This is a genomic window from Chitinophaga eiseniae, assembly GCF_900167135.1.
GTDB classification, from domain to species: Bacteria; Bacteroidota; Bacteroidia; order Chitinophagales; family Chitinophagaceae; genus Chitinophaga; species Chitinophaga eiseniae.
Window position 1 is genome coordinate 1,094,565 of sequence record NZ_FUWZ01000001.1, and the last position, 57,671, is coordinate 1,152,235.

At 52.3% G+C, this 57,671-nt stretch carries 41 protein-coding genes (2 of these 41 cut by a window edge); 22 read left to right on the forward strand and 19 right to left on the reverse strand.

Annotated elements, in window-relative coordinates; all coding sequences use genetic code 11:
• The 4 genes from B5D63_RS04640 to B5D63_RS04655 form a co-directional block, all read right to left on the reverse strand.
• A protein-coding gene (locus B5D63_RS04640; RefSeq protein ID WP_078667574.1) for a RagB/SusD family nutrient uptake outer membrane protein crosses the window boundary here: on the reverse strand, positions 1-1,050 show its 5' portion. It extends 876 nt beyond the left edge of the window; only the first 1,050 of its 1,926 coding nucleotides appear in the window; the start codon lies at positions 1,048-1,050; its stop codon lies off the left edge, out of view.
• 17 nt (positions 1,051-1,067) lie between these two features.
• Positions 1,068-4,475 carry a SusC/RagA family TonB-linked outer membrane protein gene (locus tag B5D63_RS04645; RefSeq protein ID WP_235021461.1) on the reverse strand — a complete coding sequence of 1,136 codons (3,408 nt, stop codon included), beginning with the start codon at positions 4,473-4,475 and terminating at the stop codon, positions 1,068-1,070.
• Between the two features lie 243 nt (positions 4,476-4,718).
• Complete coding sequence (locus B5D63_RS04650) at positions 4,719-5,870, reverse strand: FecR family protein (RefSeq protein ID WP_078667575.1); 1,152 nt, start codon at positions 5,868-5,870, stop codon at positions 4,719-4,721.
• A 148-nt stretch (positions 5,871-6,018) separates the two neighbouring features.
• The gene (locus B5D63_RS04655) at positions 6,019-6,618 is read right to left on the reverse strand and encodes an RNA polymerase sigma factor (protein WP_078667576.1); all 600 of its coding nucleotides are present in this window, start codon (positions 6,616-6,618) and stop codon (positions 6,019-6,021) included.
• A gap of 297 nt (positions 6,619-6,915) precedes the next feature.
• Between B5D63_RS04655 and B5D63_RS04660 the strand changes: the two genes are divergently transcribed.
• The gene (locus B5D63_RS04660) at positions 6,916-8,076 is read left to right on the forward strand and encodes an SGNH/GDSL hydrolase family protein (protein ID WP_078667577.1); all 1,161 of its coding nucleotides are present in this window, start codon (positions 6,916-6,918) and stop codon (positions 8,074-8,076) included.
• Between the two features lie 34 nt (positions 8,077-8,110).
• Positions 8,111-8,665 carry a sugar O-acetyltransferase gene (locus B5D63_RS04665; RefSeq protein ID WP_078667578.1) on the forward strand — a complete coding sequence of 185 codons (555 nt, stop codon included), beginning with the start codon at positions 8,111-8,113 and terminating at the stop codon, positions 8,663-8,665.
• Positions 8,666-8,757: 92 nt separating this feature from the next.
• Here the strand turns inward: B5D63_RS04665 and B5D63_RS04670 are convergent, their stop codons facing one another.
• From B5D63_RS04670 to B5D63_RS04685, 4 genes are all read right to left on the reverse strand, one after another.
• On the reverse strand, positions 8,758-11,010 hold the full coding sequence (locus B5D63_RS04670) for a CocE/NonD family hydrolase (RefSeq protein ID WP_200816915.1): 2,253 nt from the start codon (positions 11,008-11,010) through the stop codon (positions 8,758-8,760).
• 36 nt (positions 11,011-11,046) lie between these two features.
• Positions 11,047-11,766, reverse strand: a complete 720-nt coding sequence (locus B5D63_RS04675; RefSeq protein WP_078667579.1) for a LytR/AlgR family response regulator transcription factor — start codon at positions 11,764-11,766, stop codon at positions 11,047-11,049.
• Between the two features lie 9 nt (positions 11,767-11,775).
• Positions 11,776-12,825 (reverse strand): sensor histidine kinase, encoded by a 1,050-nt coding sequence (locus B5D63_RS04680; protein ID WP_078667580.1) that lies wholly within the window; start codon positions 12,823-12,825, stop codon positions 11,776-11,778.
• Positions 12,826-12,899: 74 nt separating this feature from the next.
• Positions 12,900-14,099 carry a glycosyltransferase family 87 protein gene (locus B5D63_RS04685; RefSeq protein ID WP_078667581.1) on the reverse strand — a complete coding sequence of 400 codons (1,200 nt, stop codon included), beginning with the start codon at positions 14,097-14,099 and terminating at the stop codon, positions 12,900-12,902.
• A gap of 212 nt (positions 14,100-14,311) precedes the next feature.
• Here B5D63_RS04685 and B5D63_RS04690 point away from each other — a divergent pair, with 212 nt between their 5' ends.
• The 12 genes from B5D63_RS04690 to eco all read left to right on the forward strand — a co-directional run bounded on the left by B5D63_RS04690 (position 14,312) and on the right by eco (position 32,618).
• On the forward strand, positions 14,312-14,881 hold the full coding sequence (locus B5D63_RS04690) for an RNA polymerase sigma factor (RefSeq protein WP_078667582.1): 570 nt from the start codon (positions 14,312-14,314) through the stop codon (positions 14,879-14,881).
• 110 nt (positions 14,882-14,991) lie between these two features.
• Positions 14,992-15,957 carry a FecR family protein gene (locus tag B5D63_RS04695; protein ID WP_078667583.1) on the forward strand — a complete coding sequence of 322 codons (966 nt, stop codon included), beginning with the start codon at positions 14,992-14,994 and terminating at the stop codon, positions 15,955-15,957.
• Between the two features lie 87 nt (positions 15,958-16,044).
• Complete coding sequence (locus B5D63_RS04700) at positions 16,045-19,524, forward strand: TonB-dependent receptor domain-containing protein (RefSeq protein ID WP_078667584.1); 3,480 nt, start codon at positions 16,045-16,047, stop codon at positions 19,522-19,524.
• A 31-nt stretch (positions 19,525-19,555) separates the two neighbouring features.
• Positions 19,556-21,259, forward strand: a complete 1,704-nt coding sequence (locus B5D63_RS04705) for a DUF4397 domain-containing protein (protein WP_143312761.1) — start codon at positions 19,556-19,558, stop codon at positions 21,257-21,259.
• A 1-nt stretch (position 21,260) separates the two neighbouring features.
• Positions 21,261-22,433: a hypothetical protein gene (locus B5D63_RS04710; RefSeq protein WP_078667586.1), complete on the forward strand. Its 1,173-nt coding sequence runs from the start codon at positions 21,261-21,263 to the stop codon at positions 22,431-22,433.
• 24 nt (positions 22,434-22,457) lie between these two features.
• Positions 22,458-23,540: a fasciclin domain-containing protein gene (locus tag B5D63_RS04715; protein WP_159455886.1), complete on the forward strand. Its 1,083-nt coding sequence runs from the start codon at positions 22,458-22,460 to the stop codon at positions 23,538-23,540.
• 26 nt (positions 23,541-23,566) lie between these two features.
• A complete protein-coding gene (locus B5D63_RS04720; RefSeq protein ID WP_078667588.1) occupies positions 23,567-24,793 on the forward strand; it encodes a fasciclin domain-containing protein in 1,227 nt (408 codons plus the stop codon).
• Positions 24,794-24,821: 28 nt separating this feature from the next.
• The gene (locus B5D63_RS04725; RefSeq protein WP_078667589.1) at positions 24,822-25,799 is read left to right on the forward strand and encodes a fasciclin domain-containing protein; all 978 of its coding nucleotides are present in this window, start codon (positions 24,822-24,824) and stop codon (positions 25,797-25,799) included.
• A gap of 15 nt (positions 25,800-25,814) precedes the next feature.
• Complete coding sequence (locus B5D63_RS04730) at positions 25,815-29,087, forward strand: TonB-dependent receptor (protein WP_078667590.1); 3,273 nt, start codon at positions 25,815-25,817, stop codon at positions 29,085-29,087.
• Between the two features lie 11 nt (positions 29,088-29,098).
• On the forward strand, positions 29,099-31,279 hold the full coding sequence (locus B5D63_RS04735; protein WP_159455887.1) for an IPT/TIG domain-containing protein: 2,181 nt from the start codon (positions 29,099-29,101) through the stop codon (positions 31,277-31,279).
• A 521-nt stretch (positions 31,280-31,800) separates the two neighbouring features.
• On the forward strand, positions 31,801-32,103 hold the full coding sequence (locus B5D63_RS04745) for a helix-turn-helix domain-containing protein (protein ID WP_078667593.1): 303 nt from the start codon (positions 31,801-31,803) through the stop codon (positions 32,101-32,103).
• Between the two features lie 53 nt (positions 32,104-32,156).
• Positions 32,157-32,618, forward strand: a complete 462-nt coding sequence (gene eco / locus B5D63_RS04750) for a serine protease inhibitor ecotin (RefSeq protein WP_143312762.1) — start codon at positions 32,157-32,159, stop codon at positions 32,616-32,618.
• Positions 32,619-32,694: 76 nt separating this feature from the next.
• On the opposite strand, the gene B5D63_RS04755 is transcribed toward eco, so the two are convergent.
• From B5D63_RS04755 to B5D63_RS04785, 7 genes are all read right to left on the reverse strand, one after another.
• A complete protein-coding gene (locus tag B5D63_RS04755) occupies positions 32,695-34,455 on the reverse strand; it encodes a family 43 glycosylhydrolase (RefSeq protein WP_078667595.1) in 1,761 nt (586 codons plus the stop codon).
• Positions 34,456-34,461: 6 nt separating this feature from the next.
• Entirely contained in the window at positions 34,462-35,802 is a 1,341-nt protein-coding gene (locus tag B5D63_RS04760) for a glucoamylase family protein (RefSeq protein ID WP_078667596.1), read from the reverse strand.
• 17 nt (positions 35,803-35,819) lie between these two features.
• Positions 35,820-37,304: a RagB/SusD family nutrient uptake outer membrane protein gene (locus tag B5D63_RS04765; RefSeq protein WP_200816916.1), complete on the reverse strand. Its 1,485-nt coding sequence runs from the start codon at positions 37,302-37,304 to the stop codon at positions 35,820-35,822.
• Positions 37,305-37,322: 18 nt separating this feature from the next.
• A complete protein-coding gene (locus tag B5D63_RS04770) occupies positions 37,323-40,553 on the reverse strand; it encodes a TonB-dependent receptor (RefSeq protein ID WP_078667597.1) in 3,231 nt (1,076 codons plus the stop codon).
• 232 nt (positions 40,554-40,785) lie between these two features.
• Positions 40,786-41,874, reverse strand: a complete 1,089-nt coding sequence (locus B5D63_RS04775) for a FecR family protein (protein WP_159455888.1) — start codon at positions 41,872-41,874, stop codon at positions 40,786-40,788.
• Positions 41,875-41,947: 73 nt separating this feature from the next.
• On the reverse strand, positions 41,948-42,526 hold the full coding sequence (locus tag B5D63_RS04780) for an RNA polymerase sigma-70 factor (protein ID WP_078667599.1): 579 nt from the start codon (positions 42,524-42,526) through the stop codon (positions 41,948-41,950).
• A gap of 67 nt (positions 42,527-42,593) precedes the next feature.
• A complete protein-coding gene (locus B5D63_RS04785) occupies positions 42,594-43,226 on the reverse strand; it encodes a helix-turn-helix transcriptional regulator (RefSeq protein ID WP_078667600.1) in 633 nt (210 codons plus the stop codon).
• 221 nt (positions 43,227-43,447) lie between these two features.
• Here B5D63_RS04785 and B5D63_RS04790 point away from each other — a divergent pair, with 221 nt between their 5' ends.
• The 3 genes from B5D63_RS04790 (at position 43,448) to B5D63_RS04800 (ending at position 49,307) form a co-directional block, all read left to right on the forward strand.
• The gene (locus tag B5D63_RS04790) at positions 43,448-44,653 is read left to right on the forward strand and encodes an efflux RND transporter periplasmic adaptor subunit (protein WP_078667601.1); all 1,206 of its coding nucleotides are present in this window, start codon (positions 43,448-43,450) and stop codon (positions 44,651-44,653) included.
• Positions 44,654-44,738: 85 nt separating this feature from the next.
• The gene (locus B5D63_RS04795; protein ID WP_078667602.1) at positions 44,739-47,903 is read left to right on the forward strand and encodes an efflux RND transporter permease subunit; all 3,165 of its coding nucleotides are present in this window, start codon (positions 44,739-44,741) and stop codon (positions 47,901-47,903) included.
• Positions 47,904-47,927: 24 nt separating this feature from the next.
• Positions 47,928-49,307 carry an efflux transporter outer membrane subunit gene (locus B5D63_RS04800; protein ID WP_078667603.1) on the forward strand — a complete coding sequence of 460 codons (1,380 nt, stop codon included), beginning with the start codon at positions 47,928-47,930 and terminating at the stop codon, positions 49,305-49,307.
• Positions 49,308-49,503: 196 nt separating this feature from the next.
• Here the strand turns inward: B5D63_RS04800 and B5D63_RS04805 are convergent, their stop codons facing one another.
• A complete protein-coding gene (locus tag B5D63_RS04805; protein ID WP_078667604.1) occupies positions 49,504-51,120 on the reverse strand; it encodes a DUF6138 family protein in 1,617 nt (538 codons plus the stop codon).
• 248 nt (positions 51,121-51,368) lie between these two features.
• On the opposite strand from B5D63_RS04805, the gene chrA reads away from it, so the two are divergent.
• Both chrA and B5D63_RS04815 read left to right on the forward strand, forming a co-directional pair.
• Complete coding sequence (chrA, locus tag B5D63_RS04810; RefSeq protein ID WP_078668546.1) at positions 51,369-52,697, forward strand: chromate efflux transporter; 1,329 nt, start codon at positions 51,369-51,371, stop codon at positions 52,695-52,697.
• A 68-nt stretch (positions 52,698-52,765) separates the two neighbouring features.
• The gene (locus B5D63_RS04815) at positions 52,766-53,185 is read left to right on the forward strand and encodes a DUF3995 domain-containing protein (protein ID WP_078667605.1); all 420 of its coding nucleotides are present in this window, start codon (positions 52,766-52,768) and stop codon (positions 53,183-53,185) included.
• 149 nt (positions 53,186-53,334) lie between these two features.
• Here B5D63_RS04815 and B5D63_RS34930 read toward each other — a convergent pair whose 3' ends face one another.
• Complete coding sequence (locus B5D63_RS34930; RefSeq protein ID WP_159455889.1) at positions 53,335-53,472, reverse strand: hypothetical protein; 138 nt, start codon at positions 53,470-53,472, stop codon at positions 53,335-53,337.
• Positions 53,459-53,968 carry a hypothetical protein gene (locus tag B5D63_RS04820; RefSeq protein WP_078667606.1) on the reverse strand — a complete coding sequence of 170 codons (510 nt, stop codon included), beginning with the start codon at positions 53,966-53,968 and terminating at the stop codon, positions 53,459-53,461. The genes B5D63_RS34930 and B5D63_RS04820 overlap by 14 nt, the downstream gene beginning before the upstream one ends.
• Positions 53,969-54,106: 138 nt before the next feature.
• Here B5D63_RS04820 and B5D63_RS04825 point away from each other — a divergent pair, with 138 nt between their 5' ends.
• The 3 genes from B5D63_RS04825 to B5D63_RS04835 all read left to right on the forward strand — a co-directional run bounded on the left by B5D63_RS04825 (position 54,107) and on the right by B5D63_RS04835 (position 56,583).
• Entirely contained in the window at positions 54,107-54,847 is a 741-nt protein-coding gene (locus tag B5D63_RS04825; RefSeq protein ID WP_078667607.1) for a MarR family winged helix-turn-helix transcriptional regulator, read from the forward strand.
• A gap of 8 nt (positions 54,848-54,855) precedes the next feature.
• Complete coding sequence (locus B5D63_RS04830) at positions 54,856-55,797, forward strand: helix-turn-helix domain-containing protein (RefSeq protein WP_078667608.1); 942 nt, start codon at positions 54,856-54,858, stop codon at positions 55,795-55,797.
• Positions 55,798-55,869: 72 nt separating this feature from the next.
• Complete coding sequence (locus tag B5D63_RS04835) at positions 55,870-56,583, forward strand: SDR family oxidoreductase (protein WP_078667609.1); 714 nt, start codon at positions 55,870-55,872, stop codon at positions 56,581-56,583.
• A gap of 54 nt (positions 56,584-56,637) precedes the next feature.
• On the opposite strand, the gene rffA is transcribed toward B5D63_RS04835, so the two are convergent.
• Positions 56,638-57,671: the 3' portion of a dTDP-4-amino-4,6-dideoxygalactose transaminase gene (gene rffA / locus B5D63_RS04840; protein WP_078667610.1), read on the reverse strand. 91 nt of this gene lie beyond the right edge of the window; 1,034 of the gene's 1,125 nt are visible here — the last part of the coding sequence; its start codon lies off the right edge, out of view — the gene reads right to left on this strand; the stop codon is at positions 56,638-56,640.

The following is a 57,671-nucleotide window of genomic DNA, read 5'->3' on the forward strand; positions in this document are numbered from 1 at the left end:
GTCTATCCTGTCTACCATGGAATAGGTTTGCAGCACATTGTCTACGCGGCCGGAGAGCGCCCAGATGGTTTCCGTGTTCCAGCGTTCGGTGATGCTGCCGCGGATGCTCATCTGTATGGCGGTAGAAGGAGCCAGCTTCACGAAAGGATCGGTGAATTCGTACAGGCGGATACCTGCGCCGGCGCAGGTTTGTATGGCTGCTTCGCAGGCGGCGGCGGCTTTTTCCCATTTGGCTGCGTCGTAGTTAGGATTAAAGAGCAGCTGTCCGTCCCTGTCTTTGAACGAGGAGTAGTCGGGGTTGCCGTTGAACAACGGGCTGGCAGCCATAACGAGCAGTTTGGCTTTGAGCATCTGTGCGGCGGGTTTGGTAACGCGCCCCAGCTCTGTACCGCGATTGGTAATTTCCACCGGCAGCTCGGCGGCGGCTTCGTCCAGCAGCCGGACGATATACTCCACTACTTTATCCACCGGGTCCCGTTTTACTTTTACTTGTTCCGGCGTGGCGGAAACAGGCAGGCTTTTATCGGTGATGGGGATGGGGCCGTACATGCGTAACAGGTAGAAGTGATAATATGCTTTAAGGAATTTCACTTCTGCGATCCAGCGTTTCTGCATATCGGGACTGAGGTAGGCGATGTGGCGGTAGGATTCGCCTTCGAACATGTTTTCGAGAAAGATGTTACAGTCGCGGATGGCTTTGAAGTATGGTTTGGCATGGTTGCTGCCGTTCCAGAAATCCACCCACGGGTTGACGACGTTCTGTTCGCCGCGGGCGATCTTCCAGGGCGATTGGTAGAAGTAGTTGTTCTCGTAGTAAGTCCACATATCGTCTGCGCCAAAGAACAGGATGTTGGATACCGGGCCTGCATCGGGGAGGTAGCCGAAGCAGGTGTACAGGTATTTTTCCGCTTCTGTTTTATTGGAAAACGCGTTGGCGAGGGTGACTACGTTGTCCGGAACGATATCCAGGAAAGGTTTTTTACAGGCGCTGGTGAGCAGGCCTGCGGCGAGGATTGTTCCGTATATGCTGTGTAGAAAATTTTTTTTCATGTGACAAGTGTTTAGCATTAGAATCCGAGGTTAATGCCTGCGTTGACTACCCTTTGTACGGGATAGCCGAGACCGTTACCTCCCATTTCCACGTCCCATAATTTAAAATTGCTGAACATGAGCAGGTTGAAGCCGTTGGCATAGATGCGTAGCTGGCTGAGGCCATAACGTTTCAGGCCGCGGGGAGGGAGCGTGTATCCCAGCTCCACGGTTTTGAGCCGGAGGAAAGCGCCGTTGCGCATCCACCAGGTGGACGCCTGCAGGTTATTGCCCTGGTAGCTGTAGCTGAGGCGGGGCCAGAATGCGTACAGGTCGCGGTTATTTTCAGACCAGTGGTTGTCGGCGATCACCTGCAGCAGGCCGTGCTGGTCCATGGTGGGAGATACGGACCCATCGCCATATGTATAGTGTTCGGTGATAAAAGGCGAGATAGCCCCGGGGTTGATGAAGATGGATGAACGGCCGGACCCCTGGAAGAAGGCGCTGATATCGAAAGCGCCGTAACCGAAGGTGAAACCGAAGCCGTAGTTGAGTTCCGGCGTGGTGGGGTAACCGATGGGCACCCTGTCCAGATCGGTGATCTGGCCGTCTCGGTTAATGTCTTTATATTTTATATCGCCGGCCATGTACTTGCCATAGTTCTGACGCGGAGAGTTCAGCACTTCATGTTCGTCGGTGAAGTAACGTTCTGCCACAAGGCCCCATCGCTGAGAGATCGGGTAGCCTACACGGGACAGGTACTGGTTCTGCTCAGCGTAGAGCGGTTCTTCGTTGACCAGTATTTTACTGGTAGCATAAGTGAAGGTACCGCGTACCTGCAGCCATGTCTTTTTGCCGAAGTTACGTTTGTATTCCATGGTCATGTCTACGCCGCGGCCCTCTGCAATACCCACGTTGGCCTGTGGCGTGCCGTACAGTCCCATGGAGGAGGGGATGTAAGCGCGGGACATCAGGATATTGGTACGGCGTTCATGGAAGAAATCTGTTTCCAGGTGGAAATTTTTAAACAGCTCCAGTTCGAAACCCAGGTTGGTTTTGTAGGCTTTCTCCCAGGTGATGTCCCTGTTTTCATAGCGGTTGATCCGTACGCCGGGCCTGCCTTCTGTGAAGTTCTCGCCGAACGTATAGCCGTTGCCGCCGCCGAGGTCTACGTTGGAGAGGTAAAAGAAGCGGTCGTTGGTATCGCCGATCTGGTCATTACCTACCAGGCCGTAGGTGGCCCGTAGTTTCAGCCGGGATATAACGGGCAGCAGGCCGGAGAAAAATGTTTCATTGCTCACTGTCCAGCCACCGCCGATAGAGGGGAAGAAGCCCCAGCGGTGATTCCTGTCAAATCTTTCAGAGCCGTTGTAGCCGAAATTAAATTCCATCATGTAACGGTCATCGTAGGCGTAGGTGAACCTTCCGGAGATGCCCTGGTTACGGCGAGGCAGCGAAGCGATGAGACTGCCGGCGTTGGCGCTCAGCTGGTTGTTGAGGATGGTGATGAGCATACCGTTTACGGCGTGGCGGTCGTTGATCACCTTATCATAGTTCACGGCTGCTTCCATGTAGGTGAAGGTGGTCACCTGCTTGTCGCCGGGGCTGTAGTTCAGGTATTCGGTGCCCTGCGTTTCGTTGAGCAGGGTGAGGCCGCGGAGCCCTTCTTCCGGGTCGATGCTTACGCTGTAGTAGAACGGATTGAAGCGGCGGCTCATGTTAAAGAACGAATACCTTTTGGTATAGGCCATCATCCTGGCTGACAGTCCTTTGGTGATGAAGTTGAAGTTCTGCTTCAGCTCCAGCTGTGCGATCAGTGTGGAGGAACTTTCCTGCTGGAAGCCGGAGACCGCGCTGGCGAAGGGGTTGGTGTAAAAGCTGCCGTCGTCGGCTTTCATGTTGCCGAAGAGGGGATGTTTTTCATCGGGGGCAAAGCTGGCGGGGAACCAGGCGGGGAATCGTACGGGCGTGGCGCTCATGGCCTGCCGGAATATTTCACCGCCGCCTCTGATAGGACCGTTGTAATCGGAGAACCTGCCGGAGGTGCGCACCACTGCGTCGGTAGTGGGCGTGAGTTTGATATTGATATTGGAGCGGATCTCGTAGTTGCGGGTTTTAACGTTGCTGTTGAAATTATTGTCGTTGATCGTACGAAGCACGCCGTTGTCGATGTTGTAGGTGGCGCCGATATAGTATTGTGCTCTTTCCACCCCGCCATTGAGGTTGAGGTTGTAGCGCTGGTTGTTGGTGGTATTTTTCACCAGTTCGTTGATCCAGTTGTTATTGGGATATACATAAGGATCGTCGCCGGCAGCGGTATGTGCTATCTGGCTTTGCGTGTAAGGCCTTGTGGTGAGCGGCTCGCGGGTGATCACCGCTTCGTTGGCCAGTTTCATATAGGTGATATTATCCGCCAGTTTGAAGTTGCGGGTATTGGAAGAGGTGGAGTTCTCAACGCGTACGTTAAACCTTGTCTTGCCCAGCTGGCCGGACTTGGTAGTAACGAGGATGACGCCGTTGGCTCCCCTGGCGCCGTATAACGAAGAAGCGGTGGCGTCTTTCAGGATAGAGAACCCGGCGATGTCGTCCGGCTGGATGCGGGCGAGATCGTTGGGTGTCATTTCCATGCCGTCTATGAGTATGAGCGGGTCTACTTTACCGCTGCCAAAGGAGGTGATGCCGCGGATAAAAAATTCCGCGTTGTCGCGGCCGGGTTCACCGCTGCGCTGGAAGGAGATCACGCCTGCCAGTCTGCCTGCCATCATGGTGGTGAGGTTGCTGGTAGGGCCTTTCAGCTCTTTGGGGTTGATGGTGGTGACGGCGCCCACCATGCTGTTTTTTTTCTGGGTGCCGTAAGCGACGATGGCTACTTCATTCAGTTTGCTGTCGACCGATTGCAGTACGGCGGTGATCGTGCCGCTGCGGGCAACGGGTATCTCTTTCCTGTCGAAGCCGATATAGGTAAAGATCAGCACGTCTTTAGCGTTCATGCGCATGGTGAAGTGGCCGGTTGCGTCTGTCTGTACACCTTTTTTGGGATCGGACTTCAGGGTGACGGACACGCCTGGCAGGGAGAGGCCGCTGCTGTCCGTTACTTTTCCGCGGATGACGATGATGGAATCGGCGGCCGGATTACGTACAGGCGTGGCCGTTTCTCTCTCCCGGATAATAATGGTGGAGCCTACTACCGACCAGGTAAGGGGAAGGTCTTTCATACAGGCTTTCAGTGCCTCTTCCAGCGAGGCGTTGGATACGGTGATGTCGATACCCTGTGTGCGTTGCAGCATCTGGCGGTCGCCAATAAAGCTGCAGCCGGTTTGTTTTCGGATGGACTTCAGCACTTCCAGCAGGGAGGCATTTTTCTGGTGAAGTGTCACCTGCTGGCCGAAGGCGGCGGCGGTAGCCTGGAGGGTAGCTGCGATCATCAGAACGAGCGTCAGTTTCATAAACAGCAGAATTGTGGGGGGCAAGCCACTGGCCTGCATACCCCGTTTGACCTTTTGTTTAAAAAGCATAAATTTGGTACGCGTGGTTTAATGTGTTAAGAATTCATTCAGTTCACTGATGAAGGATTTAAACCGGGCAATAGTTTCCCCGGACGCGTCGCAACCGCGTCTGGGTTTTTCTTCCGGTGGTCCTGTTGATGGAATTACATGTTGTTAATTTTGGTTGATACGATATGCTGTTTTTTACGGTGATACGATAATCTTTCTGCCTGCTGACCTGAAATGTATTTTTCCTGTGAGCTCCAGTATTTTCAATACTTCGCTCAGGTTTTCATTCCGTGAAATATCTCCTATAAATGCCTGGTTACTGATATTGCCTTCGTACTCCACCTGTATATCATACCAGCGTTCCAGCTGCGGCATGATATCGCGGATGTTGCCGTTGAAAATAAAGCGTCCTTCTTTCCATCCCAGTTCCTGGTCGGTGTCTGCATTGCGGATCGTAAAAGTGTTGCTGCCTTTGGGCAGCACGGACTGCTGTCCGGGCGCCAGTTGCAGGGTGTTATTGCCGGTGGTGACCGCTACTTTCCCTTCGGCCAGGGTGGTGCGGATCTGCGCTTCTCCGGGGTAGGCGCTGACGATAAAACGGGTGCCCAGTACGTGTATCTGCATGGGGCCTGTTTTTACGATAAAAGGTTTGCTGGCCTGCCGGGCCACTTCAAAGTAGGCTTCTCCGCTTACTTCCACCGTACGGTCGTTACCGTTAAAGGCAACAGGGAAGCGGATAGAGGACGCAGCGTTGAGCCATACCCGTGTGCCGTCCTGCAGTAGCAGCTGGTATTGTCCGCCACGTGGCGTGGTAAGGGTGTTGTACACCGTGGTGTTGGTTTCTCCCCGGGAATTGTATTGCAGCAGGCCTGCCGCTATTTTGACTATGTGGCTGGGTTTGGCGGCGCCGGTGGTACCGGTGCTGTCCAACTCGAGGGTGGTGCCATCCGCCAGTTGCAGCGTAGCGCGGGTGGTACCCGCAACGATGCCGGCCACCGATGTGATGTGCGGCCTGTTCACGGAGTATTGCCACAGTGCATAACTGCCGGCTGCAAATAGCAGGGCTACGCCTGCAACGAGGGAGCGTTTCCGCTTCCACCAGGGAAATGATATGATCCGGGCCGGTTGCTGGCGGTCCAGTTCGCGCAGCATACGGTCCAGCAGCACCCGGTCGGCCGGCAGCCACACGGGATGCTGTTCCATCAACAGGGTGTATTCGTCCAGCAGACTTTGTACGTCCTGTAACGGTTGTTCGTGAATCCATTGCTCAAAGGCCGCATGTTCTTCAGTGGTAGCGGTCCCGGCAGCGTATCTTTTCACAAAGAGGCCTGCTTCTTCATTGTTCATAAAGCGACATTTTGGTTGCACAGCTATTAATAAGACACGCGTATCCCAAAATAAGACAGGTCAATTAGAAAAAAAATTTTTTAATTCTTGGGAAGATATCCAAATCGTACTTTAATAGAAGTCACAAGATAAGTATATGGTCAGGGTATTAGCGGTAATTTTCGAAAAGGGTAAGGAACACCAGTAGCGAGGCGGTGATGTCCCCGTGTTTTTGCAGGTAGTCGCGGATAAAATCAGATGCGGCATACAGGTGTTGTTTGACAGCAGAGGAGGAGATATGCAGCTGGTCGGCGATCTCGTGTGTATTCAGGCCGCCTTCATGGCTCAGGCGGAATACTTCCTGCCGGCGCTTGGGCAGTTTCTTGATGGCGTCTTTGGCCAGTTCATAATATTGTTTGTATTGCAGCAGTTCGCCGGCATCGGCATTCCCCGGGGCGTCTTCCTCCGCCATCATCTTCTGTACCCGCAGTTTCACTTTCGCGCTCCGGAAATAATTGAGCACCTGGTTGCGGGTGACACGGAAGAGGAAGCTGCGCATGGAGCGGACTTCCCCCAGCGTTTCCCGCTTCATCCAGATACGGGTGAACACATTCTGGAGGATGTCTTCCGCGTCTTCCTTCGACCGGATAAAAAGATAGATATAGCGGTATAACTCGCCGGCATGCTGCTCATATAACAGCACAAAAGACGCGCTGTCGCCGTGGCACAGGTTCGTCATCATTGCAGCATCGTCAGGCAGGTTATTCATATCAGGTCCATGAAAATTACATCATCGCTGTTGGCAGCATTAGCAGCTTTAAGATAGCTAAATCAGATTAATAATCAAATTCCCGGGGCTAAAGCCCCGGGCGACTGTAAGCGGGTCTTTTAGTTGGCAGTGTTCTGGTACCTCCGGAAAAAGAGGCTTAATAAAAGGCTACTCTACAACGTGCCCCAGGGCTTTAACCCTGGATGGCCGGATGGATGAAAATCCAATCAGCCCCGGCGAAAATTCAGCAGGAATATTTTCGGTCAGCCGGTTATCTTGCCGTTAGAATATTCCGTTATGAAAAAACTACTCCCGGTATTGTTGCTGCTACTGGTCATGCTGCCGGCATGGGCGCAGCTGAAAAGTGAAACCTTTATTGCCCGCTATGGCAACCTGGACAATGCGTGGCATTGTATCAGTGCCCGTAAAAAAGCGACCGTAGCCTTTCTGGGCGGTTCTATTACCAATATGGAAGGCTGGCGCGGCAAGGTGGGAGATTACCTTGTCCGCACGTATCCGGCTACGGCTTTTACGCTGCTGAATGCAGGTATTCCTTCGCTGGGCAGCCTGCCGCATGCTTTCCGCCTGCAGCAGGATGTGCTGGACAAAGGCCCGGTAGACCTGCTTTTTGTGGAAGCGGCAGTCAATGATAAAGTCAACGGTACACCGGCCGGCGTGCAGCGAAGGGCACTGGAAGGGATTATCCGGCACGCGCTGACGACGAATCCGCATATGAATATCGTACTGATGGCCTTTGTGGATGAAGATAAAATGGCGGACTACCGGGCGGGAAAGACACCGGCGGAAGTGGCGCTGCATGAGGAAATGGCGCGGCGTTATCATCTGCCTTTCGTTAACCTGGCCCGGGAGGTGACGACCCGTATAGATGCGGGAGAGTTCACCTGGAAAGTGGACTTTAAAGACCTGCATCCGTCGCCGTTTGGGCAGGAAGTATATTTTAACGCTATCCGCCAGTTGCTGGACAGCGCGTTTAGAAAAAAGGCCCCGCGAAAGGCGGTGGCAGCTGTACTGCCGCCGGCGTCCGACCCGTTCAGCTATGACGCAGGTCATTACGTGGACGTACACACGGCCAGGCGCCTGCGTGACTTCACGGTGGACGAATCCTGGAAACCATCTGACAAGGTGCACACAAGACCGGGATTTGTGGACGTGCCCATGCTGGTGTCCGGCACAACGGAGGCGAGCATGGAGTTATCCTTCACAGGCCGCACCGTAGGCGTAGCGCTGCTTTCCGGTCCCGACGCCGGCGTGCTCCGCTACAGCATTGACGGAAAAGCGGTGCAGCAGATAGACACCCGCACACAATGGAGCCGCAGCCTTTATCTTCCGTGGTACCTGGTGCTGGGCGATGAGCTGGCTACGGGTACCCATACACTGAAAATTATTACTGCGCCCGGCAGTGTCTGCCGCATAGTACACTTCCTGGTGAACCGTTGAAAATGCCTATTTTCAGGATAACAACGGACATCATATGAAAAGCGAAAAAGAAAAAATGATCGCAGGCGAATTGTATGACGCCTCAGACCCGGAGCTACACGCTGAAAGAACAAGGGCTAAAAAGCTGCTGCACCGGTTGAACGTAACGGAGTACCTCGTCACCGACAGCACCCGGGAGGTGTTACGCGAACTGGTCCCGCATACAGCAGGACGCCTGTACATAGAACCGCCGTTTCACTGCGATTATGGCTATAATATTATTTGTGGCAACCAGGTGTATTTCAATGTCAATTGCGTAGTGCTGGATGTTTGCCCGGTGACAATCGGCAACAACGTGATGGTAGGGCCGGCGGCGCAGATATACACGGCCACGCACCCGCTGGATAAAGTGCATCGCCGCAGTGAAGAATATGGTAAACCGGTAGTGATCGGGGACGATTGCTGGATCGGCGGCAGGGCCATCATCTGCCCGGGTGTGACCATTGGCAGCGGTTCGGTCGTTGCCGCAGGTGCGGTGGTAACGAAAGATGTACCCGAAAATTCACTGGTAGCGGGCAATCCGGCGAAGGTGATCAGGAATATCGCCTGATAAGATAACAACGAAAAAGCCGCAGCAACGCCGCGGCTTTTTGCCTTTATGCAAATAATCATTATTTGTAGTAATCGAAAACAGCTACTTCTTTACCAGCGCGCAGCTGGTGCGCGCTGGTGATGGATGCCCACCTTGATGTAACTGTCATTTCGCCACCGTAGCTGCACCGGCTCACCGGCATCGGCGATGGTTTCTTCACTCACCTTTTTGCCTGTACCGTAGTTGATTTCTTCAAACGGATTCTGGTTGATGTTGATCACCACCACCAGCCGGCTGCCTTTGGCCAGTTGTTTACTGATCATACGGGTATTACTAAACGAAATGGTATTGACGCTGCCGGGTGTAAGCAACTGCCGCTTTTCGAGGCTGGCGGCGTAGCTGGCGCGCCCAATAAAATAGGAGAGCTGGAAATAGCGTCCGTCCGGCGTTTGTTCGTACAGGTTAATGCCAATGTCTACATCTTTTTTATTGGGGATGACCAGCAGCTTGCCCAGGAAAGAGCCGTTGACAGCCACGGAGGCCGGCAACGGATCACTGACAAACACAAGCCCGTTGGCGGTATTGATATTGCTGCCGGATAAAGGGGAAAGGATATAATTACCGGTAAATCTGCCACTTCTGACAGACAAGTCGGCCTGCTGCGGAATGAAAGCCGTATCTGTAGGTGGTTGGCGTACCAGCCGCTGTGGTGATAAGTAGAATGTCATTGTATCGTTGTTCATTTGCTGCAGCGATGGTACGTGTTTCCACTGGTTGGTGCCCATTACCTGGTAATTGATGCGGTCTTCCAGTATAGGCGGCTTGGGGGCCCCTTTCAGGATATGATCAAACCACTGGTAAATCAACTGATGCACACTGATGCGTGCGGCGTTGTCAATCGTATAACCGTTGACGTATGGAAGCGGCACGTGCTGGCAACCAAGATGATCATAGGGCCCGATGACGAGATAATGTGCCGCGTTGGGGCGGTACCGTAAGTGTTCTCTGTAATAATACATCGCACCGATTTGTGCGCCGTCGAAATAACCGGTCGTGCTGAGTATGGGGATGTCGATCCTGGCGAAGTCTTCTTTGTATGCCGTCATATTTTGCCAGTAGGCGTCGTAGTCAGGATGTGCCAGCCACCGGCGGTAAATGGGATTGGGCGTACCGTCTATACTGTCCAGCGTTTGATAGGCAGCGCCGCTGTGATACCAGTTGAACTGCATATTGCGCCAGCGGCCCCGGTCATTGTATGTTACGTTGTCCAGGAATTGGTTATTGGTGACATGGGGAATCCACGGATATACGAAACTCATGAACACATTGTTTTCTTTAGGTACATCAAAACCAGGCACCACTGCGGCAGATGGTACGATGGTTTTGAGTGCAGGCGGTACGCCTTCTTTAATAGCGGCCCATTGTGTAAAGCCCACGTAGCTGCCGCCGTACATGCCTATGCTGCCATTGCACCACGACTGGCGGCTGATCCAGTTGATCACGTCATGGGCATCGTTGCCGTCATGTTCGTAAGGCATGGCTATTTCGGGGCTGAGGCGTTTTCCCCGGGTATTAGCTACTACACCTACATAACCCTTGTCGGCCGCTTCTTTGGCGATGCAGAGATTACCGCCATCGGTGTAAATGGTGAAGAAAAAGATGACGGGCAACGGTCCCTGCTGATGCCTGGGCCGTACCACGATCGCCGATACGCTGGCACCGTCGCGGGTAGAGATCAGCAGGCTGTCGCGGATGTCGTAATGTTGCCGGTTGAACTGCCGCAGCAACGGCGCCGCCATTGCGCTGATGCGTGAAAGCAGCTGCCACGCGGCATAACGGCGGCACAGCTGTATGGCGTCTTGCAGCGCGATACTGTCCTGCCCTTCCAGTTGCGCCAGCTGCCGTTGCAGATCTGCGGCAAGGTAGGTGGTGTCCGCGATGTACCAGTTGTCGATGTCATACCGGCTGGCGTGTTGCAGACGTGCCACAGAGGTGCTGAATGCTTCCCTGAAAGCTTTTTCCACAGGCTCTTTACGCTGCAGCGCGTTAATATAAGTCTCGTATTGTATGAACCGCACGGGGGCTTTTTCCGCATCGCTTTGTGCATAGGCGCTGCGATATTCCCGGATAGTCTGTAATGCTGCTTTGTATTGCCGGGCGGTCAGTTGCACCATCAGCAGCTGCTGCAGATAGCCCCATCTGTCGTCGCCGGCCTGGAGCCGGGGAAGTAGCTTTTGCGCCAGCACAGGCATAGTGGTTGCCAGTAGTTGCTGATTAACGGCAGCTTCGCGGGGGAACGGTAGTGATTGTGCGGCGATGTTCCCGTACAGGCATAACAGCGCCCCCAGGAGAATATTTCTCATGAAAACCATCTTACAAAATATTAGAGGGAGAAAAAATTACATTTTATTCCACTGTTTGAAACGTACGCTCTGCCGGCTGGAAACAATAACGGTGGTATCCCCGCGGAGCGTCAGCTGCAGCCGGTCGCCGTCTATTGCCATGATATCCGTGATATAACGGCCATGCACCAACTGATACCGGTTGGCCCGGAAAAAAAAGGCCGGGTCCAGGCGTTCTTCCAGCTGGTTCAGGGAAGTTTTGATCAGCGCCTGTTTGTTCACCGAAAAGATGCGGGCGTAGTTGTTGACCGACTCCACCAGGTAAATATCGTTTTGCTGCAGGAAAAAACACTGATCGCCGTCTTTGATAAACAGCTGTTTGCCGGGCACGTTGCTGCCGGACAACGCGGCCCGCTCCCGTACTTTGGTACGGTGTTTTTCCATGGCTTGTGCAAACCGCTCCGTGCGGAAAGGTTTCAGCAGGTAGTCCAGCGCGTTATTGTCGAAGGCCTGTACGGCATAGGTGTCGTAAGCAGTGGTGAAAATAACATCCGGCACTGCCGGCAAACCGGCCAGCAGCTCAAACCCGCTGGCGCCAGGCATTTGCACGTCAAGGAACAATAGGCCGGGTTGCAGCCGGGGTATCAATACAAGCGCCTCCTGCACGTTGCGGGCTTCACCTGCTACCGCATAGTCGGCGTACGGCTGCAAGGCCCGTTTAATTTCTTCGCGGGCGGCCCGTTCATCGTCGATGATCACTACCTGTATTTTTTGCATACTGTATGTTTAACGGATAAAGGGGATGGAAATGACGGCCAGCACTTTCCCTTCCGGCAGCCCGGTGATCTCAAAGGACGCCCGGCCGGAATACTGTAGCTGCAGCCGTTCCCTGAGATTCCGGATACCCAGCCCGCCGGAAGCCGGCTGTTGTAGGGTACCCGGGTTTTGTACGGACAACAGTACCCGGTCCCCTTCACGGGCAACGTTGATGATGATGCAGCCACCGTCTGCACAGTGAGCAATACTATGTTTAATGGCGTTTTCCACCAGCGTCTGCAAACAGAGCGGCAGAATGCCCATGCTGTTCAGCGAAGCATCTGCCCGGAGATCTACCTGCAGCCGTTCTTCAAAACGTAGCTTCTCCAGTTCCAGGTAATCGCTGACCAGCTGCAGTTCTTCCTGCAGGGTGACCAGCTGATCGGTCCTTTTATACAGCGCATTGCGCAGCAGGTCTGAAAGCAGGTCTATCGCCCTGCGCGCCAGCGTCGGGTCTTCCAGTACCAGTGACTTGATATTGTTCAGCGAATTAAAAAAGAAATGCGGGTTGAGTTGCGCGGTAAGATTGTCCAGTTGCATTTCTTTCGTCAGCAGTTGCAGTTGAGCGTTTTCACGGGCCGCCGCATTTTGCTGCTGTGCATAATGATAGAGGTGCCAGGCCAGTACCCATACGGCCATGGTGCGGATGCCCGTCATAAAAGGCACGCGGCTGTTGATTTGCAGGTATTGGAAGAAAGTCTCCTGGTGATGGCCCCACCAGTAGAACCGCAACGACACCGCCAGCATGAAACAGACAGCAAGTATGGTAATAGCCGGTATAATACGCCACAGCAGTGCTTTGGGGCGTAGCAGGTGCCAGCCGTGCCGCAGGGCAAACCGGCGGTAGGCATGTGTCAGCAACAGGTTGACGGTGATGTCCAACACAAAATTGACAGCGGCAAAGCGGTAGCTGAAAGTAGCGCTACGGACAAAAGCATCCACCTCCCAGTAAAGGGCGGCGATCGTCCAGCCGGCCAGCTGGCATTGCCAGTAAGGAGATAACGGCGCCTGCTTTTTCATACCAGGCAAAGTAAACCGTTCCGCCGGACATAAAAAAGTAAAGTACAGGAGCGCAGGAAACAGGGGATAAGCGCCTATACCGCTGGCTGCTCCTGCGGGGCGTTGTCCTGCCTGGCAAAGCACAGATAGTATTGGAAATACAACAGCACCAGCAGGCAGGGCAACGCTTTCAGCTGATAGTTCACTGCTATTTTATTGATGAAGGACGGCACAAGGTCCGTAGGACAGAGGGAGGTGACGATCACCAGCAACCCCAGCAGGACGACAGACAGCGGTTTTTCAGGCAGCATCATCAATCCTACTACGGCGCCGGCAACAGCCATTATATAAGTAGGCGATTCGGTACTTTGATTAAACAGCACCACCCAGAGTAAGAGATAACCTCCCAGTATCCAGTGGTATTGCTGTGGCCTGTTTTTCCAGGCGAAATAAAGCGCGGTCGCCAGGCCTGACAGCGCCAGTGCGGTAACGGTCTTCCCGATGCCGCTACCGGCCTGGGGTGGGAGATGCAGCATCGCGAATATCATTCCCCGCACGGAACCATCTTCCAGGATCACAGGACTGGTGATCAGCTGATACCAGTCGTGGTAAGCGCGCAGCAGCTCCGCCGGCGACATCACTATCAGCGGCAACAAGGTGCCGGCCATACCGAACAACATACAGTACGCCAGATAGGTCAGCTTCCTGTCGTAGAAGAGGAATACGAGGCCGGTAATGGCGCCATATCCTTTGATGAAAAAACAAAGACAAGTGAACAACGCTGCCAGCAAGGGCCTGCCGCGGTCGAGGTTTACGACGGTCAACAACATCAACGCAGTCATAATGGGATTGGTCTGCGAGGACTGTATCGCATTCAACAGCTCCAGTATCAGCAGCCAGCTGATGATGTAACGTTTGTGGGCAGCCACCGGCAACTGACGCAGCGCATACAGAAAAAGACCGGCGCTACCCATCAACCATACAAAAAGTCCTGATGTGACCGGCAAAATAGCCAGCGGTGCAAAGAGTACAGGGAAAGTAGGGTGGTATAAAAAGTAGTCAAAATAAGTATCAGGATACAGCTGGTACAACGGCATATGCTGCAGCATATGGTCCCATGAGCTGCGGAAAATGATAAAGTTGTTATACCGCTGGGTGGCCAGCGACTGAAGGAATAACACCAGCGTACCAATGAAATATAGCACGGTAACGGTCACCGGCCGTTGATACCATAAAGGTTGGCGGTTGGCTGCAGTCAGCGAAATTACAGAAGTAGGTTTGTTATGCTTGGTCACAAGAAATCTATTAACGCTCGTATCATAGACGCGTGTTTGCCGGATACCCCCCACAGAGTCACTGAAAAAATATCACATTGTTTTTTAGTTGTATTTAAAAATGATGGAGTTACAGCGTGACTTGATAAAAATAATTGATAACAGTAAATTAAAATAACCCGGGAAACGGATTGCTTTACTTTGCAGGGCGATGTCAAAAAAAGCAGTTTTTCATGCAAAGCAGTGAAGATTTCGAGTTGCTCCACCTGATCAAGGCCGGCGATAAAAAAGCTTTTGAAACCTGTTTCAACAAGCACTGGCAACTATTGTACGCGCTGGCAGAACGGATACTTAAATCGGAAGACGACGCCAAAGACGTGGTGCAGATGGTGTACATCTCCCTGTGGGGGAGAAGAGAACAGTTAACGATCACCGGTTCGCTGCAACATTACCTGTTACAGGCTGTCCGCTACCAATCCCTTAAACGACTGAAAGAAATACTCGACAGTCCCGAACACCTGGACCGGGTACACGATCATTACCTGCCGGTGCTCAACAGCATCTGGCATAAGTTACATGAGTCAGACCTTTTTAATGAGATAGAAACCCAACTGGAAACGCTGCCTCCCCGGACCCGGGAAATGTTCCTGCTGAGCAGACGCCAACAGCTGTCCATCGCTGAAATAGCCCAGCGCATGGGCGTATCCGAGAAAACCGTCCGTAACCAGCTGCATATTGCCCTCAAAACGCTTCGTCATCATATTGCTGTCGCCCTCATTTTTGCCGATCTGATTGTTTGTTAATAATTCCTTAACCTGACCGCACGGGACAACGCCCTCTTTTCCGGGAACATATAGATAGAGAAGATCAGTTTTTTTACCCGAAGGCAGGAACTGCCTGATATACGGTCCTTATGAATGTAGCACAACTAAAAAGAATCATCAACAGGTATCTGGCAGGAAATGCTTCGGGTAAAGAAGCTGCACTGATAGAAACATGGTATGAGACCGCGTTGGAAGAAGCGCAGCAAACGCCGGCCAGTCCGCAAAGCGAAGCATACCGGCGAGAGGTGCTGGAGCGTCTGCGCCTCGACATGCAGGAAGCACCCACGGGAAAAATGGTCCGTTTTTCAAGAGTGCGCAACATCGCCGCTGCCTGCATCGTATTGCTCGGCGGCGCTTCCCTCGCCTGGAAATACCAGTACGATATCCTGGATGCCATAGATCCTGTACCGCTGGAAACCATTACCGCCCGCGCCTTCCAGGTGAAGCAGGTGGTGCTGCCCGACAGTTCGGTGGTTATCCTCAATGCCGGCAGTGAGCTTAGCTATCCCCGTCAGTTCCGCGGGAAAAAGCGACAGGTGCGGCTCAACGGTGAAGCATTTTTTAACGTTGCCCACAACCCTTCCGCAGCTTTTACGATCACAGCGCCGCACCTGCAGGTGCAGGTACTGGGCACCTCTTTCGTGATGACCGACAGCAGCCATATACAGGCCGCCAGGGTGAGCGTTAAAACAGGCCGCGTGGCAGTGTCGGCAGAAACGAAAGGATTCCCTGTTACACAACTGACGGCCAACCAGGAACTGTTTTATGATGAAGAAGACGGTGTGGTGAATATCAACCGTCATCATGAAGTAGACCTGGGCTGGACCAGCAAGCAGCTGGTGTTTAACAACGCCACGCTCTCGGAAGTCTTCCGCGAAATCGAAAATCTCTTTAACGTGAAAATACAGGTCAGCGATACCCGCATCCGCCAGCTGACGTTCACCGGCGCCTTCGATGCCGGTGACCCGCTACCGGACATGCTGAAAATAATCGCATTGTCCTACCGCCTGACCATTCAACAACAAAAAGACGGAACTATCAACATCAGCAACTAACAGCTAAAACTAAACACTAAAACCTGTTTACACCACCGCGCAAGCGGTGGTAACGGGGATCTTTTTTCAAAAAAACAATCAAAACGAATGAAGGGAAAAATTTTACCGGGATTAAAACAGACAGGATGGAGATGGGTGTGCAGCCTGGCGCTGGTGTTGTGTTTCCTGGCAACAGCGACCGCCCAGGAAAATGCGTTGGCAAAAAAGATCAGTATCAGCTTTAAGAACGAGGGACTGGTCCGCTGCTTCGAACTGGTGCAACAGCGCGGCGGTGTTACCTTCTTCTACAACCCTGCCGAAGTGAATGCCTCCGGCAAAAAATACAACGTCAGCTTCGACAACAAGACTGTACAGGAAGTGGTGGTTTACCTGTTGCAGGGCACCGGTCTGGAGTTCGAAATGGCCGACAACAAAAAGATCGTCATCCGTAAAGCACAACCCAAAACAGAAGCGCCCCGTAAATGGCGCACGCTGAGCGGCGTGGTAAGGGATGCCAAAAAAAACACGCCCATTGGCGGTGCGGAGATACTGGTGCAGAGCAGCGGTAGCCACCTCACTGCCGATGCCGGCGGGCGCTTTACCGTGGAAGTAAAAGACACGGTTGACGTACTGGTGGTGTACTTCGTAGGGTATGCCACTAAAATGGTGAAAGTAGGCGCCAGCAAAGCGCTCGACATCCATATACAGGCCGACAGCAAAACACTGGGCGGCGTAACCGTAGAAGCCCGCCGCCGTACCAATACGGAAGCCTCGCTGCTGACGGACCGTAAAAACGCCGCCGTGATATCTGACGGCATCTCCGCACAGAACATAGAAAGGACCGCCAGTATCACTACTACTCAGGCATTGCAGCGCGTGTCCGGTGTTACGGTTACGGATGAGAAGTACGTGGCTATCCGCGGCCTGGGAGACCGTAGCGTGATAGGTCAGCTCAACGGCGTACGCCTCGCTTCTTCCGATCCCGATCGCAGCGCTATCCCGCTGGACCTGGTGCCTTCCAGCCTGCTCGACAATATCACCGTGTATAAAAGCAGTACGCCCGATAAGCCGGCAGATGCTTCCGCAGGTATCGTGGAACTAAAAACAAAATCCATCCCCGATCGTCAAACGTTTAATATCACCATACAGAGCGGTTTTAATACTCAGGTTGGTCTTGGCGGAAAAGTCAACAGTTTCTACAACAGTGAAAACGGTTTCCTCGGCGGGAAAATTAAAGACAAAGGACTGAGCAGCGAGTTCCTGGCGTTGGCCAAACAATACCCTAACGGTCTTCGCGAGATACAGGATAAAATCGCTTTCAGCCGCAACGACCCTGCTTTGCAGGCCGAGGCTGCGCGCATCAACCGTATCATGCATCAGTTTGACCCGGTGCTGACAACGCAATATAAATCGGCGCCACTCAATCAGCAGTATGCATTGACTTATGGCAACAACTTCAAAGTATTTAAAAAACACCAGGTAGGTATTATCGCAGGGGCCAACTACTATAACCGTGTGACCGATACCTACGGTGGGGAGCTGACGCAGTGGAGCATCTACCAGGGCGTACTGACTGGCAGCAATGACGTGTACAGCCCGCGTATTATCCCCAACTACATCACCCCCAATAATATCCATCTGGGGAAATACCTGACGTATAAAGAGAACACCGGCGTACAAAACCTGAACTACGGCTTCCTCGGTGGCCTGGCTTACCGCTTTAACCCGCAGCATGAAATCAGTATGCAATACCTCGGTAGCCGTGGCGCGGAGACCAGAGCCAGCAACCTTTTCGGTGCTTACGAATATACCGGTCTGCCAGGTACGGTGTCCAACATTATCTATTCGCTTAAGCAGAGTTATCGTACACTCAATACGTTTAATCTGCAGGGCGAACATAAATTGACGAAAGGGGAATACAGCCCGCGGTTGAGCTACAACCTGGCCACCTCTTCTTCCAGCCAGGATGATCCTGACTATCGTTTTGTGAACCTGGCCGATTACAAACCGGTGAGTGGCGGCGCTTACCAGAAGCCTTCTCCGACACCCGGCGGTTCTGCGGAATATGTTTATTCCCCGGATTTATATTCTCTCGTGTCGGGATATGTGAATGGCTATGGTCCCTACGGCATCATCCAGGCCGATCCTAACGGCCGCCGTTTCCGCAAGCTGCACGAAACCAACTATAACTATAAGGCGGATCTCACGATCCCGTTTAAAGCACTGGGCCTGAGACAGGAATTTAAAACCGGCGTAAACTACTTACACCGTAAACGTGACTTTACAGAGAACGTGTTATTCCTGCCTGGCTCCAACTACTCTGCCAACAAGGCTTTACCCTTGTATGAAGTGAACGGTGATCTCAACAGGCTGGTAGGGCACGACCGTATCGGTATCCGTCCGCCTGCTGCCTATAACCCCGAAGGACAGCCGATGACCGGTGGCTTCCTGTATAATATCCAGAAGTCACCCAACAACTACAAAGGGTTTTATGAAACCCGTGCTTTCTATGGTATGCTCGATTTGCATCTGACAGACAACCTGCGTTTCACCGGCGGCGTGCGTTTTGAGTTGACCGACATACAGGCCGCGGTGGACACCGCCGGTGTATTCCTGGACCCATCCATCAGCACGCCCGATAAAGACGGCAACAAAGTAAACCTGGTGTATACCGAGCCTAACACTATCTACAAAACAGACTACAAGCCTTACTACTCTGCTAACCTGACCTATACACTGAATAAAAAAATGAATTTCCGGCTGGGCTACAGCAACTCGCTGGCGCGTCCGGAATTACGGGAACTGACCAACGTTTTTGACTTTGATCCGTTCCAGTTTGCCCTCGTGGTGGGTAATCCCAGGTTGAAAAACCAACTGACCACCAACTATGATTTCCGCTGGGAATGGTTCCCTTCAGGCGGAGAGGTACTGTCTGCTTCTGTTTTTTATAAAGAGATCGATAACCAGCTGACGAAAGTATACAAACAACAATCTTCCGGTCTGGATGCCCGTTTCCCGGAGTTCCCCGCGATTGAATTCCAGAATGATCCTAACAAAGGACGGGTATACGGTATAGAGCTGGAAGCAGTAAAGAACTTAGGCACTTTGGTGCCGGCGCTCAACTACTTTAACCTGGGCGCCAACCTTCTGCTCGCGCAGAGCGAAATCAAAAAGACGGCGGAAAGAATGCAGGCCTCACAGGCGCTGGACCGCCGTTCTCCCTCCAACAGCCCGTTGTTTGAACAGGCGCCTTACGCTGTTAACGTATTCCTCAATTACCTCAACACGAGGCTGGGTACGGACATGACCGTCACTTTTAATATGGTGGGCGAGCGGTTGATACAGGTGAACCTGGATGGAACGCCTGATCTGTATACCCGTCCCAACCCGGTACTGGACTTTGTGCTGAGCCAGCGTCTTTACAAACGCCTGATGTTTAAGGGATACGCGAAAAATATCCTTGACAGGCCATTGCAGGAGGTATATGCCAATCCCAATACAGGAGGTAAGTACTACGGAAAGGAGTATATCCGTCGCAGTTATAAACGTGGTACGGAAATCATGCTGGGACTGAGCTACACATTGTAAATACTAATTGAAACAAGCTAATCTGAATACGATGAAAAGATGCTTACACACGGTGATGTTGTACCTGTTGAGTGCCGGGACCATGACGTCCTGCACCAAGAAGGTGGACTTTGCGTACGACAACCGCGTCAATCCGCAGGCCGATGCTGCTTCCAGCGTCCGTATTGTGAACCTGCGGGGCGCCACGGAATTGATGATCGGCGGGAAGCAGTTGTCTGCTTTTGTGTTGCCTAATGCGGAAGGGTATTATGATCAGAACACGACAAAAGGAACGCCCTTCTTTCCGGAGACCGGCCGGATGGGCCTTACCTATACCATCCCGCAGCAGTTTGTGGGCGCTGCCGGTACGGTAAAGGACATACGTTTCGCTTCTTTTGCCCGCAATTTCGCGCTGGCGCTGACGAGGGGGTTTGTGGCGAAAGACGATTTCAGTCACCCGGTAGATTATTACTTCACTTATTTCGCGCCCAATGCAGGGCAGTTAACAGATTCCCTGTTTGCTATTCCCCGCTCGGTGTCGCCGCCGGCGAATCCCGAACGCTGCAAGGTGCGGCTGTTAAACCTCAGTTCCGCCAACATGCCGTTCGGCGGTGATATGCGTGTCACCTGGGCTGATGGCACTGCCATCGCCGGACTGGAAAACGTCGGCGCAGGAAAGTATTCCGATTACGTGGAGCTGCCTTACGGTACCTATCAGTTAAAGGTGATGACGATGAACGGGCAGATGGTGCCGGGGGTAGGCGGCAGTATACAATACCTCAACGTTATCAACCCACAGACCGGAACGATGATGTTGCCCGGGGTAAAAGCCAAACCCCGGGTGAATGGTTTTGTAGACAGCAAGTTGACGTTTGCGCCGTTGAAGACCTACCAGCCCGGTGGCGTGTACACCATTGTGGTGGCCGATCAGCCGAATTTCCAATACCCGACCGGTAGCGACAACGGCGAGACTTATCCGGCTAAGAATAATGCTTTCCGCATCATTGCCGACGCAGAACCTCAAAATAATACCTATGCCCGTCTGCAGGCGGTGAATGTGCTGCCGGGTAATTCCATTAAAGTAATGATAGATGGTAATATGCTGGGTAATACCCTGGCCTTCTCCGCGGCCTCTGTTTTTAAACCGGTTATAACAGGTACGCATGTACTGAAGGTGACCGATGCTGCCGGAGCGACGTTGGCGGATAGTATGATCTCGCTGTTGCCCGGTGACAACAGCACGATATGGATATACGAAAAGGCCGGGAAAGCGGCTATCAGCGTGGTACCCAATAATCTGAGCAATAGTTTTTACACCGGTGCCACGGAAGATGGCAGCTACAGTCTTGCTAAAATCGAATTCCCCAGCTGGATACGCTTTATGAATTTCTGCGCCGACGCGCCGGAGGTGACTTTCACCACAGACGACGGACAAATGCTGGGCAATGGCGTTGCCAGTCAGCGGTTGCAGTTAGGCATCCCCCTGGTGAAAAACCCTTACGCTATGCTGGACGCCAATTTTTACAACAGCGTGCTGGCCTATGCATCGAAGCAGGAGGTAGTGCCAGGCAACTGGCTGCGGCAAGTAACACCGCTACGGAGCCGGGATTTTATTGCTCAGCCGGAGTTGTATCCCGCGGGGCAGTCGCCGCTCAGCGAAGCCGGCGTATACACCGTGGCGCTGATCGGCCGCCTCAACACCAGCAAGCCGGGAAGCGAGAAAGCCCGGATGATCATCATCAAACACAATCAGTAACATGAATAACAGAATCATTCTTTTGCTTTTACTGTGGATAACTGTAGGTACGGCTTGCCGGAAAACGGAATACACCAACATTGAGGAACCGGCCTACCTGCGGATATTCAATAACCTGGACTATAACATCACCGTTGACAACAAAGAGGCGCCGCAGCCGTTCCTCACCTTCCTGATGGACCCGGAGCTGGATGCTGATGGTATCCCCGTGGCGGCCAAAACCACCGGTGACTTCCTTGACAAGCGCGCTGCCTGGGCACGGCCTTACCCGGACGCTGTCAACACCACACTGTTTCAGACGGAATACCCCGGCAGCGCCAAAGTATTGGCCGGACCGGTCCTCAACGGCTACGACCTGTCCAGCTGGGCACAGATACCTTCGGGAAAACACCGCGTGATGTTCGTGAGCCGTCCCATCAGCCAGGTGCCCTTCTTTCAGTTGCCGAAAGACCTGCGGCGCCAGGTCATCATCGATACCGTAGTGGACTTCGCCAGCAGGGAGGTATACACCATGCATGTACTGGAGAAAGACTGGGACACCAAAACACCGGATGTCTATGTCCGGAAAGAAACATTTATCCATCAGCCTTTTTCAGACTCGCTGGTGTATGTCAATTTCTACAACCTTAGCGCTGCCGGTTTCTTTGAGCGGGGAAAAGTACGCTCCACTGCTGACATCAATAACAGGAAGATACGCGATACCATGAATGTATATTATTCGTTGAGCAATGTCAGTGAGCAAAACCAACAGACGCCTGTTGCCGGCCACACCGGCGTGCTGATGGGCGCAGTGATACGCGCTCATGATCCGGTGGTGCGTCCCTACTACAGTTTTCCGTTGTTTCCGGATACTTCTGCCAATAAGATATATACCGGAAGGGGGGCGCAGACATTTACCTTCCTGTCGTCCGCATACACTTATGAGAACAATCCGTTTCTGCAGCATATGACGGAGTCCAATGGCCGCTTTACTGAATTGCGGGTAGGACCTGACAAATTCACCGGGTTTGTGGCTTTTCCCATGGTGGCGGACTTCCTTACGGGGATGGTAGTCACTATCCGTTCAGGAAAATATCTCAACCGGTCTTTCGCCACTGTTAACACCGTCGAATATGTCAATGGTAAATTCTACCTGATGACGATTCAGCGTAAGTATGAACCGCCTGTGTATTAGCAGGTCTTTAAATCAATGATGATTATGCGATATAATACTTTTCGTTACTTGTTTTTCTTTTTCCTGCTGGTGATAGCGGGATGTAGGAAAGATGATCTGATGCCACCGAGGGAGACGGCTCCAGTGCGTGCCATGGGAGACTTTATCCGCAACAACTATGACCTCAGCCTGTTTGCCGCTGCCATACAGAAAGCCGGCCTGCTGGACAGTCTGAACCAGACCGGCCCTTTCACCTGCTTCGCCCCGGACAATAAAGCCTTCAACGATATGGGTATTACCCGGGCGCGTGATTTTGACGCCATGAACCCGGACAGCCTGCGACTGCTGGTAAGCTACCACGTGTTTAAAGACCGGAAGTACATCTCCGAGTTTCCGCTGCAGATGGGTAACAAATACGTGACGCTGGCAGGCGCCGAGTTATACGTATCTGTAGCCAATATAGCTAACGCCACACATACGCCTCCTGAAAACCGGAATGTGTTTGTGAATGGCGCTATGGTATACGATGCCCCTAAACGCAATGTGGCCTTGTCTAACGGCGTAGTGCACGTTATCCGCAAGCCGCTCGGTTTTAAACCGGTCACTATTCAGGACCACCTGCTGGCAGATACCAGCCTCTCTATTTTTGTCACCGTGATGAAACGATGCAAGCTGTGGGACGGATTAAAGGAGAAAGGCCCATTTACAGTGTTCGCACCGGACAATGAGGCGTTCCGAAAATACAATATCTCCGCCGACAGCGCTGCACGACTGGACCCGGAAAAATATGAAGCGGTCGCCTTTAACATATACCCGTTGGCGTTAAAGCCGAAGCGTATTTTCTCCACTGACTGGACGCAGATAGCCGGCACTTACGGTCCCATATCCTCCATGATCAACATCGGGAACTTTGCCATCAAACCTGTTTACGACTACAATTCCTATAATAACACGGAAAATGTTTTTATCCATATGATGGATGTCGTTACCGGTCAGCCCAGTACTAATGGTCCGTCAGCCCTGGGCTACCGTAAAGGTTTTGTGCAGGGAGCCGACCATCTGATGAGCAACGGACTGGTGCATCACATCGACGATCTGTTACTCGACCCTGCCACTTTACGCAAATAGATACAAACGTTTAAAGCTAATTGACAATGACCTTGTTTACATCTTTTACCATACCGGGCAGGCTGCTGAGATGTTGCTTACCTGTACTGCTGTTGCTGGCTATGGCCTGCCGTAAGCAGGATATAGAACCGGAACCTGTGGGAGAGCCGGTGCCCTACACCGGACCAGTACTGGGCTTAAAAGAGACGCTGGAGAAATCTCCCTATACCTATTTTAAAACGGCGTGGAGACGCGCTAATATCGATACCCGCCTTCAGGATGCTGGCACCGCATCGTTCACCATTTTTGCGCCTACCGACAAGGCGTTTGAACAAGCCGGCTGGACCCTGGAAAAAATCAATCAGGCTATGCCGGAGACGCTGGACAGCCTGTTGTCTTTCCATATCAGTGCCAATCAGGTACATCCTGCTTCCCTGGAGCAGGTAACCGGTAATCTCGCCATGGTGACGTTGCTGAAGTCTGCCAGCCTGCCGGGGTATGAAGGCGCTGCGCCCTATGAGTATGTGCTGTATGCCGGGAGGTATCATGACAGCCTGTACATCAACGGCCAGCCTGTGAGCAAATGGGGACAGGCCCTTGAAAGTACCACTGCTACCATCTATCCTGCAGACAAGGTATTGCAAAAGCCAACGCAGGACATGTTGTCCTTCCTGCAGTCAGACGAACGTTTCAGCTTTTACCTGGAAGCCTGCCGGATCAACGACAGCCTTTACCTGGATAAAAACCCGTGGGACCGGGAGTTGTTAAATATGCCGGTGCTTTCAGCCACAGGTTCTTCCGGGGGCCAGTTCACCCTGATAGTTCCTACCAACGAGGCGTTTCGTAAAAGCGGTTTTAATACGATAGCGGACATACGTCAATATAATTATAAGTCGCTGCCCATTGGTGATCCCGATTACGACGAACAATTTTACTACCGTTATCCCACAACGGCGATGGATTCCATCCTGTTGCCCAATCGTATGGACTATGCGGGTGCTACCGCCGCCCATAATGGCCAGAGAAACATCTACCAGGTGTATTTTTCCAATGAGCTGATGGTCAATAAAGGCGTCTCCGGCATGTTACTGAGGCCAGGCGCCGTGTATAATAATGCGCCCGTTATATACAGACTGGATTTCTCCGCCGGTAGCGGCGGAGTGGGCGTGAAGCGGCTGGGATCTTCCACCGCCCGGTTGCCGCTGGCGGAAGCCAATATCTGCCTGCTGAACGGTGTGGTACATGTTGTAAACGAAGGGTTGTTCATGCCGTAGTCATTCATCTCCCTAAAAACAAACAATCATGAAAAGGATTTTCTATACCGGTTTGACGCTGTTACTAATGACTGCCTGCAGCAAGGATGAGAAGACAACACCGGACCAACAGTTAAGCAACCGTATCACCTATGTGATCGCCGATAACCTATTTAATTTCTCCAGTTTCAACACGGTGATCGAACGTACCGGTTATGGCCCCAAACTGGCTGGCGAAGGGCCCTTAACGGTGTTGGTGCCAGACAATAATGCATTTATTAAGGCCGGCTATGCCAACGCCAGTATTGTATTGCAGGAGAGAGCGTCCGTATTGAACAATATAATGACTTATCACGTGCTCAGTGGCACGTGGGAGCTGAACAAACTGCCGTTCGCTTTTAACCAGGAACTGACCACCGCTGCCGGTGCCAAAATGTATGCTACCCGTTGGGTGAAAGGCCAGGACACGGTGCTGACTATCAACGGAACACCGGTTGTTTCCTACAATCTGCCAGCCAGCAACGGGTTGATACAGGTGATGAGCGAGGTATTGCAGCCGCTGGTGAATCAGACGCTCTCCGACGCCATCGCTGCTGATACCACACTGACCTTCCTGAACGTGGCGCTGCAACAGGCCGGTATGAAGGACATGATGAGCAGTAAAAACAGCTATACTTTCTTCGCACCTTCCAACAGTGCTTTCCGTAGTAAAGGCTTTCCCTCTGCCGACAGTGTGGGGAGAACCGATCCTGCTGTACTGAAGCGGATGCTGGACTATACCTTTTTTACAGGCCGCCGCTTTATATATGACTATGTGCTCACTACCGATGCTACCGACAGAAGCCAGCAGGCGATGTATAACGGTAATAACATCACTATACAGTTGTTGAAAGAAGGGGTGAAATATACCGGCGTCAATATACAAGGGTCTGGTAATACAGGCCCCGTTACGATTCTTAAAAGCAATGTGCTGACTGGCAATGGTGTGCTGCATATCATTAACAGTGTGCTCAGTGAAAACCAATAAATCCAATAAGCTAAGATGAAGCAGGTATTCTACACTATACTTTTACTCCCTTTGCTGCTGATAATAGTACCGGGAAGTTATGCACAGGAGACCAACGGCGCCTGGGGCGGGCGTATCACCAATAACAAACAGGAACAGTTGCCCGGCGTGACGGTGATGGCGGTGCATTTGCCTTCCGGTACAAAATACGGGACTGTCACCACGGCAGACGGCAGGTATTATCTGCCTGGTCTTCGTGTAGGCGGTCCATATAGCATTACCGTCAGCATGATGGGCATGGAAACGCAGGCGCAGGAAGGTTTTACCATCCGCCTCGGCGAGCCGCTGCAGCTCAATTTTGTACTGACGGACAAAGGTAAACAGCTGTCTGAAGTGGAAGTGAAAGCCACCCGCGCCGGCGCTAAAGCCAATACCTTCGGCGCAGGTCAACATATCAGCCGTTTGCAGGTGGCCAATATGCCCACCATTTCCCGCAGCATCACAGATGTAACTAAAATGGTGCCGCAGGGTTCCAAAGACAACTCTTTCGCCGGTACCAACTTCCGCTATAACAACGTGACCATCGACGGCGCCATCAATAACGATGCGATAGGTTTCAGCCCTTCTATGGGCGGCATCACCGGTTCTTCCGGTATGCCCGGCTCGAGCACCCGCACCAACGCCGTATCAATGGATGCCATCGAAGACATGCAGGTATATCTCGCACCTTTCGATGTGAAGATCGGTAACTTTACCGGTGGCAGTATCAATGCGGTTACCCGCAGCGGCACCAACAAAGTGACCGGCAGCATCTATGGCTTCGGCCGCAACGCTGCCATCACAGGAAAAGACAAGGTAGGGCAGCTCGGTAAAATGGATAATGATTTTTATGATTACCAGGCAGGCGTACGTGTAGGGTTCCCTATCATCAAAAACAAACTGTTCTTCTTTACCAATGAAGAGATCACCCGCCGCTGCGACCCTGCACAGCTGATAGCCGGTACCCCGGAAACAGCGCATATCCTGAGTACCAAAGATGCGGAAGATATCCGCAACGCTACGATCGCACGTTATGGAAAGGACACAGATCCCGGCACTGCCGGTGCTTACAATGCGTGGTCCAGGTCCGTGAAGTTCTTCAATCGTGTCGACTGGAACATCAACGATCAAAACCAGCTGTCTGTCCGTAACAACACTATTCGTTCCTCGGCGATGAACATGGACCGCGACCAGCAGGATTTCCGCTTCAGCAGCATGGCCTACGAACAGACCAACAACCAGACGTCCACAGTTGCTGAACTGAAGACCCGCTTCAATAACCGTCTTTCCAACAGCCTGATCATAGGGTATACCGTGGTGCATGACAAACGAGACCCTACCGCCAATCCCGCACTGCCACAGGTACAGATCATGGGGCGCGCTCCCGGTACCACCATCTATTGGGGCACCGACAGGGAAGCGTCTATCTTCGATATGAAACAACGGACTATCGAGATCACAGACAACTTTACCCTGCGAAAAGGGAAACATACCCTGCTCTTCGGAACACACAACGAGTTTTACCATATCGACTATGGCTTTGTGAACAGCTGGAATGGCCGTGTGGACTATCTCAGCATCGATGACTATCTGAATAACGTGCCTTATCGCGTACGTGGCAGCTACAACTTTTCCAATAACGGTCGCGGTTATATACTGGCCAATCCGGAAGCCCGCTTTAATGTAAACCTGCTCAGCGCATACGCGCAGGACGAGGTCCAGCTGACAGAGAAGCTGAAGCTGATTCCAGGCGTGCGCGCAGACTATACCATGTTGCCCAACGCCCCGGTGTTGAGTGATCAGGTCCGCAATGCCTATACGGACGATTATTTCGGTACCACCTATGCCTATACGCCGTTGAGCCGCATCACCAACAACTACCTGAATAAGGTACAGCTATCCCCCCGGCTGGGATTCCGGTATGACTGGTACGGCAACCAGCAGCTGGTGCTGCGTGGCGGCACCGGGTTGTTTACCGGCCGCATTCCCTTTGCATGGCTGGCGTACGCTTATTATAACAACGGTGTCAACTACGGTTCTTTTGATCAGAAAGCAGATGCGAAAGTATTTGTGCCTGGTACAGATCCTGTAAAGCCTGGTCAGCATGGCATTGCTGACTTTATCGCCGGCAACGGCACGGTGATCAATCATCCGCTGGCAGGTAAAACACAGGTAGATGTTATTGACAATAATTTTGTGATGCCGCAGGTATGGCGTACCAGCATAGCGGTGGATTATACAACAATGAACGGTTATAAGTTCACCGTAGAAGGTATGCTTACCAAAACGCTGAAAGATGTCATGTTTCAGCAGATCAATATCAAAGATAATCCCCGTTATTACGGTTACGACAGTACGAAACAGCAACCCGTTTTCAGCGGTACTGTAGATCCGCATTTCTCTAACGCCTACCAGTTGAGCAACACCCGTAAAGGTTACCGATATAGCGTTACCGGCAGCGTTAACCGCAACTTCGCTTTCGGCTTGTATGCCTCGTTGGCCTATACTTACGGACAGTCCAAAGACGTGTCCAACGGTATCCGTAACTCCATGGAAAGTAACTGGCAGTTGAACCAGGCGCTTAATCCCAACAACCCCGGACTGGCGTATTCCAATTTCGACGTCCGCCACCGGTTGGTATTGAACCTGCAATATGTCCGCCGCTGGAACAACAGCTGGGTAAGTACGCTCAATCTGTTTGCCACGGCGCAGTCAGGAAGTCCGTTTACCTATGGTATCATGAACAACAGTATTCAGGGACTGCCGCAGCAGGTAAGCCTGGTGTATATCCCCGAGGCAGGCGATGCTGTAAAATTCTTCCAGGACTATACCAGCAAAGCCGGGGAAACTGTCACCGCTGCTTCGCAGGCAGCCGCTTTCAATGATTACATCGATGGCGACAAATACCTGCGTACCCGTCGTGGGCAATATACTGAGCGTAACGCCGGCCGTACGCCATGGAACATTCAGGCTGACCTGCACTTTGCACAGGAGTTTCATTTCTCCAGAGATCCGGGCAGCCAGTTCCTCACTTTCACCGTGGACGTGATGAACCTGACCAATTTACTGAATAAAAACTGGGGCAAATCCTATTTCTCTCCCAATACTTTCAATTCTACCGCCAGTGTGGGCCTGACACCCGCTTTCCCGGCAAAACAGAATCCCGGTAACTACCCGGTATACCTGTACGAAAATCCGGGTAAGCCCTATGCGATCGACTTTTTTAACTCCCGTGCACAGGTGCAGCTCGGGATGAGATATTCATTCTAAAAATGATGACTATGAAATCATTGCTATATTTTTTATGCGGGCTGCTCTTGCTGACAGCCTGTAAAAGGAACCGGGATGAAGCGATGGAGATACCGCCGTCTGTTACTTCTTTCTGGCCTAACAGCGGTAAGGCGGGTACCATTGTTACCATCCACGGTACGGGGTTTGACCGTAAAAATAGCGAGGCGGACTTTAACGGCACCGCCGCTGCGGTAGTGAGCGTGAATGATACCATCATGACTGTGCTGGCGCCTGCCGGCGGCAGCAGTGGTAAGTTGTCCGTTAAGACCGGCGACAAAACCCTGGAAGCAGGTACTTATACCTATCAGGACCTGAGTATGCGTGGCGTGAACCCGCTGAATGGCCCTGCCGGCACCAATGTGGTGATCATTGGCGAGGGATTCAGCAGTATGAATGCGCCTGCCAAAGTGATGATCAACGGAAAAGAGGCGACCATCACTTCTGTGAACGATACCACGTTGATTGCTGCCGTACCGGTATCTGCCGGCAGTGGAACGATCAGGGTGGTGGTTGACGGAAAGGAAGTGACGGGGCCCGCGTTCCTGTTCCAGGATATCAGTAAAATCAAACCGCTGAAAGGCGGTAAGGGTACCCATGTGACGATCACCGGTGAAGGGTTCAATACAGTGTCGGCCGGTAATGCGGTGGCTTTCAATGGAAAGGTTGGGACGGTAATCAGCGCTACTGCCACGCAGCTGGTGGTTGCTACGCCGGACGATGTAGCTACCGGTCCGCTGAGTGTGACCATCAACGGACAGAAAACCGTAGGCCCGGTATTTACGGTGATTCCTCCGCCGGTGCTGAACACCATTGCTCCTTTAAGTGGTCCCGCCGGCAGGGACGTGACCATCACCGGCGCCAACTTCAGCAGCCTGGCGGAGGAGAACAACGTTACCTTCAATGGCGTTGCCGGTGTTGTAAAACAGGCGGGCGAAAAAGAACTGATCGTTACCATTCCGGCAGGCGCAGGTACGGGAAATATGAAAGTATGGGTCAACGGTCAGGAAACCGGCGGTCCGCAGTTCAGGGAACAGAACCTTGGCGTGGTAAGCCTGTCTCCGGACAACGGCCTGGCCGGTACGACCATCACCGTTAGCGGTATCGGCTTTAGCAGCAACCCGGCAGAAAACATTGTCACTTTCAACGGCGTGACGGCCAATGTAGTCAGCGCCACTGCTACCACGCTTGCGGTAATAGCGCCTGTGAATGTGACTACCGGCACGGTGAATGTGAAAGTGAGCAGCCTGGATGCTATAGGCCCGGTGTTTAAGCGCGCCGGTGTGGTAACGCTGGCGGGCGGCCCTGGTACCGGTATGTTCACGAACGCTACAGGCCTTACCGGCGACCGCAATGGCAACCTGTATTTCCTGCAGGGTCTGCAGGTGAAAAAAATATCGCCCGACGGTACGGTAAGTGATTATGCCGGCGGCGCAGTAGGAGGTCATGTAGACGGCCCGCTGGCTGATGCCCTCTTTCAAAACCCCCGTACCATCACCGCAGACATCTACGATAACCTGTATGTGCTCGACGGAACAGGACAACGGTATTACGTGCGCAAAATTACGCCGGCCGGACAGGTTAGTACGGTGCTGAATATTATTGATAATCTGTCCGGTGCATTGGCCGTAGATAACAACGGCGTTATTTATGTCAGCAAAATGTACCAGGGGGTGTATAAAAGCGAAACCAACGGCTCACTGACCAAATTCAGCACTTTTCCACACTCCGTCCCCGATAAAATGGCGGTGGACGCATTGGGCAAACTGTATTATGCGGGTGGTGATTATTACAATCCTTACATAGTGGTAGTGCCAACGTCCGGACAAAACAGCTACCACTGCGGAAGTCTCTTTGATTTGGGATTTGTGGACGGTGATGGCGCCGCCGCCCGCCTCGGCAGCCCGCTGTGTACTACGTTAGATCCTACTACCGGTAACATCTTTTTTGTGGATAACATGAACATGTGTATCCGGTATGTGACCCCCTCCGGCACCGTAAAAACAGTTACCGGTGCAGCCGGCACTTTTGAGTCATTTAAATCCGGTTATAAAGACGGGACACTGAATGAGGCGCTATTCAAAAGCATGAACGGCATTCATGTGGACAGAAGCGGAAACATCTATGTGCTGGACCAGCAGAATAACGCTGTCAGAAAGATATTCCTGAAATAGTGATTTGAGGAGTGATGAAAGCCCTGCTGCCGACGGTAGCAGGGCTTTTTATTTTTTTTGACAGCGTTTACATCGGGTTAACATTTGTAAGAATTTGCTAGATTATTTTTGTTGCACTTATCCTTCCTTCCAGTGACCCGTAACGCATAGCTATTGCATGCTACCGATTACGGAAAAATTTTACCGGCATTTCACTTTTGAATAAGATATTTTATTAACTTTGAACTTAACTTAAAAGTGAAGTATTTTGAATGTCGATTGGCCGAATCGGATATCAGGTTGTATTGTATACGGTTAAACAAAAACTGTATCATTTTAGGAAATGGAGGGATAAAATCCTCTCAAAAAATCTCTGACAGCCCGGATTGTTTACCGCATTGGAAGTTAGTGAAGAGGTTTGAAACGGCCTTTAGGGAGAAGATAAAGTGGGGTGAGTTAGGGTATGACAGACATAATAAACTCATACCGAAGCGGGGAAGAGATTTGATAATATCATTTGAAGGTTTATAAACGAATTAACTATGGAAAAAAGAAGCCCAATATTTGACGAGGTCAGTAAAAGGACAAGCCCTTTTATTAAGCGGAAGGTGGCCCTTTCCTTTGCCATCAGTGAGCGGATTCTGGACATATTGGAATACCGGGGTATTTCACAGGCGGATTTAGCCAGAATGATGGGAAAATCGGAGTCTGAAATCAGTAAATGGATGAGCGGTGTGCATAACTTTACCAGTGAAACGATTGCCAAAATAGAAGTGGCCCTCGATGAAAATATACTAATGATGGCACAGGGGTACAGGCATAAGCCCGCGAGTGTTCGAAAGTAACATTCCAAACAATTCTGCTTCCCGGCTGTTAACATAGCATAAAACATTACAGTATGAAACATATCATTCTCCTGTTGCTGCTATGGAGTGCCGGCATGACGGCAGGTTATTCACAGGAAAAAGAGCTGAAACCATTTCCCAAAGCGTGGAAAGGGGTAGAACGCTTTGTTATCCAGTTGCCCGCTAAAGATGCGGAAGATAACTACCAGGTGGAAATCATGGCAGGTAAAACCCTGAAAGTGGATTGTAACCACCATGGACTGATCGGCAGCTGGGCCGCCAAAGATGTAAAGGGGTGGGGGTATACTTATTACCAATACACTTCCACCGGTAAAACAAGATCTACATTGATGGCCTGCCCCGATAAAACGCTGCAGGACAAGTTTATCTTCAGCACCAAACTGGTGCGTTACAACAGCAAGCTGCCGATTGTGGTGTATGTACCCAAAGGGTTTAGCGTAAAATATAAAATCTGGGAAAGAGGCAATCAGGAAATGGATGCGGAAATCAAGTAGGTTTTCGTTCAGATAAAACAAAAGCCAGGGGGAGATCACCAAATGATCTCCCCCTGGCTTTTGTTGTTGAATAATATTACGGGACCGCTATCGGCGCTGTCCGGGCGGAAATACCATTTTCGTTGATGGCTTCTATACTGTAGTAGTATGGAAGGTCCTTATCCATCCCTTTGAAGAAATAGTCATTGGCGTTGTGCACCATAATGCAGTTGTACAGTTTATCGGGAGCCATGCCGAAATAGATGTTGTATGCGTAGGCGTTGTCTACCGGCCGCCATTTAATCCAGGCGCTGCGTTTATCCTTTTCCGTGCGGAGCACTACGAACGATTTGACGGAGTCGGGTGCGGGACCGTTGCCCTTGCCGAATATACGCAGTCCGCTGATGGCAAATGTGCCACCCGGCATATGAACGTTCACCAGTTTGATGTACCGGGCTTTTACGGGATGTGGAAGCGCAACGTAATCATGCGGCACATCTGCCTGGTTATTGCTTTTGTCAATCAGTACCTGCCATTTTTTTCCATCCAGGGAATAGTAGAGCAGGTATTGATGATAGATGCCGGTTTGTTTGCCGAGGAACGGCGCATCCTGATCGGCATAGTTGATCTGTACAGCGTGGACGGTGCTTACTTCGCCGAGATCGCTCTGTAGCCATTCTCCCTTGTTGCCGGTGGCGGCGCTCCAGTAGGTCTTGATGTTTTCGTCGACCGCGTTGTTGGGGAGGTATCCGCCAAGTGTAGAGGAAACGATCACCGGTTTGTTGTAGTTCAGCAGCATCCACCCGGTGAAGGAGCGGCTGTCGGTTTCGAAGGAGTTGATGTTACTGCCCCTGTTGAGATAATGTGGATAGTCCCCGAAAGCGGTGTTGCAATAGAGTACGTCATCTTTGTCAAAACCGGCGGGCCAGCAACCGAGTCTTCTTTCGAAACTGTTTTTTACAGCGATGACCATGGAGGACACATGCCACCAGTTGCCTTTGTTATCCTGGAAAGTGGCGCCATGGCCGGCGCCGCGGGCAAAGCCTCCGGGCTTGAAGGAGAATGGGTTGTGGGCCTGCGGCCGGAAGGGCCCCAGCGGATGGTCAGACACTACCACGCCGTCGGCATAACCGCTGAACTCTGTTCCGGGAGCGCCGTATTGCAGGTAGTATTTACCGTTGTGTTTGGTCATCCAGGCGCCTTCGATAAACGGGTCGAGGAAAGTGTTGTCCATATATTCCCCGAATCGCTGCCAGCCATAACGATAGTCTTCCAGCATGTACAACTCTTTGCGGGCGCCTTTCAGTTGTAATGTTTTACGGTCTACTTCTCCGCCATATAACGGATAGCGGTTACTGCTGCCGTTGTACTGGTACAACTTGCCATCGTCGTCCAGGAAAAAAGCCGGGTCCCAGCCGCCGGCAGCGAAAGAGTCCACCGCCTCTTTCCACTGGTTGTCTTTGGGATCAGTGCTCATCCAGATGGGAAAATTACTGCTATAGGTAGAACCGAAGACCATCATGGTATCGCCCATCACCCATACGGCCGGTGCGCACAGCTCATCATATACCTTGTGCCAGGGCTTCAGAAACTTGCGAGATACAAAATGCCACTGGCTGAGGTCAGGGCTCCACCAGTATCCCCACTGGTTGGTGGAGAAAAGGTAGAAGTCCCCCTTGTAGTTTACGATCACAGGGTCGGCGGTGGCCCTGTGTTTGCCCCATTCGGTGAAGTTGGGAATGGGACAATAGCCGTAGTCTATATTGATCGGATTACAATAGGTGGTTTGTTGTGCGTAGGCCGGCAATGACAATAAGCATGACAGCAGCACTGTCAGTATACGAGGTAAATTCAGCATGACTGGTTATTTCATATGCGGACTGGTAAAGTCCAGTTTTTTTAATCCTGCCTGTACTTCCGGGCAACTCATAAACAGCTTCCATAACAGCCCGCTGCGGTAGTTCTCTATCATGACGATGATTGGCCCCTGATCGATGGCGAGATGTGATTTGGCATACCATTGCTGCGTTTCGTTGAATGCGTCGGTGAAGCCGTATTCACTCCAGATCTTATTGCCCAGCTGGAAGTAAAAATGTTTGAGTGCCTGCATGGAATATTCCGGTGTATAGGGGAATGCGGACAAGGCGGCGGTAGGTGTAATGGTGCCGTGATCGTTTGCCGGAGAGGACGCGTCATAACCGTTATAGGTGTCACTGGCGGTGAGGCCCCAGGTGTTGGCGCCATAACCTTTGAAGCCTTTCGGGTTCTGCACGCAGTATTCACGGTTGATGAGTGTGTGTTTGGTGTTCTGCTCCCAGTAATCGGCATAGCGGTCTTTCAATCCGTGGGGATCAAGGCCAAGGAAGGAGTAGTGGGAGAAGAACAGCGGGCCGCCGTAGTCCATGCCCAGCGGCAGTTTGATGCCAAAGAAGGTGCGGTCGTTACGGAAATAGAAATTGTTGGCCCATCCATGGTGATATACGGAGGCGGGTATAGCGTAGGTGGGAGATGAGGCTGACAGCACGTAGGTGATCAGGCATTCGTTCCATCCCCTGATTTCGTGGTTCATGCTCCAGCCGTTGTTGGGGCTCCAGTGCCAGTAAAGGACGTTGCGCCCGTCCTGCGTGTACCAGTTCCATTCGGCTTCCTTCCAGGTCCAGTTGATTTTATTACGCAGTTCTTCTTCTTTGGGAGTGCTGCGGTCGAAGTATTGGCGGGCGGTGAGCAGGCCTTCGAAGAGGAAGGATGTCTCTACCAGGTCACCGCCGTCGTCCTTACGGCCGAAAGGGATGGTTTTGCCGGTGGCGCCATTGAGCCAATGGGGGAAGATGCCGTGGTAGGCATCTGCTTTGCGGAGGAAGTCGATCATTTTGAGCAAACGTTCCACGGCTGCTTCGCGGGTGATCCATCCTCTTTCGGTGGCTACCACGATAGCCATGACGCCGAAGCCGGTGCCGCCGGTAGTTACTACTTCGTCGCCGTAATCGAATGATTTGTTGCTGCGTTCGCGGGCCATCCCGGAAACCGGGTGGGCGTAGTCCCAGAAGTAGCGGAAAGTTTGTTTTTGAACGAGGTCCAGCAGGGCGCTGTCGCTCAGGTTTTGCCGGATCTGCAGATCGGCTTTAATAGCTTGTTGTTTTACCTGCGCCTGCCCGCCAAAGGCGAGCAGGCATATCAGGCAAAGTATGGTCGTGCATTGTTTCATAGCATCCAATCGCTTATCTAGTAACCAGGGTTTTGTGTCAGCAGGTTGTTACTGAGGTCCCGTTCTGTTTGCGGAATGGGCATCAGTTCATTTTTCCCGGCTTTAAAGCCCATAGGGCCGAACACTTCAGCTCCTCTTCCCTGCCGGATAACGTCGAAGAAGCGGTCCCTTTCCATGGCCAGCTCTATTCGTCTTTCGTGGTAGATGGCGAGGCGCAGTTGTGCCTGATTGGTCGTGGTGACGTTGGGAAGTACGTTGTTGTTACCACCGCGCGCACGGGCCCTTACAGCATTGAGGGAGCTGAGGGCGAGACCGCTGTTGCCGGTTTCATTGGCCGCTTCCGCGTTCATCAGCAGTACTTCCGCATAACGGATCACCCGTACATTCTGGTCTGCGCCCTCATTGTAGCCGGATTGCCACAGGGTGAAGGGCACATATGATTTATAATTGAAACGGCGGTTGACGCCGACGTTTCTGATACTGTCGCCTTCTACAGTTTTGGTGCCCCGGAAAAGGATCGTTCCGTTTTTACGGGGATCTCCCGTTTCATAGGCATCCACCAGTGTCTGTGTAGGCGTATTAAAGCCCCAACCGCCACCGGGTTGGTTTTTTACGCCCTGTATCTGGGAGTACTGGGAGTTGGAGGCATCTTTGTTGCCTGGGATGGTTTGGCATTGCAGCTCAAAGACGGATTCTACGGAGTTCTCGTTCGGGATGCGGAACAGTTTTTCGTAGTCTGGAAAGAGACTGTAGCCCAGCGCCATTACCTGATTGGTATAGGTGAGCACGTCCGCCCATTTTTTCTGGTACATGGCCGCTTTGGCGTGCAAGGCCAGGGCTGCGCCTTTCGTGGCGCGTCCTGCTTCGGCTGCACTGTAACTTGTGGGTAACACGGCGGCTGCTTCGGTCAGGTCTTTTTCGATGGCAGCCCATACTTCCGTTTTGGAGGTGCGCGGAATGTTATATTCTTCCGTGCCTTTGGGCACATGAAGGCGCAGCGGAACATCGCCGAAGGCGCGTACCAACCGAAAGTAGGCGTAGGCGCGGATGAATTTGGCTTCAGCGAGGTAACGGTTTTTCAGGCCGTCTTCCATTTTGATGTTGGGAACATTGTCCAGCACCTGATTGCAGAAGTTGACTTCCTGGTACTGGCCCTTCCAGAAATCGGTCACCTGGCCATCTGACGCAGTGTAGGTAAAGTTGTCGAAGTTGCCCAGGAAACTGGCGTCATTGGGGTCGCTGCCTTTCTCCGTTTCATCGGAGCCCAGGTCTTCGACTGCCAGGGCGGCGAAACCTACCTGACGCCACTCGTGCAGATTGGCGTACATGGCGCTCACCGCTTTGGTGGCATCTTCCTGGGATACCCAGAATTCCTGTGCCGGTTGTTGTCCCTGTGGTGGCACGTCAAGGAAGCCTTTTCCGCAGCCTGCGGCCAGGATCAGCAGTACCGGCAGGGCGTAGCCGGGGATACGTTTTATATGTAGCGCGTGGTTACTTTTCATGGTCGTCATCATTTGAAATTAAAAGGTCACATTTACACCGAAGTTGTAGGTGGCGAACAGGGGATAGACCGCCTTGTCAATGCCCTGCGCTGTAGGTATTCCGCCGATTTCAGGAGTGAAACCGCGATAGCGGAAGAAGTTGAACGCATTTTGCGCACTGGCGAAGAAACGCAGGTTTTGCATTCCCCAGCGGTTGGCGATGGTCTTCGGCATGGTATAGCCCAGCTGTATGTTCCGGATACGGAAGTAGGCGCCGTTTTCCACGAAGAAGGAGTTGGGTTGCGGGTTTTGTCCGCCGCCAATGTTAGCGGAGGGGTAGGTGTTGGAAGTACCTTCGCCGTGCCAGCGGTTGTCAAAGAATTTTTTGGTGTAGTTTTCGTTACCATAACGCAGTACGAGATTGGCATTGTACACGTCCACACCGCCTACGCCCTGAAATTCCAGTGCGAGATCGAAGTTCTTATAGTTGAAGCTGGTGTTGATGCCATAAGTGAATTTCGGGTTGGGATTGCCGATAGGCACACGGTCCTCTCCGTCGATCTCACCATCGCCGTTGACGTCCCGGTACCTGAAGTCTCCCGGTTTGGCGTTGGGCTGCGCAGAAGCCGCCACCTCTGCCTGGTTCTGGAAAATGCCGTCTACCTTGTACCCGAAATACTGGCCAATCGGTTGACCGACAATAGTGCGGGTCAGCAGGGCGCCCACGAAGGAAGCGTTGCCGCCGCCATAAATAGGCGTGGCGCCGGTATTTACCTCAATGACCTTGCTGTTGTTGATGGTGAAATTACCTCCGATGGAGTAGCCAAAGCCTCCTGGTGTTTCATCTTTCCAGTTAGCGGCGAACTCCCAGCCCTGGTTGCGGAAAGTAGCCTGGTTGTCCAGCATTTTGGAATCCTGTGTGCCTAAAGACAGCAGAATAGGTACGTCGAAAATAGCGGACAGCGTCTTCTTTACGTAGAAACCGGCTTCTACGTACAACCTGTTCTTTAATACGCTGGCTTCGATACCTGCATCGATCCCTTCGGATTTCTCCCAGATCAGCGCCGGAGGCACCAGCGTGTTGATACTGGCGCCGGTAAGGATGTTCCCGCCGAAGATGGCGGTCATGTATGGGTCTTGCGTGATCCGGAGAACGGAGATAGAAGGCGGGATGGAAGCGTTGCCCACCCTGCCCCAGCTGCCGCGCAACTTCAGGTTGTCAAAGATCCCGGTGTTCTTGATAAACGGTTCTTCACTGAGTATCCATCCCAACCCCACGGACGGGAAGTAGCCCCATTTGTCTCCCTCGGAAAACAGGGATGAGCCATCTGCACGGAAAGAGGCTGTCAGCAGGTACTTATCTTTATAGGCATAGTTTATACGACCAAAATAGGAGGCGATGTTATACAGCTCTCCTTCATCTTTCACTGAACGGCCATCGACGTTGCCCAGGCGCAGGTACCTGGTGCCTTCATTGTTGTTGGGCACATTGTCTGCCGTGGCGATCAGTTTATAGAAACGTCTTTGCTGCGCTGCCTGGCCTGCCAGTATTTTCAGGCTGTGGTCCCCGAACTTGTTGTCATAAGTCAACGTGTTCTCCACGATCCAGCTCTGCCGGCTGCCGGTGGTGCGGGTCAGCCTGCTGACGTCGTTGTACTGGTTGGTGGTGGCTTTATATTGCGGAGAATAGTTGCGGATGATGCTGTCTCCATACTCCCCGCCAACACTGCTGTGCAATACAAAATGTTTGGCGAAGCGGAGATCGGCGTATGCGCTACCCGTAATGACACGGCGTTGTGTTTTCTGATCAAAGAAATCAAGCGATACCTGTGGATTCTTGCCGGCGCCGGTGCCCAGGTCCAGCAGGGCGGGATCACCGTAGGAGCCATCGGGATTAAATACAGACACAACTGGCGCGGAAGTATACAACTGCAGGAAGTAGTCGTCCGGAATATCATGACTGTTATAAGCCGCGGCGGTTACACTATATCCTATTTTTAAAGGTTCAAATACCTGAAAGTCATTTTGCAGGCGGGCGGTGATACGGGAAAAGTCATTGGTTTTGATCAGGCCGTCCTGTTTCATATAACTCAGGGAGAAGTTATAACTCGATTTTTCAGAACCGCCATTGACGGACAACTGATGACTGGTGGTAAGCGCATTGCGCATTTCCTGTTTGAACCAGTCGGTACCTGCGCCGTAGGCGTTGGGGTCCAGCCGCAGGTCGTTTTTGTTGATAGCGCTCAGTTCATTGATGATGGTGGCGTATTCGTTGCCATTAGCCATTTTTACCCTGTTGGTGGCCTTTTGCATGCCAACATAACCGGTATAGTTGATGCTGGCTTTGCCGGCGCGGCCTTTTTTAGTAGTGATCAGCACCACGCCGTTGGCGGCCCGCATACCGTAGATCGCTTCGCTGGAAGCGTCTTTCAGGATGCTCATGTTTTCGATGTCGCCGGGGTTGAGGAAAGAGATGTCGTCATACCACACACCGTCTACCACATATAAGGGATTGGGAGAACCATATACGGTGCCGGTACCACGGATTTTGATGGTAGGCGCAGCGCCGGGCTTACCATTGTTGACGATCTGTACGCCGGCTACTTTACCTTGCAGGCCACTGACAGCGTTAGTCACCGGTTGTTTGCTGATTTCTTCGCCTTTTATCTGTGCAATGGAACCGGTGATATCTACTTTACGTTGTACGCCATAGCCCACTACGACTACCTGTTGCATCTGGCTGACCGATTCTTCCAGCGCAATATCTATCTGCTGACGGTTGTTGACCGGCACTTCCTGGGAGGTGAAGCCGATAAAGCTAACGACCAGCGTAGCATTGTCCGGCGCCTTTAGGGTGTAGCTCCCGTCCGGGCCGGTCACAGCGCCTTTGGAGGTGCCTTTTACCGCGATGGTGGCGCCGGGAATAGGCGTGCCGTCTTTTTTGCTGGTGACTTTACCGGTGATGGCTATTTCCTGGGACATGATCACCACCAGGTTGTTTTCGATCAGTTTATACCGCAGGGAAGTACCGGCGAAGAGCGTGTTCATCACCGCGTCCAACCCCGAGTCGGTAACATCGACATTCACTTTTCTTTTGATTTCGGTCAGCGCGTTATTGTACAGAAAACGGTAGGTGCCCTGCTGTTCAATACTGCTCAGGACCTGTGAGATCTCCGCTTTTTTCAGTTTAAGGGTGATGGTAGCCTGCCCTTTGACAGCGGCGGATACCTGGAGAAAACACGCCAGCAATAACAACGTGGTGAGTTTCATAATAACAAGTGCTTTTTTTAGGGCATAGGTATACCTGTCCCTAAATTCTAGCGATATTTTCATACTTTTAAATCTAGAGGTGAAAGTGATGGAAGCTTGCGGCTTAGCGTGTTGGCAAGTTTCCGGACAAGACTGCATCTTTAGCGGGAAATGTTAGCGCATTTCCCGTTTTGCTTTTGGTTGTTTTCAGGAACTGTTTAACAAGTGTGTGTTCATAACGTTGTCATATTATTCAGTGGATAATGATGGTGTCGTTTTGTATTTCATACCGGAATGCGGCCGTTAGTTGTAATGCGCTGAGCGCTTGCTGCACGGTTTCCTGTTCGAAGATGCCGGTAAAACGAAGTGTTTCCGGTTGCGGATTTGCGAACTGCACCTTCACCCCGAAAAACCGTTCCATCTCCCGGGCCAGTGTTGCAAAGGACTCGTCTTTAAACACCAGTTTGTTGTCCATCCAGGAGGTTTCCGTAATGGCAGTGGTTTGTGCTGCGTAGTAGGAAACGTGGCTGAGTGTGACCGGATTTTCTTCTTTTGTAGCGGTGGTCCTGGTTGCCGGGGCCACCTTGGGCAAATGGTTCAACACCACGATTTTTTCGCTGGGTTTAAGAATGATCCGGGTGGTGTTGTGCTTTACAATGGCTTCTATGCTACCGGTAATCAGTGAGGCTTCTGTGGTTTTATCCTGCGGATAGGACCGTACGTTGAAGCGGGTTCCCAATACTCTGATATCCATTGTTTCCGTATGAATAACAAACGGATGGTCTGCTTGTTTGGCCACGTCGAAAAAAGCTTCTCCGGAGAGTGTTACGCTCCGGTCCTTTTTACCAAAATCTTTGCTATAGGAGAGTTTGCTTCCGGCGTTTAGCCATACCCGTGTTCCGTCCGCCAGTTGTATGCTGGTGCGCGAACCGTTGCGTGTAGTTACTTCGCTGGCGCTGGCGTTGTTGTTTTTTTTAACGGAGGTCCACCACCAGGCGCCCATGCAGATCAACAGGCCGGTGGAAACGGCGGCGGCCCACAGATAGCGGCGGCGGGGCCGCAGGGTGGTAACCACGGGCTTCAGCCCGTGTGTGGCAGTTGTTGCCTGTCCGATGGGAATCCCCATGGCCTGCATCCGGCTGATATGCCGGTCATGCGCAGCGCTGGCGGCTTCCGCATCGGTGGCGGCCGTCGTTTTTTGCCACAGCTCATCCACCAAGCCGGCGGGCATGTCTGCGTCGGGATGATCACGTAGCAGCGCCGACAGCTCCTGCAGTTCTTCCGCAGTAGCTTCATTGGCCAGTTTCCGTGCCGTTAGTTCCCATATTCGTCTCGTGTTCATAACGTGAAATAAGATGCTCTCCTTACAGGATCTCATTTTTCACAGAATCTACCAAAGGGCGATAAAAAAAATTTTAAGGCTGTAATCGCTGGGGCTTTTTCAGGGAAGTGTTGATGGCGCGGGCAATACGCGCAAGGGCGATGGCAAGTTGATTGTCAATGGTTTTGACCGAGATGTCGAGGATTTCTGCGATCTCTTTGTAGCGGAGGCCGTCTTCTTTGATCAGTTTGAAAATGATTTTGCAGCGGGGTGGAAGATCGCTGACCGCCTGTTCAAATTTGGCCAGCAGTTCGGCGCTGATCAACTGTTCTTCAGGATTGTAGTGAGGGCTCTCCATGTCCAGCTCCAGTGCGTCCAGGGAAAGCGCACTTTTTTTCTGTTGCTGCATCAGGTATTTGAGGGCCACGTTTTTGGTGCTGACGTAGAGATATACCCGCAGATTAAGGACTTCGGTCAGCCGGCGGCGTCCCTGCCATATATTAATAAACACATCGGAGACTACTTCCTCGGCGACCTGTGCGGAGCGGACAAAAGACCCGGCAAATTGCACCAGCGGTTCATAGAAATGCAGGAACAGCTCCTTATAGGCTGATTCGTCGTCATGTAAGCTGATACGGCGCTGCAGTTCCTGTATGTTATTGGCCGGGAGCATCGTGGCATAAGCTGCTATGCGGCCAAGATAAGTTAAAAATCGATACCAGCCTTCAACATTGTCGTTGTTAGCCCTTGGGACAGATACGGTAGGCGCATCGCCTGGCGCCGGCCAGCAGGTGGTCTACGCGATGCACTTCGGCTCCCTCACCGATCACTTTCCGGAATGTTTCCAGCTCGGCGGAACAGAAATTCTGGCAAACCTCAGCTGCCACACAGATAGGGCAGTGGTTTTCTATTAACATATATCCTTCTCCGTCTTTTTCCCAGGTAGCCATATATCCTTCTGCATCCCTGGTCTCGGCCAGCTTGTTGATCTTGCCTTCCAGCGTGGTCTCCTGCCCGGTCGCCTGTAAATATTTGTCCAGTCCCACTTTTTTGCTGCTTTCGATGACCGCCTGCAGTGCGTCGTCCCCCAGCGTTTCCCGGATGGTCCTGATCAGGCGCACCGTCAGCTCTGCATGTGAATCAGGAAAGCGGCCATTGCCCTTCTGCGTGAGCGCCCATATCTGTTGCGGCCTGCCACGTCCTTTTGCGACGTTGGTGGCCTCCACCAATCCCTCACTGCTCAGCTTCAACAGCTGAAAGCGTGCACCCTCCACCGTTATATTAAGGGCTTCCGCTACGACCGACAGAGGCTGAGGCCCCCTGGTCTTCAATATCCACAAAGCTCTCTCGTTCTCCTGCAAAATATTATTCATAATAAACAAAGTGTTTATTTGGTTTATTCACAAATTTACTATTTTTGCATCAGATAAACAATTCAACGGCCGGAAATCCGCTTCTGTACTGACGAGGCGCTGGTGTCCAGCCTTCAATCCCGTGCCCATACAAGACTGGCAGACAATTGCTGCTGCAGCCCCTGCTGCGGAATGACATTGCCATGCTTTCATGTACCGGTATCATATAAAACCATGTAACAATGCAAACAAATTTATCGTTCCAAACCGCCGCCCTGGCAATGCTTTCTTTACTGACAGCCTGCGGCGGCGGCCATAAAGAGGCTGGTTACAGCAACGAACCGCAGCCTTATCCTGTGCTGACACTGAAGACATCGGAAACGACCCTTCATATGGATTATCCCGCAACAGTTCGCGGTCAGCAAAACATCGAGATACGGCCTAAAGTAGACGGCTACGTGGCCCAGATACTGGTAGACGAAGGCGCCACCGTTAAAAAAGGGCAGCTCCTCTTTAAAATAAACGCACCGCAATACGAACAGGAAGTGCTCACCGCCCAGGCAGCCATCAAAAGCGCCGAAGCGGCCGTCAACACCGCCCGTATGCAGGTGCGCAAAGTAACGCCGCTGGTGAAAAAAGAAATCGTCAGCAATTATGAACTGGAAGCGGCGGAACTGGCCCTGCAGGCCCGGGAAGCGGAACTGGCCCAGGCAAAAGCCAGCCTGCAGAACGCCCGCGTCAACCTCGGATATACCACCATCTACAGCCCGGCAGACGGCGTCATCGGCACCCTGCCCTATAAAATCGGCAGCCTCGTAGCGCCCGCCAGCGCGCAACCGCTGACCATCCTCGCCGACATCGCCAACGTACACGTATATTTTTCCTTCACGGAAAAACAACTGTTGGACCTCGCCGGTACAGACGCCAACGTCCCGCTGGACACTAAACTGAAGCAACTGCCACCGGTACAACTGGTACTGGCCAATGGTAACGAATACACGGAGAAAGGAAAAGTGGAAACAACCGGAGGTCTTATCAATAACGGCACCGGCGCCATCAGCATGCGGGCGGTCTTTCCCAATAAGGCAGGCCTTATCCGCAGCGGCAGCAGTGCTACCGTCCGAATCGTGCAACCGGTCAGCAACGCCATCATCGCGCCCGCCAAAGCAACATACGAACTGCAGGGCAAAAAATTTGTCTACGCCATCGACTCCGCCGGCACCGCTCACTCCCGCGAAATCAGCGTGAGCGACCGCTCCTCCGGCGATAGCTACATAGTAAGCAACGGCCTGCTGGCAGGCGACAAAATCGTCTCCGACGGCATCGGCTCCCTGAAAGACGGGACGAAGATTAAACCAGTGGCCGCGGCCGCGCCGGTCGCCGCCGCTGACCCCGGGAAAACTGCTGCAAGCCCCGGACTGAAGTCCGGCGCTACGGCCGCCCAATAACGAAACGCCCGTGGCTTTATCTGTCACGGTACCGGCTACACGCCGGTACCCATAGCTACTGCTTTGCCCTTTTAAAAACAATCGTATGCTCAAGAAATTTATCGATAACCCGGTACTATCTACCGTTATCTCCATCATCATCGTGATACTGGGCGTGCTGGGCCTGATGTCCCTGCCCATCTCGCAATATCCTGAAATAGCGCCGCCCACCGTGGAGGTGACGGCCAACTACCAGGGCGCCAACGCCGACGTGGTGATGAAAAGTGTGATCATCCCGCTGGAAGAACAGATCAATGGCGTGGAACATATGACTTATATGACCTCCAAAGCAAGCAACGACGGTTCCGCGGTGATCACGGTCAACTTCAAACAGGGTACCGATCCCGACCTGGCCGCCGTCAACGTACAGAACAGGGTCGCCAAAGCCACCGGCCTCATGCCGGCGGAAGTCATTAAAACCGGGATCACCACCACCAAAAAACTAAACAGTGAAGTATTTGGTTTCCTGCTGTACAGCGAGAACAAATCATATGACGAGAACTTTCTCGACAACTATCTCCGCATCAACATCATCCCTGAACTGAAAAGAATTTCCGGCGTGGGCGATGTACAGGTGTGGAGCGATCAGGCCTACTCCATGCGTATCTGGCTACGGCCCGACGTAATGGCTTCCTACGGCCTCGTGCCTGATGATGTGATAGCCGCCCTCGCGGAACAGAACATCGAAGCGGCGCCCGGTAAATTGGGAGAGAACAGTAAAAAAACATTCCAGTATGTGCTGAAATATACCGGTCGCCTGGAGCAACCGGAACAATTTGAAAATATCGTGATCCGCGCCACGGCCGACGGACAGCTGCTCCGCCTCAAAGATGTGGCCGATGTGCAACTGGGTGCCTTCAACTATGCCACGGACCTCACCGCACAGGGTCACCCTTCTTCCGGCGGCGCCGTGAGCCAGACCGCCGGCTCCAACGCACACGAGGTGATCTTACAGATAGAAAAAGTGTTTGAAAAAGCAAAAGCAGATTTTCCACCCGGTGTGAAAATGGCGGTCTTCATCAACGCGAACGACTTTCTCGACGCTTCCATCTCCAAACTGATACAGACCATCTTTGAAGCGTTTATCCTCGTGTTCATCGTGGTGTTTATTTTCCTGCAGGATTTCCGCTCCACGCTGATACCGGCCATCGCAGTGCCGGTAGCGATTATCGGGACCTTCTTCTTCCTCAAAATATTCGGGTTTACGCTGAACCTGCTCACGCTGTTCGCCCTCGTGCTGGCCATCGGTATTGTGGTGGACGACGCCATTGTGGTGGTGGAAGCTGTACACGCCAAGCTGGACCAGGGCGCGCGATCGGCGCGGAAAGCGACCATGCATGCCATGAGTGAAATCAGCACCGCCATCGTATCCATCACCCTCATCATGTCGGCGGTGTTTGTACCGGTAACATTTATCACCGGTTCTGCCGGCGTGTTCTACAAGCAGTTTGGCCTCACCCTGGCAGTGGCTATCCTCATCTCCGCAGTCAACGCACTGACCCTGAGCCCTGCGCTCTGCGCGATTCTGCTCAAACCGCACGGCAAAGATCACCACGTTAAGAAAAACCTGCTGCAACGTTTTTACACCGCCTTTAACGCCGGTTTTACCGCTGTAACGGACAGGTATATACGTATCGTTAAAATGCTGATCGCCCGCAAGTGGCTGGCGCTGGGAGCCATCGCCGTCTTCGCCGGTATTCTGGTGTTCCTGCTGAGGACCACGCCTACCGGCTTTGTGCCCAACGAGGATTCCGGCGCCATCTACGGCGACATCATCCTGCCGCCGGCATCTACACTGGAGCAAACAACGAAGATCGCTGATCAGGTAGACAGCATCGCGCGGTCTATGCCGGAAGTGGCAGTAACCTCCCGCCTTTCAGGGATGAACCTTATCAGTGGTTTCGGCGGATCATACGGCGCTTTGTTCATCGCCCTTAAACCATGGAAGGAAAGGACCAAACCCGGTCAGGACATCAACAGCCTGGTGGGCAAACTGTTTGCACAAACAGCCGGTATCAAAGGCGCACAGATCATCTTCTTTGCCGCACCTACCCTCCAGGGATTTGGTAACAGCAGCGGTTTTGAAATGCAGCTGCTCGACAAAACCGGCGGCAGTTACAAAGAGTTCGGCGGTACGGTGAACAAATTCATGGAAGCGCTGAACAAACGGCCGGAGATCATGTACGCTGCCACGCCGTTTAACACCAACCTGCCACAGTACGAAGTGCAGGTGGATGTAGCACATTGTAAAGAAGCCGGTGTGGACGTTGGCGGGCTGCTGCGCACGCTGCAGGGCTATCTGGGCGGTATCTACGCTTCTGACTTTAACCGCTTCGGTAAACAGTACAAGGTGATGCTGCAGACCAATCCCCGTTACCGTACAGAAGAAGCGGACCTCAATAAAATTTTTGTGCGCAACAACAAGGGGGAGATGGCGCCGGTATCCGCTTTCCTGACATTACGCAAGACCAGCGGTCCTGAGTTTATCAACCGCTTCAACCTCTATACTTCCGCTGCGGTGACCGGTGCGCCAAATCCCGGCTACAGTTCCGGCGACGCCATCAGGGCATTCCGTGAGGTGGCCGCCAGCACGTTGCCCAGAGGAACAGATTTCGATTTCAGCGCGCTCACAAGAGAGGAAATATCCAGCGGCAGCCAGACATTGCTCATCTTCGTCCTCTGCCTGTTGTTCGTGTATTTCCTCCTGAGCGCCCAATACAAAAGTTATATCCTGCCGTTGGCAGTGCTGCTGTCATTGCCCATCGGGCTGGCCGGCGCTTTCCTCTTTGCCCGTCTCGCAGGGCTGGATAACAACATCTTCTTACAGATCAGTCTCATTATGCTGATCGGTCTGTTGGCCAAGAATGCGATCCTGATCGTGGAGTTCTCCATCCAGCGGCGCAGGAGTGGCTTAAGCCTGGTGCGTGCCGCCATTTCCGGCGCTGCGGCCCGTTTACGGCCTATCCTCATGACCTCCTTCGCTTTCATTTTCGGCCTGATGCCGCTGATGCTGGCCTCCGGCGTAGGTGCGCTGAGTAACCGCTGTATCGGTACGGCCGCCGTAGGAGGGATGTTGATTGGTACGGTGTTCGGCGTGTTCGTGATACCGGCGCTCTTCGTGATGTTCCAGGCTTTGCAGGAACGCATGGGCGGCACCGCTGTGAGGAAAGCAGAAGAACATGAAGAAGAACTGGAAGAACTGGCTGTTTAATTTTTCTGAATCAAAAATGTAAAGATGACACACAAGAGATATATATGGCTGCTGGCACTGGTAACGCTGGCAGCAGCCTGCCGGATCACAAAGCCTTATACATCACCGGAGTTAGACGTGAACGGTTTGTACCGGGACCATCAGAGCAGTGATACCAATACCCTGGCGGTACGGCCCTGGCAGGTATTTTTTACCGATACCGCCTTGCAACGGCTGATTGCCCGTGGCATCCGGGAGAACCTGGACCTGCGGATAGCGATGCAGCGCATCGTGGCCGCGCAGGCGGCGCTGAAGCAGCGCAAACTGGCGTTTTTGCCCGATGTGAACGCCAACGCCTCTGTGAAACAAAGCCGGCTGGCCTTCCCGCAGGGATACGGCCTTATTACCAGTGCTACTCAGTATGATGTAAATGTGGCGGCCAGCTGGGAAGCAGATATATGGGGTAAGCTGCGCAGCGGCAAAAAAGCGGCACAGGCAGCGCTGCTGGGGACCGTTGCGGCGCAACAGGCGGTACAGAGTAGTCTCGTGTCCGATATCGCTGCGGCGTACTATTCGCTGCTGGCGCTGGACCAGCAACTGCTGGTGCTGCAGCAAACGCTGGCCAACAGGGGCGAAGATGTGAGCAGCATGAAAGAACTGAAAGCCTCCGGTATAGTGAACGGCGCCGCCGTGGTGCAGAGTGAAGCGAACCAATACGCCGCCGCAGTGGCCATCCCTGATGTAAAACGACAGATCAGGGAAACAGAAAACGCGCTCTCTGTTTTGCTGGCACTACCTCCGGGACCGATTGCCCGTGGCAGCATGGCGGGCCAGCAACTGCCGCAGGGCCTTTCTGCCGGTGTACCGGCGCAACTGCTGCAGTACCGCCCGGATGTAAAAGCTGCGGAATATGCTTTCCGCAATGCATTTGAAAATACCAATATCGCCCGTACCGCCTTTTACCCTTCCCTCAATATCACTGCGGCAGGTGGCTTTACCAGCTTCGATTTCAGCAAATGGTTCACCGACGCCGGCCTGTTTGGCAACGTAGTAGGCGGACTGACTCAGCCCATCTTCAACCGTGGGCTGAATAAAGCACGGCTGACCACCGCACAGGCCAAACAGCAGGAAGCGCTGTACAATTTCAGCAAAACGATGTTAACAGCCGGCAAAGAAGTATCAGACGCCCTTTACTCGCTGACATCTGCCGGAGAGAAAAAAGAAAGCAGGGAAAAACAACTGGCGTCACTGGAGAAAGCAGTGGACTTTACAAAAGAACTGCTGCGCTACAGCTCCAGTACCAACTATACCGATGTACTGACATCAGAACAAAATTTATTGAGCGCACAGATAGGAGGCATCAACGATCAGTGGCAAGAGTGGCAGGCGGTGATAGCCCTGTACCGCGCTCTTGGCGGACATTGAGTTCTCGCGAAGTTCACGCAAAGCACGCAAAGCAGCAAAGAGCGCAAAGATCGTATAAGCGAGCAGAGAAAGCAAAGGAGCGGAGATCAAATTTGATCTCCGCTCCTTTGCTTTCTTATTTAAACTTAAAAAAATCTTTGCGCTCTTTGCTGCTTTGCGTGCTTTGCGTGAACTTCGCGTGAACTTCGCGTGACCATCACAGTTCCAGTTTTTTCTTTCCTTTCCAGATAAACCACGCAAGGTGGTCCAGCTCGTATGATTCCAGCTTCAACGATCTGACATAGGTTTTTAGTTGCTCCATATGTTCCGCTGTTTCCAGTGCTTTTAATTCCTTCATGGGTTTGATATCCTGTGCGCATCGCAGTACATCCACGATGATGGGAATAGTGCCCGCGTTGATCCCATGTTGTTGTATAAACGTTGCCAGGAAGTTATTCTGTACAGACTGATGTTCATCGTCTACTTTATCGAGGTACTGATGCAACAGCGGGAAATACCGCGCGTCTGCCAATGCCAGTCCGAATACAGCGTAGGTGCCTGGCCGTGCGCATTGTTCCGCTTCCGCATCGTTGTACCATTCATATTCAAGACGGATGGCCAGTTGTACGTATTTTTCCAGCTGGGGGAACAGGGCGGGGTATTGCAGTGCATTGGCGAAGAACCTTTGTGTGCCGGATTTACCAAGTCCTTTAACGGGTAGCAGGTTTTTTGTTTTGGATTTGCATTTGATCTCGTAGCTGGGTGGGAAATCTTTTTCCAGCAGGTTACAGATGAAGTCCAGTGCTTTGCCGTAGGCGGCGGCTGTTTCGTTCTTAAAGCTGATGTCAAAAGTAGCAAAGACGTCGTTGGCGATACAGTTCACATCTGCATCTTTGTACTGGCAGTCTGTCTTGTTGAAGGTGCCGCTGCCTGTCTTCAGTATCTGGGTGGCTTTGGTGCTGCCCAGTTCTTTCGCTTTCTCGATAAAGCCTACGCCGGTGCTGCGGCTGTAGTTGGGCTCAAAGCGGATGATGGTCACGCCGGCGTATATCAGCAGGTCCAGCAGGTGCTCCGGCGGAGCGGGCCGTTCGTCACCTGCTTTTAAGATAAATTCCGGCAGTCCCCACGATGGTGTGTGAACGTTAAAAAAGGTCGGCAGGAATTTATCTTCCGCCCATCTCCGCAGGGCGTAGGTGATATGATGCTGATGTTGTTGCAGTGTTTCTTTTTTGTGTTTGTTGAGCGTCCGGATCTTTTCGAAGATCGCTATGACCGCCGGTACGTCTGTTTCCGGATATAAGGCGGTATTGATCAGGTGTTTGGAGAGAAAGAATGTTTCCAGCTCTTTGGTAGGGTATTGCCCTTCTTTGATTTTTTTGGAGAGATATTGATCGATGGCCTGCAGCAGCTTGTTTTTTTTAGCCTCGCTGGTGGTGTGGAGCACCGGCAGTTTGTAGAATTTTTCATCGATCCTGAATTTGCCCTCTACCTGGAATTCGAAATCCAGTACCGGTTTATCGTCGTAGGAGCGGTACAGTTCCTTTAACTTTTCCTGCAGCAGCGGCAGCATTTGATCGATGTCTGCTTTGGTGAGCGGAGCGTCGGGGAAGTCGGTGCCTTCATACTTTACATCCGGGCGGTCGTTGCCCATGCCATCCATAAAACAATGCACCTGCCCTTTGTAGTAGAAAAAGCGGATATAATCGTGTACCCCTGCCTGCAAGGAAGTGCGGCGTACTATGTTGGCGGAATCCGTTTTTTCGTCCATTTTTTGCAGCAATTGGCCTGCTGCGGTGGTGATATCGTTGACAATCGTCTCGAAGCGCTTCTCCATGCGGGTTAATTTAAATGACAATGTTGAATTTGTGGCGGCAAATTAATGAAAAAAAGGGGGATTAAAGGTTGCATAAAGGGAGGGTGTTTTGTATCTTTGAATCTTCTCAAAAAGCCATGCGCAGTAGCCTTTAACAGCATGATTTTCAATATAATATGATAGTATGTAGTTGTTTTTTCGAACATCTGTTTCAACAGCAGGTGCGGGGTATTTTTTGGGGTACGGTTTTGAAAAACGAAGCAAAAGATATGAATGAAAGCAATCAACAGCCGCAGCCTTCTTTCGGGGAGGCGTTACGGTTCTGGTTTAAATTGGGATGGATCAGTTTTGGCGGCACAGCGGGGCATATTGCGATTATGCATGAATACCTGGTTGACCGCAAGAAGTGGATAAGCAACAGCCGCTTTCTGCACGCCCTCAATCATTGTATGATATTGCCAGGTCCGGAGGCGCAGCAGTTGGCCACTTATGTGGGATGGCAGCTGCATGGCAGGAAAGGCGGGCTGGCGGCGGGGATCCTGTTTGTGCTGCCTTCTATGTTTATCCTGTTAGGTTTAAGTATGATGTATGTGCTGTATGGGAATGTGCCCTGGATATATGCGATGTTTAACGGGTTGAAGCCGGCGGTGGTGGCCATTATCATTTTGGCTATGATCCGGGTGGGGCAGAAAGCGCTGCATACGCCGTTGCATTATGTGCTGGCGGCAGCGGCTTTTGTGAGCATATGCTGGTTTAATCTTTCCTTGCTGGCGATCATCGGAGGCACTATCACTATTGCATTGCTGCTGCGCTATCTGCGGCCTTCGCTGGTGGAAAGGGACGTACATCACGAAGAGGCGATGGCAGCGGAAGAACAGGGCTACTACCTCAATAAATATACGAAAACGCCGATGGGCGGAAATGTGTTGTTGCGGTTGGGAAAACAGATAGGCGTCACCCTGTTGTTGTGGGTATTGCCTTTTGCCCTGTTTTTCCTGCTGGCGGAAGACTTCCGCTTCTGGAAAGGCATGGTGCTGTTTTTCACGCAAACGGCTTTGGTGACGGTGGGCGGCTCGTATACGGTGTTGCCGTATGTGGCGCAGTTCAGCGTGGGTAAACTTAACTGGTTGAGCAGTATGCAGATGATAGACGGTTTTGCGCTGGCGGAAACAACGCCGGGCCCCCTGATCATCGTGCTCTCTTATGTGGGCTTTATGGCCGGTTATAATCATTTCGGCGGGTCATTGTGGATGGGTACCCTGGGATTGCTCACTACTACGTTTTATACTTTCCTGCCCTGCTTCCTGTTTATTTTCGCCGGTGCGCCGCTGATCGGGAAAACGCAGGAGAACAGATCCATCGCGGGGGTACTGGGCTTTGTCACTGCGGCGGTGACCGGCGTCATACTGAACCTGACCATTTTCCTGGGGAAAGATGTATTATTTCCCGGTGGAGTAGCCTTCGGCAACCTGGACTACCCGGCTTTGGGCTGGATGCTGCTGTCGCTTTTCCTGTTGATACGGTACCGGCTGAACGTAGTGTACCTGATCGGTATGAGCCTTTGTTTCGGCCTGGTGCATTACCTGTTCTTACAATAAAATATCCTGATAATTATCAGGCGGGCATGTATCCGCAATGCCTACATTTGTGGATATAATCCTGTCGTATGTTACTACCTGCTGTGGTGGCGGCCACTATTTTAGTTGTTATCTCCGCCATACATTTTTACTGGGCTTTCGGCGGTCGTTGGGGTATGGATAAGGCTTTGCCGGTCAATGCCGCCGGAGAGCTCATGTTAAGGCCCGGTGCGGGCGCCACTTTTATCGTAGCGTTTGGGCTGTTGTTGTTTGCGTTGGTAGCGATTGGTAATACCGGTGCTTTTGATGCATGGGCAAGCCGTCGCCTGGTCAGCTGGACCACCCGCGGCATCGCCGCTATTTTTGCGCTGCGGGCTATTGGCGACTTTAAATACGTGGGCCTTTTCCGCAAGGTGAAAACAACGCCCTTTGGCCGCAGGGACGCCCTTTATTTCACGCCACTGTGCCTTCTTTTGTGTGCGCTGTGTGTGCTGGCTGCATGGCAATAATTCCGGCAGACGTCTACCATGTTGTTAAGCCTATGTACGCTCCGTGGTGCAGGTATTTCCGGTTTACTACCGGCAGATGGGAAGGCTGGTATTTACAGGCTCCTCAAGGTGATGAAATGATTACAACGGGCCCGTTGTATTTTTCGTCTTTACTTTTCCGGTAGCGGTGTCAATGCTGACAGCAGCTCCTGCAGCAATTGCACCGTTTCGGTCAATAAATCGGCCAGGAGCAGCGCCGGCAGTTCTGCCATGCTGATGGCCACAGCGAGAATACTAAAGTTGTACATCGTAAAACTTACGGTAATAAGCGAATTTTTGGTTTATACTTTTACGGGTCTCCGGTAGTCCTTCCATTGCCAGCTTTTTAAACCAGCCGAGCACTGTTTCGCTGAACTGATCGTACCCCTGTGCATACGTGATGGCATCCGTCAGCTGTACGGTGGCAGCATCGTCCTGTTGCCAGTAGGCGGCGATCGCCTGACACAGGCCGGTCGTCAGCGCCGGATCATAACACTTCTTCAGGCAATGTGCCACCGAGGAAGCCCTGTCAGGGTAATTCATCAACATAAAAAATAAAAAATGTTTGAACGCGGTCATCTCTGCCGCCTCCAGTCGGAGGTCCGCCAGATCGGGCCGGTGTAACCGCTTCTCCGCGCCGGCCGGATCTTCATACTTGTTCAAGGCATGCCGCTCCAGTAAGGACGCCAGGTCGCTGAGTGCCGGAATGGCCTGTGCCAGCCCGGACTGACTGTCGGCCATCAGTTGTTCAAGTGGTGTCTGCATAAACTATTTATTACGGTTCCGTTCTTTATCTTTACAAAGAAAGCACAAATTTTCGGTAAAAACAACGAAATCGGTTTTGATTATAACGAAATCGTTTTATTTTAAAATAAGTACTTTTTCAGTAAAATATTTCTAAAGATGACGCCTTTAGTGGAACTGATCACCGCATGGGAAGCATATGCCGGTCAGGCTGACAAGCCTGCAGTGGCGGACTTTTGCGCACATTACATGCGGAAGCAGGCAAAGAGAAAGAAGGAGAAATCCGCCGGACCGCCGCCGGACATGGACGGCCTTATCTCCGAACTGATCGGCAGAATGAGCGGTATGCATACCATCTACGCTAAAATCATGATGAAAGAATGGCCGGACATCGAGCTGGAATGGTTTTACCTGCTCAATATCATCAAATACAAAAAGGAAGCAAGGAAAACGGATATCATCAGTCTCTGTATGATGGAGCAATCCACCGGTATCGACATTCTGAACCGGATGAAAAAGAAAGCCCTGATCACGGAGAAAAACGATCCGGCCGATAAGCGGGCCAGGCTGATCAGCATCACGGAGAAAGGCAATACCCTGCTGCGTAAAATTGGCAGCAGCCTGTTCAAAGTCTCTTATATCCTGTATCACGATGTGGAAGAAGAAGACAAACAGGCGCTCATCCGCATCATGGGGCAGGTGCATAACCGTAGCAGGCCGCTGCTGGCGGAAGGCAAACAACGCAAGATTGACGACATGCTCATCGAACGGTACGGAAAGGCCGCACTGGAAGACGTAGAGGAAGGTTTCGACCGCCTCGTGAAACAGCGGGAACAGATGCTGGCCGCCCGCAACAATGAGGAGCCTGTAGACAATATCATCCGGTCACTCTATAAATAAACAACCAGATGCCCGCCCGTTCTCCCCGCAAAGAAATTCCGCAATACGGACTGGAAGCCTCCCGGCAGCTGCATCGCCTGCCCGGTGACACTTCCGCATTTGGATATAACAACCTTCCCGCCGCTGCACGGATAAAGGGTTTTGAACTCTATTCAAGTGAAGGCGTACGCGCACAGATGGGACCGTTGAAATCAGATTATTACCGTATCAGCATCTCCGTACGGGGCGTCACAGAAATTCAGCTGGGCCTTGAGGATTTTACCCACGGCACAGGTACTGTCAGTTTTACTTTCCCGGGGCAGATCTTCAGTAAGCGGGGCCTGAGTGATGACGCCTTCGGTTATTACCTGTTATTTGAACCGGCTTTTCTGGAAGATATACTAGCGCCTGACCGTATTCCGGAAGAGTTTCCCTTCTTCGCCTATGCAGGAGTACCGTTTATGCAGTTGTCGCCGGCCGAACTGGCTGCTACGGTCGATTTTGCAGAGCGGATGAATGCAGAACTGCGGCGCCATCAGCCAGGGCATGACAAAGCGATGCGTATGTACGTGTACCTGATGCTGCTGGAGCTGAAGCGCAGTTACCTGCGCCAGGGATTCCACCTGGTGGAAAAAGAAGACAAGGCGGCCTATCTCGTACCGCGTTATAAGAAGCTGGTCAGTGAACATTTTCTCACCAGGAGAAAAGTAGCAGACTACGCTGCTATGCTGGGCGTAACACCTAATCACCTCAACAGGGCTATCCGGGCGCATACGGGTCATACCGCTTCCGAAGCCATCGCAGACATGCTGGTGCGGGAAGCTAAAGCAGCGCTGCGGTATACCGATACCACCATCGCCGCCATATCTGATCAGCTGCATTTCAGCGATCCTGCAGGTTTTAACCGTTTCTTTAAGGAGAAAACAGGTATTACGCCGCTGGCGTTCCGGAAAAATGCAGTATCCGGTTAATTTAATGCAGTATTGGGTTAACAACTCCCCGCCTTTTATGCGCCAATTTTACAGCATAAAAGAAACGCATTTATGGCTTCATTTGAAAATTCCCGTGTAATCATTGCCGGTGGCTCGTCCGGTATCGGATTGGCTACGGCCGCTTTACTCATCGCAGAAAATGCCCGCGTTACCATCACCGGCCGTTCGGAAGAACGGCTGCAGGAGGCTGCCCGATCAGTACCCGCTGCAACCGCGGTGCTGGACAGCAATGACCGTTCGGCGCTCGATCGGTTTTTTGCGGCCCTGGGCAGTATTGATCACCTGGTAATCGCCCTGAGCGGGGCCAAAGGCGCCGGTATGTTCAGAGATCTGCCACTGGATGATCTGCGTGCAGGTTTTGAAGGTAAGTTCTGGCCACAACTACAGACTTTACAGGCCGCCCTGCCGTATATGCACGCCGGCGGCAGTATTACGCTGATCACCGCCATCAGCGCCATTGCCAAAAATCCCGGGACTGCCGGGCTGGCGGCAATCAATGGCGGCCTCGAAGCCATGGTCCCCGGCCTGGCGAAAGAGCTCCAACCCTTACGGATAAACGCTGTTTCTCCGGGCGTGGTAGACACTCCCTGGTGGAACTTTCTCCCGGCAGATGTAAAAGCAGACACGTTCAGCACCTATGCGGGCCAGCTGCCTACCGGCAAAATAGCTACTGCAGCTGACATCGCAGAGGCCGTACTCTTTTTGATGCGCAACAGCAATACTACCGGCACGATCCTTCGTTGCGACGGCGGATTCAGCTTATAACAGCAAAGGTCAGGGGACATGTCCCCTGACCTTTGCTGTTATAATATATTCAGCCTATTGGCCCAGGTAAAACTGTTTGATAGCGGAGGTGATCTGACCTACCTGCTCGTTGGTCAGCTCGTAGAAGAGTGGCAGCCGCAGCAGCCTGTCGGAATAAAAATCCGTGTAAGGCAGTTCTCTGCCGTCGTGCCGGGTTTTGTAGAAAGGTGATTTATGCAGCGACAGATAGTGGAACACCGCCAGTATACCGCTGGCTTTCAGATGGCGTATCAGCCGGTCTCTTTCGTCCACATCGTTGCAGATGATGTAGAACATATGTGCATTGTTGGTCGCGTAAGAAGGAAGATAAGGAAACCGTATCCGGCCTTCGAGCCCCTGCAACTGGCCCCGGTACAGCTCCCACAGCTCTTTGCGCCGTTCCTGTATGGGTTTGATGTGTTCGATCTGCGCATACAGAAAAGCAGCAACTACCTCAGATGGCAGGAAAGAAGATCCGATGTCTACCCAACCGTATTTATCAATCTCACCCCGGAAAAAAGCAGAGCGGTTGGTACCTTTTTCCCAGATGATTTCCGCCCGTTTTACAAAACGTTCGTCGTTCACCACCAGCATACCGCCTTCCCCGGAAATGATGTTCTTGGTTTCATGAAAGGAAAAGGCAGAGAGGTGCCCGATGCCGCCCAGGTACTGGTCTTTGTAGCGGGAGTCAATCGCCTGCGCCGCATCCTCTATTACGAACAGGTTATAACGCTTTGCCAGCGCCATGATCTTGTCCATGTCACAGGCGATGCCGGCGTAATGAACAGGCACGATAGCCTTTGTTTTCGGCGTGATCAGCGATTCAATCAGGTCGGCGTCTATATTCGGATTGTCGGCGTTGCTGTCGGCAAAAATAACGTTGGCGCCTCTGAGTATAAAGGGATTGGCGGTGGATACGAAGGTGTAGGAGGGAATGATGATTTCATCACCGGGTTGGGTATCGATGAGGATAGCGGCCATTTCCAGCGCATCGGTACAGCTGGTGGTAAGTAATACCTTTTTGAAGTGGTACATCTCCTGCAGCTGTTGCTGGCATTTGTTGGTAAACA

Bases quoted from the DNA above. Each gene is read 5' to 3' on its own strand.
- B5D63_RS04720 (WP_078667588.1), top strand. From the start codon at position 23,567: ATGACCTTGTTTACATCTTTTACCATACCGGGCAGGCTGCTGAGATGT.
- B5D63_RS04785 (WP_078667600.1), bottom strand. From the start codon at position 43,226: ATGAATAATATTTTGCAGGAGAACGAGAGAGCTTTGTGGATATTGAAG.
- B5D63_RS04650 (WP_078667575.1), bottom strand. From the start codon at position 5,870: ATGAACAATGAAGAAGCAGGCCTCTTTGTGAAAAGATACGCTGCCGGG.
- B5D63_RS04710 (WP_078667586.1), top strand. From the start codon at position 21,261: ATGAATAACAGAATCATTCTTTTGCTTTTACTGTGGATAACTGTAGGT.
- B5D63_RS04755 (WP_078667595.1), bottom strand. From the start codon at position 34,455: ATGCTGAATTTACCTCGTATACTGACAGTGCTGCTGTCATGCTTATTG.
- B5D63_RS04770 (WP_078667597.1), bottom strand. From the start codon at position 40,553: ATGAAACTCACCACGTTGTTATTGCTGGCGTGTTTTCTCCAGGTATCC.
- B5D63_RS04820 (WP_078667606.1), bottom strand. From the start codon at position 53,968: ATGCAGACACCACTTGAACAACTGATGGCCGACAGTCAGTCCGGGCTG.
- B5D63_RS04660 (WP_078667577.1), top strand. From the start codon at position 6,916: ATGAAAAAACTACTCCCGGTATTGTTGCTGCTACTGGTCATGCTGCCG.
- B5D63_RS04680 (WP_078667580.1), bottom strand. From the start codon at position 12,825: ATGAAAAAGCAGGCGCCGTTATCTCCTTACTGGCAATGCCAGCTGGCC.
- B5D63_RS04705 (WP_143312761.1), top strand. From the start codon at position 19,556: ATGAAAAGATGCTTACACACGGTGATGTTGTACCTGTTGAGTGCCGGG.
- B5D63_RS04700 (WP_078667584.1), top strand. From the start codon at position 16,045: ATGAAGGGAAAAATTTTACCGGGATTAAAACAGACAGGATGGAGATGG.
- B5D63_RS04690 (WP_078667582.1), top strand. From the start codon at position 14,312: ATGCAAAGCAGTGAAGATTTCGAGTTGCTCCACCTGATCAAGGCCGGC.
- B5D63_RS04695 (WP_078667583.1), top strand. From the start codon at position 14,992: ATGAATGTAGCACAACTAAAAAGAATCATCAACAGGTATCTGGCAGGA.
- B5D63_RS04775 (WP_159455888.1), bottom strand. From the start codon at position 41,874: ATGAACACGAGACGAATATGGGAACTAACGGCACGGAAACTGGCCAAT.
- B5D63_RS04730 (WP_078667590.1), top strand. From the start codon at position 25,815: ATGAAGCAGGTATTCTACACTATACTTTTACTCCCTTTGCTGCTGATA.
- B5D63_RS04780 (WP_078667599.1), bottom strand. From the start codon at position 42,526: ATGCTCCCGGCCAATAACATACAGGAACTGCAGCGCCGTATCAGCTTA.
- B5D63_RS04725 (WP_078667589.1), top strand. From the start codon at position 24,822: ATGAAAAGGATTTTCTATACCGGTTTGACGCTGTTACTAATGACTGCC.
- B5D63_RS04760 (WP_078667596.1), bottom strand. From the start codon at position 35,802: ATGAAACAATGCACGACCATACTTTGCCTGATATGCCTGCTCGCCTTT.
- B5D63_RS04645 (WP_235021461.1), bottom strand. From the start codon at position 4,475: ATGAAACTGACGCTCGTTCTGATGATCGCAGCTACCCTCCAGGCTACC.
- B5D63_RS04675 (WP_078667579.1), bottom strand. From the start codon at position 11,766: ATGCAAAAAATACAGGTAGTGATCATCGACGATGAACGGGCCGCCCGC.
- B5D63_RS04795 (WP_078667602.1), top strand. From the start codon at position 44,739: ATGCTCAAGAAATTTATCGATAACCCGGTACTATCTACCGTTATCTCC.
- B5D63_RS04815 (WP_078667605.1), top strand. From the start codon at position 52,766: ATGTTACTACCTGCTGTGGTGGCGGCCACTATTTTAGTTGTTATCTCC.
- B5D63_RS34930 (WP_159455889.1), bottom strand. From the start codon at position 53,472: ATGTACAACTTTAGTATTCTCGCTGTGGCCATCAGCATGGCAGAACTG.
- B5D63_RS04765 (WP_200816916.1), bottom strand. From the start codon at position 37,304: ATGAAAAGTAACCACGCGCTACATATAAAACGTATCCCCGGCTACGCC.
- B5D63_RS04790 (WP_078667601.1), top strand. From the start codon at position 43,448: ATGCAAACAAATTTATCGTTCCAAACCGCCGCCCTGGCAATGCTTTCT.
- B5D63_RS04805 (WP_078667604.1), bottom strand. From the start codon at position 51,120: ATGGAGAAGCGCTTCGAGACGATTGTCAACGATATCACCACCGCAGCA.
- eco (WP_143312762.1), top strand. From the start codon at position 32,157: ATGAAACATATCATTCTCCTGTTGCTGCTATGGAGTGCCGGCATGACG.
- B5D63_RS04835 (WP_078667609.1), top strand. From the start codon at position 55,870: ATGGCTTCATTTGAAAATTCCCGTGTAATCATTGCCGGTGGCTCGTCC.
- B5D63_RS04665 (WP_078667578.1), top strand. From the start codon at position 8,111: ATGAAAAGCGAAAAAGAAAAAATGATCGCAGGCGAATTGTATGACGCC.
- B5D63_RS04800 (WP_078667603.1), top strand. From the start codon at position 47,928: ATGACACACAAGAGATATATATGGCTGCTGGCACTGGTAACGCTGGCA.
- chrA (WP_078668546.1), top strand. From the start codon at position 51,369: ATGAATGAAAGCAATCAACAGCCGCAGCCTTCTTTCGGGGAGGCGTTA.
- B5D63_RS04825 (WP_078667607.1), top strand. From the start codon at position 54,107: ATGACGCCTTTAGTGGAACTGATCACCGCATGGGAAGCATATGCCGGT.
- B5D63_RS04655 (WP_078667576.1), bottom strand. From the start codon at position 6,618: ATGAATAACCTGCCTGACGATGCTGCAATGATGACGAACCTGTGCCAC.
- B5D63_RS04670 (WP_200816915.1), bottom strand. From the start codon at position 11,010: ATGAGAAATATTCTCCTGGGGGCGCTGTTATGCCTGTACGGGAACATC.
- B5D63_RS04830 (WP_078667608.1), top strand. From the start codon at position 54,856: ATGCCCGCCCGTTCTCCCCGCAAAGAAATTCCGCAATACGGACTGGAA.
- B5D63_RS04745 (WP_078667593.1), top strand. From the start codon at position 31,801: ATGGAAAAAAGAAGCCCAATATTTGACGAGGTCAGTAAAAGGACAAGC.
- B5D63_RS04715 (WP_159455886.1), top strand. From the start codon at position 22,458: ATGCGATATAATACTTTTCGTTACTTGTTTTTCTTTTTCCTGCTGGTG.
- B5D63_RS04735 (WP_159455887.1), top strand. From the start codon at position 29,099: ATGAAATCATTGCTATATTTTTTATGCGGGCTGCTCTTGCTGACAGCC.